General features: G+C 41.7%; 41 protein-coding genes and 4 pseudogenes (2 of these 45 cut by a window edge). 20 read left to right on the top strand and 25 right to left on the bottom strand.

All coding sequences use genetic code 11. The features are described from left to right. From AAC852_RS04455 to AAC852_RS04435, 5 genes are all read left to right on the top strand, one after another. On the top strand, positions 1 to 97 hold the final stretch of the coding sequence (locus AAC852_RS04455) for a F0F1 ATP synthase subunit epsilon (protein ID WP_047679041.1). Its footprint begins 326 nt before the window's first position; 97 of the gene's 423 nt are visible here — the last part of the coding sequence; its start codon lies off the left edge, out of view; the stop codon is at positions 95 to 97. 235 nt (positions 98 to 332) lie between these two features. Beyond that, positions 333 to 1,712 (top strand): bifunctional UDP-N-acetylglucosamine diphosphorylase/glucosamine-1-phosphate N-acetyltransferase GlmU, encoded by a 1,380-nt coding sequence (gene glmU / locus AAC852_RS04450; protein WP_340620235.1) that lies wholly within the window; start codon positions 333 to 335, stop codon positions 1,710 to 1,712. Between the two features lie 135 nt (positions 1,713 to 1,847). After that, complete coding sequence (gene glmS / locus AAC852_RS04445; protein ID WP_340619986.1) at positions 1,848 to 3,677, top strand: glutamine--fructose-6-phosphate transaminase (isomerizing); 1,830 nt, start codon at positions 1,848 to 1,850, stop codon at positions 3,675 to 3,677. A gap of 234 nt (positions 3,678 to 3,911) precedes the next feature. Further along, the gene (locus tag AAC852_RS04440) at positions 3,912 to 5,840 is read left to right on the top strand and encodes a site-specific DNA-methyltransferase (RefSeq protein WP_340619985.1); all 1,929 of its coding nucleotides are present in this window, start codon (positions 3,912 to 3,914) and stop codon (positions 5,838 to 5,840) included. A 10-nt stretch (positions 5,841 to 5,850) separates the two neighbouring features. Continuing rightward, positions 5,851 to 9,030: a type III restriction-modification system endonuclease gene (locus tag AAC852_RS04435; RefSeq protein ID WP_340619984.1), complete on the top strand. Its 3,180-nt coding sequence runs from the start codon at positions 5,851 to 5,853 to the stop codon at positions 9,028 to 9,030. 430 nt (positions 9,031 to 9,460) lie between these two features. On the opposite strand, the gene AAC852_RS04430 is transcribed toward AAC852_RS04435, so the two are convergent. Next, positions 9,461 to 10,396: a LysR substrate-binding domain-containing protein gene (locus AAC852_RS04430; protein WP_340619983.1), complete on the bottom strand. Its 936-nt coding sequence runs from the start codon at positions 10,394 to 10,396 to the stop codon at positions 9,461 to 9,463. A 104-nt stretch (positions 10,397 to 10,500) separates the two neighbouring features. On the opposite strand from AAC852_RS04430, the gene AAC852_RS04425 reads away from it, so the two are divergent. The 4 genes and pseudogenes from AAC852_RS04425 to AAC852_RS04410 all read left to right on the top strand — a co-directional run bounded on the left by AAC852_RS04425 (position 10,501) and on the right by AAC852_RS04410 (position 15,530). Continuing rightward, a complete protein-coding gene (locus AAC852_RS04425; protein ID WP_340619982.1) occupies positions 10,501 to 11,586 on the top strand; it encodes a tartrate dehydrogenase in 1,086 nt (361 codons plus the stop codon). A 334-nt stretch (positions 11,587 to 11,920) separates the two neighbouring features. Next, on the top strand, positions 11,921 to 13,465 hold the full coding sequence (locus AAC852_RS04420) for a BCCT family transporter (protein ID WP_340619981.1): 1,545 nt from the start codon (positions 11,921 to 11,923) through the stop codon (positions 13,463 to 13,465). Further along, positions 13,462 to 14,512 (top strand): annotated as a pseudogene (locus tag AAC852_RS04415) (aromatic ring-hydroxylating oxygenase subunit alpha). The gene AAC852_RS04420 and the pseudogene AAC852_RS04415 overlap by 4 nt, the downstream one beginning before the upstream one ends. A gap of 52 nt (positions 14,513 to 14,564) precedes the next feature. Continuing rightward, positions 14,565 to 15,530, top strand: coding sequence for a PDR/VanB family oxidoreductase (locus AAC852_RS04410; RefSeq protein ID WP_340619980.1), 966 nt, complete (start codon positions 14,565 to 14,567; stop codon positions 15,528 to 15,530). A gap of 139 nt (positions 15,531 to 15,669) precedes the next feature. Here AAC852_RS04410 and AAC852_RS04405 read toward each other — a convergent pair whose 3' ends face one another. Next, positions 15,670 to 16,308: a LysE family translocator gene (locus AAC852_RS04405; RefSeq protein ID WP_340619979.1), complete on the bottom strand. Its 639-nt coding sequence runs from the start codon at positions 16,306 to 16,308 to the stop codon at positions 15,670 to 15,672. A gap of 78 nt (positions 16,309 to 16,386) precedes the next feature. Beyond that, positions 16,387 to 17,322, bottom strand: coding sequence for a LysR family transcriptional regulator (locus AAC852_RS04400; RefSeq protein ID WP_340619978.1), 936 nt, complete (start codon positions 17,320 to 17,322; stop codon positions 16,387 to 16,389). A 244-nt stretch (positions 17,323 to 17,566) separates the two neighbouring features. Here AAC852_RS04400 and AAC852_RS04395 point away from each other — a divergent pair, with 244 nt between their 5' ends. Continuing rightward, the gene (locus tag AAC852_RS04395) at positions 17,567 to 19,015 is read left to right on the top strand and encodes a flavin-containing monooxygenase (protein ID WP_340619977.1); all 1,449 of its coding nucleotides are present in this window, start codon (positions 17,567 to 17,569) and stop codon (positions 19,013 to 19,015) included. Between the two features lie 114 nt (positions 19,016 to 19,129). On the opposite strand, the gene AAC852_RS04390 is transcribed toward AAC852_RS04395, so the two are convergent. The 6 genes and pseudogenes from AAC852_RS04390 to AAC852_RS04365 form a co-directional block, all read right to left on the bottom strand. Continuing rightward, entirely contained in the window at positions 19,130 to 19,690 is a 561-nt protein-coding gene (locus AAC852_RS04390; RefSeq protein WP_340619976.1) for a rhomboid family intramembrane serine protease, read from the bottom strand. A gap of 24 nt (positions 19,691 to 19,714) precedes the next feature. Further along, the gene (locus AAC852_RS04385; protein ID WP_340619975.1) at positions 19,715 to 19,969 is read right to left on the bottom strand and encodes a hypothetical protein; all 255 of its coding nucleotides are present in this window, start codon (positions 19,967 to 19,969) and stop codon (positions 19,715 to 19,717) included. Further along, positions 19,966 to 20,433: a helix-turn-helix domain-containing protein gene (locus tag AAC852_RS04380; RefSeq protein ID WP_340619974.1), complete on the bottom strand. Its 468-nt coding sequence runs from the start codon at positions 20,431 to 20,433 to the stop codon at positions 19,966 to 19,968. The genes AAC852_RS04385 and AAC852_RS04380 overlap by 4 nt, the downstream gene beginning before the upstream one ends. A 145-nt stretch (positions 20,434 to 20,578) precedes the next feature. After that, a pseudogene (locus AAC852_RS04375) lies at positions 20,579 to 20,978 on the bottom strand (hypothetical protein); the annotation flags it as partial. Next, positions 20,978 to 21,472: pseudogene (locus tag AAC852_RS04370) on the bottom strand (DNA repair ATPase); the annotation flags it as partial. The pseudogenes AAC852_RS04375 and AAC852_RS04370, both read right to left, overlap by 1 nt. A gap of 136 nt (positions 21,473 to 21,608) precedes the next feature. Beyond that, positions 21,609 to 23,387, bottom strand: coding sequence for a flotillin family protein (locus tag AAC852_RS04365; RefSeq protein WP_340620234.1), 1,779 nt, complete (start codon positions 23,385 to 23,387; stop codon positions 21,609 to 21,611). A gap of 1,081 nt (positions 23,388 to 24,468) precedes the next feature. Here AAC852_RS04365 and asd point away from each other — a divergent pair. Continuing rightward, positions 24,469 to 25,575, top strand: coding sequence for an aspartate-semialdehyde dehydrogenase (gene asd, locus AAC852_RS04360; RefSeq protein WP_340619971.1), 1,107 nt, complete (start codon positions 24,469 to 24,471; stop codon positions 25,573 to 25,575). A gap of 436 nt (positions 25,576 to 26,011) precedes the next feature. On the opposite strand, the gene AAC852_RS04355 is transcribed toward asd, so the two are convergent. From AAC852_RS04355 to dnaA, 6 genes are all read right to left on the bottom strand, one after another. Next, positions 26,012 to 26,314 (bottom strand): NINE protein, encoded by a 303-nt coding sequence (locus AAC852_RS04355; RefSeq protein ID WP_340619970.1) that lies wholly within the window; start codon positions 26,312 to 26,314, stop codon positions 26,012 to 26,014. Between the two features lie 348 nt (positions 26,315 to 26,662). Next, positions 26,663 to 27,460 (bottom strand): hypothetical protein, encoded by a 798-nt coding sequence (locus AAC852_RS04350; protein WP_340619969.1) that lies wholly within the window; start codon positions 27,458 to 27,460, stop codon positions 26,663 to 26,665. A gap of 347 nt (positions 27,461 to 27,807) precedes the next feature. Continuing rightward, entirely contained in the window at positions 27,808 to 30,222 is a 2,415-nt protein-coding gene (gene gyrB, locus AAC852_RS04345; protein ID WP_340619968.1) for a DNA topoisomerase (ATP-hydrolyzing) subunit B, read from the bottom strand. Positions 30,223 to 30,253: 31 nt separating this feature from the next. Next, positions 30,254 to 31,390 carry a DNA replication/repair protein RecF gene (recF, locus tag AAC852_RS04340; protein WP_340619967.1) on the bottom strand — a complete coding sequence of 379 codons (1,137 nt, stop codon included), beginning with the start codon at positions 31,388 to 31,390 and terminating at the stop codon, positions 30,254 to 30,256. Positions 31,391 to 31,425: 35 nt separating this feature from the next. Continuing rightward, a complete protein-coding gene (gene dnaN, locus AAC852_RS04335) occupies positions 31,426 to 32,526 on the bottom strand; it encodes a DNA polymerase III subunit beta (RefSeq protein WP_340619966.1) in 1,101 nt (366 codons plus the stop codon). 4 nt (positions 32,527 to 32,530) lie between these two features. Then, entirely contained in the window at positions 32,531 to 33,919 is a 1,389-nt protein-coding gene (dnaA, locus tag AAC852_RS04330; protein WP_340619965.1) for a chromosomal replication initiator protein DnaA, read from the bottom strand. Positions 33,920 to 34,681: 762 nt separating this feature from the next. On the opposite strand from dnaA, the gene rpmH reads away from it, so the two are divergent. From rpmH to mnmE, 5 genes are all read left to right on the top strand, one after another. Further along, positions 34,682 to 34,822, top strand: a complete 141-nt coding sequence (rpmH, locus tag AAC852_RS04325) for a 50S ribosomal protein L34 (RefSeq protein WP_038267117.1) — start codon at positions 34,682 to 34,684, stop codon at positions 34,820 to 34,822. Between the two features lie 18 nt (positions 34,823 to 34,840). Next, positions 34,841 to 35,200, top strand: a complete 360-nt coding sequence (gene rnpA, locus AAC852_RS04320) for a ribonuclease P protein component (RefSeq protein WP_340619964.1) — start codon at positions 34,841 to 34,843, stop codon at positions 35,198 to 35,200. Further along, positions 35,164 to 35,424, top strand: coding sequence for a membrane protein insertion efficiency factor YidD (yidD, locus tag AAC852_RS04315; RefSeq protein ID WP_340619963.1), 261 nt, complete (start codon positions 35,164 to 35,166; stop codon positions 35,422 to 35,424). Before rnpA ends, yidD begins: the two co-directional genes overlap by 37 nt. 2 nt (positions 35,425 to 35,426) lie before the next feature. Continuing rightward, complete coding sequence (gene yidC, locus AAC852_RS04310) at positions 35,427 to 37,058, top strand: membrane protein insertase YidC (RefSeq protein WP_340619962.1); 1,632 nt, start codon at positions 35,427 to 35,429, stop codon at positions 37,056 to 37,058. A gap of 91 nt (positions 37,059 to 37,149) precedes the next feature. Continuing rightward, on the top strand, positions 37,150 to 38,514 hold the full coding sequence (gene mnmE, locus AAC852_RS04305; RefSeq protein ID WP_340619961.1) for a tRNA uridine-5-carboxymethylaminomethyl(34) synthesis GTPase MnmE: 1,365 nt from the start codon (positions 37,150 to 37,152) through the stop codon (positions 38,512 to 38,514). A gap of 156 nt (positions 38,515 to 38,670) precedes the next feature. On the opposite strand, the gene AAC852_RS04300 is transcribed toward mnmE, so the two are convergent. The 3 genes from AAC852_RS04300 to AAC852_RS04290 form a co-directional block, all read right to left on the bottom strand. Next, positions 38,671 to 41,214, bottom strand: coding sequence for a S8 family peptidase (locus tag AAC852_RS04300; protein ID WP_340619960.1), 2,544 nt, complete (start codon positions 41,212 to 41,214; stop codon positions 38,671 to 38,673). A gap of 19 nt (positions 41,215 to 41,233) precedes the next feature. Continuing rightward, the gene (locus AAC852_RS04295) at positions 41,234 to 42,223 is read right to left on the bottom strand and encodes an AAA family ATPase (protein WP_340619959.1); all 990 of its coding nucleotides are present in this window, start codon (positions 42,221 to 42,223) and stop codon (positions 41,234 to 41,236) included. Positions 42,224 to 42,301: 78 nt separating this feature from the next. After that, positions 42,302 to 42,886 (bottom strand): recombinase family protein, encoded by a 585-nt coding sequence (locus AAC852_RS04290; RefSeq protein WP_340619958.1) that lies wholly within the window; start codon positions 42,884 to 42,886, stop codon positions 42,302 to 42,304. A gap of 428 nt (positions 42,887 to 43,314) precedes the next feature. On the opposite strand from AAC852_RS04290, the gene AAC852_RS04285 reads away from it, so the two are divergent. Next, positions 43,315 to 43,722, top strand: coding sequence for a hypothetical protein (locus tag AAC852_RS04285; RefSeq protein ID WP_340619957.1), 408 nt, complete (start codon positions 43,315 to 43,317; stop codon positions 43,720 to 43,722). Positions 43,723 to 44,130: 408 nt separating this feature from the next. Here the strand turns inward: AAC852_RS04285 and AAC852_RS04280 are convergent, their stop codons facing one another. The 4 genes from AAC852_RS04280 to AAC852_RS04265 all read right to left on the bottom strand — a co-directional run bounded on the left by AAC852_RS04280 (position 44,131) and on the right by AAC852_RS04265 (position 50,299). After that, a complete protein-coding gene (locus AAC852_RS04280; protein WP_340619956.1) occupies positions 44,131 to 44,946 on the bottom strand; it encodes an energy transducer TonB in 816 nt (271 codons plus the stop codon). 8 nt (positions 44,947 to 44,954) lie between these two features. Next, positions 44,955 to 47,936, bottom strand: coding sequence for a TonB-dependent receptor domain-containing protein (locus AAC852_RS04275; RefSeq protein ID WP_340619955.1), 2,982 nt, complete (start codon positions 47,934 to 47,936; stop codon positions 44,955 to 44,957). A gap of 53 nt (positions 47,937 to 47,989) precedes the next feature. Further along, positions 47,990 to 49,465: a surface lipoprotein assembly modifier gene (locus AAC852_RS04270; protein ID WP_340619954.1), complete on the bottom strand. Its 1,476-nt coding sequence runs from the start codon at positions 49,463 to 49,465 to the stop codon at positions 47,990 to 47,992. Between the two features lie 93 nt (positions 49,466 to 49,558). Then, complete coding sequence (locus AAC852_RS04265) at positions 49,559 to 50,299, bottom strand: Slam-dependent surface lipoprotein (protein ID WP_340619953.1); 741 nt, start codon at positions 50,297 to 50,299, stop codon at positions 49,559 to 49,561. Between the two features lie 403 nt (positions 50,300 to 50,702). Here AAC852_RS04265 and AAC852_RS04260 point away from each other — a divergent pair, with 403 nt between their 5' ends. After that, positions 50,703 to 51,467, top strand: a complete 765-nt coding sequence (locus AAC852_RS04260; RefSeq protein WP_340619952.1) for an N-acetyltransferase — start codon at positions 50,703 to 50,705, stop codon at positions 51,465 to 51,467. Here the strand turns inward: AAC852_RS04260 and fdhD are convergent. Continuing rightward, entirely contained in the window at positions 51,464 to 52,294 is an 831-nt protein-coding gene (fdhD, locus tag AAC852_RS04255; protein WP_340619951.1) for a formate dehydrogenase accessory sulfurtransferase FdhD, read from the bottom strand. The genes AAC852_RS04260 and fdhD overlap by 4 nt on opposite strands. A 156-nt stretch (positions 52,295 to 52,450) precedes the next feature. Beyond that, positions 52,451 to 54,541: a plasmid pRiA4b ORF-3 family protein gene (locus AAC852_RS04250; RefSeq protein ID WP_340619950.1), complete on the bottom strand. Its 2,091-nt coding sequence runs from the start codon at positions 54,539 to 54,541 to the stop codon at positions 52,451 to 52,453. A 369-nt stretch (positions 54,542 to 54,910) separates the two neighbouring features. On the opposite strand from AAC852_RS04250, the gene AAC852_RS04245 reads away from it, so the two are divergent. Then, positions 54,911 to 56,560 (top strand): LTA synthase family protein, encoded by a 1,650-nt coding sequence (locus tag AAC852_RS04245; protein WP_340619949.1) that lies wholly within the window; start codon positions 54,911 to 54,913, stop codon positions 56,558 to 56,560. Between the two features lie 79 nt (positions 56,561 to 56,639). Here AAC852_RS04245 and AAC852_RS04240 read toward each other — a convergent pair whose 3' ends face one another. Next, positions 56,640 to 57,296 (bottom strand): helix-turn-helix transcriptional regulator, encoded by a 657-nt coding sequence (locus tag AAC852_RS04240; RefSeq protein WP_340619948.1) that lies wholly within the window; start codon positions 57,294 to 57,296, stop codon positions 56,640 to 56,642. Positions 57,297 to 57,391: 95 nt separating this feature from the next. Between AAC852_RS04240 and AAC852_RS04235 the strand changes: the two are divergent. After that, positions 57,392 to 57,671: pseudogene (locus tag AAC852_RS04235) on the top strand (MFS transporter); it runs 1,062 nt beyond the window's last position.

Genomic DNA, 57,671 nt, shown 5'->3' with positions numbered 1-57,671 from the left:
CTCCCACGGCGATGTTGATTATGCTCAGGCATCTGCTGAATTGTCGAAAGCGATTGCAAAACTTCGTGTAATCGAACTGACGAAAAAGCTGATGTAGGATTGACCCGATAAATTTTAGGTTTTAGCCGCACAAGCTATGGCTTGAAAAATAAAGGGAACAGGCAGTAGATAAAAAGCCAGTTAGTAAAGCTAACTGGCTTTTTTGCATTGCGAAATATGTAGCAATTTATTTCGTAAACAGGTTTACTTTCATACTTAAGATTAGAATTGTCAGGTTTCTTATGTCTATTACACCCCAAGCAATTGTTCCTAATCCAGTTACTCCTCAGCCGATGAGTGCAAAAAGTGTTGTTATTCTGGCCGCGGGAAAGGGAACTCGGATGTATTCTGACCTCCCTAAAGTTTTGCACTTATTGGCAGGTAAGCCGATGGTTCAGCATGTTATTGATACAGCAATGGCATTGGGTTCCCAGCAAGTTCACCTGGTGTATGGGCATGGTGGTGATTTGATGAAACGAACACTTTCAAACCCCAAAATTGCTAATCAAAAACTAAATTGGGTACTGCAAGCAGAACAGTTAGGTACTGGTCATGCTATGCAGCAGGCAGCACCACACTTTGCGGATGATGAAGATATTCTGATCCTCTATGGTGATGTGCCTCTGATTGCTAAAGATACGTTAGAGCGTCTTATCGAGGCTAAGCCAAAAGGGGGTATTGGTTTACTGACTGCTATTTTGGATAATCCAACCGGATATGGCCGTATTATTCGTGAAAATGGCGAAGTGACAGGCATTATCGAACAAAAAGATGCAACTGACGAACAGCGTAAAATTAACGAAATCAACACCGGTATTTTGGTGGCAAATGGTGGTGATTTGAAACGCTGGTTATCCAAATTGGAAAACAATAATGCGCAGGGTGAATATTACCTCACTGATGTTATTGCACTCGCACACAAAGAAGGTCGTCAGATAAAAGCAGTCCATCCAAGCCGTTTAAGTGAAATGGAAGGGGTTAATAATCGCCTTCAACTTTCTGCATTGGAACGTATTTACCAGTCTGAGCAGGCTGAAAAATTGTTGTTGGCAGGCGTAATGTTACTGGATCCGGCTCGTTTTGATTTGCGCGGAACACTAGAGCATGGTCGCGATATCATCATTGATACCAATGTGATTATTGAAGGTCATGTTGTATTGGGGAATAACGTTCAGATAGGCTCTGGCTGTATTCTGAAAAATTGCGTTATTAGTGATGGTGCAGTCGTTAGCCCTTATACTGTAATTGAAGATTCTGAAATCGGCTCTGAATGTACTGTAGGGCCTTTTGCTCGTTTACGTCCAGGTTCTAAACTGGCGGAAAAAGCACATGTTGGCAATTTCGTGGAAATAAAAAAATCCTCCCTCGGATTAGGTTCTAAGGCGGGGCACCTGACTTATCTTGGTGATTCTGAAATTGGCAATAATGTAAATATCGGTGCAGGAACCATTACCTGTAACTATGATGGTGCTAATAAATTTAAGACCATTATTGGCGATGACGTATTCGTGGGTTCTGATACCCAGCTTGTTGCGCCTGTAAACGTTGCTAACGGTGCGACTATCGGAGCAGGAACCACTGTAACAAAAGATGTTGCTGAGAATGAGCTAGTCATCAGCCGTGTCAGGCAAACTCATATTCAGGGCTGGAAACGTCCCGTTAAGAAAAAATAAAATATATACATAATAAAAATCCCCATCTCTACCAAGCTCGGGGCCGGCAAAGCCATAACGTGATTTGCCGTAAGACAATCAGGTTGTACGACATAAAAAGGGCACTGATTAGCCCTGTTTTTAGGAATAAAACACATGTGTGGAATCGTTGGTGCAGTAGCACAGCGTGATATAGCAGAAATATTGATCGAAGGTCTTCGTCGTCTGGAGTACCGTGGCTATGATTCTGCGGGTATGGCCATTGTCGATAGCGAAAATCAGCTAACTCGTCTGCGTGAAGTGGGCAAAGTACAAATGCTGGCTGATGAAGCGGATAAACAGCCTGTTATCGGTGGTACAGGTATTGCTCATACTCGTTGGGCGACACACGGAGAACCAAGCGAGCGCAATGCGCATCCTCATGTTTCTGAACATATTGCGGTTGTGCATAACGGCATTATTGAAAACCATGAAGCACTGCGTGAAGAATTGAAAGCACGTGGTTACAGCTTCTCTTCTGATACCGATACTGAAACCATTGCTCATCTTGTTCACTGGGAACAGCAACAAGGTGGTTCATTACTGGAAGTGGTACAGCGTGTTATCCCACAGTTGCGTGGCGCTTATGGCACCGTCATTATGGATAGCCATCAACCAGACGTGCTGGTAGCGGCACGCTCTGGTAGCCCATTAGTCGTTGGTTTGGGAGTCGGTGAAAACTTCCTGGCATCTGACCAACTGGCATTACTGCCTGTGACTCGCCGCTTTATCTATCTGGAAGAAGGTGACATCGTAGAAGTTACTCGCCGTACCGTTCGCATTTTTGATATGCAGGGTGAAGCGGTTAAACGTGAGCAGATTGAATCCAATGTTCAGTATGATGCTGGTGATAAAGGTATCTACCGTCACTACATGCAGAAAGAGATTTACGAACAGCCAATGGCAATTAAAAACACGCTGGAAGGCCGTTTGAGCCATGGCGAAGTAAATCTGTCAGAGTTGGGTGCTAACGCAGAAGGATTACTGTCTCAGGTTGAACATATTCAGATCGTTGCCTGTGGAACTTCCTACAATGCTGGTATGGTTTCACGCTATTGGTTTGAATCACTGGCGGGTATCCCGTGTGATGTGGAAATTGCCTCTGAATTCCGTTACCGCAAGCCAGCATACCGTAAAGGAAGTTTGCTGATCACACTGTCCCAATCCGGTGAAACAGCGGATACCTTAGCGGCACTGCGATTATCCAAAGAGTTGGGTTATCTGACTTCATTGACTATCTGTAACGTAGCGGGTTCATCTCTGGTACGTGAATCTGACTTTGCCCTGATGACCAAAGCGGGCGCAGAAATTGGAGTTGCATCCACCAAAGCCTTTACTACCCAGTTAACTGTATTGCTGATGCTTGTGGCTTACATGGGACGCCTGAAAGGCGCTGATGCTTCTCTTGAACAAAATATTGTTCATGCACTGCATGCCCTGCCAAGCCGCATTGAAAGCATGTTGTCGAAGGACAAGGTTATCGAATCACTGGCTGAAGATTTCTCAGAAAAACATCACGCACTATTCTTAGGCCGTGGCGATCAGTACCCGATCGCGGTCGAAGGTGCGTTGAAACTGAAAGAGATCTCCTACATTCACGCAGAAGCTTACGCTGCGGGTGAATTAAAACACGGGCCATTGGCACTGATTGATGCGGATATGCCGGTGATTATCGTCGCACCAAACAACGAACTGCTGGAAAAACTGAAATCTAATATCGAAGAAGTCCGTGCTCGTGGTGGGTTACTGTATGTCTTTGCTGATCAGGATGCGGGTTTCACCGACAGTGAAAACATGAAGATCATCTCTCTGCCACACGTAGAAGAGTTGATCGCCCCGATCTTCTACACCGTGCCACTGCAATTGCTGTCTTACCACGTTGCATTGATCAAAGGTACAGATGTGGATCAGCCACGTAATCTGGCCAAGTCAGTGACAGTGGAGTAACAGTATCATACGCCACTAATACGGGCACATGGTAAAACTGAATACTTTCTAAATCCGGTCATGCGCAAGCTGACCGGATTTATTTATTAATACGCCGGGCATAGCCCATAGTTTTTATATTAATAGGGTTTTCAGACTTTCAATGTATTAGGAATTCTTTACTACACTTAAACAGTAAATTGCTGTGATTAAGGCAATGATTTAACCGTTTAACGAAGAATATGAACCACGAGCATGAGTTTTGCTCAGTTGGCAATAAATGGAATTCCTCTGATGACAATTGAAAAAATCACCCTGAACTACCCTGAGTCCAAAAGTGCAGATATCACTCAAAAAAATATCGATCAACTTAAACTACTTTTCCCTGAGATATTTTCTGAAGGAAAAATTGACTTTGATGCCTTAAAAACTGTACTTGGTGAAGTTGTTGATGATTCAGCCGAACGCTTTAACTTTACTTGGAAGGGTAAGACTCGTGCTCGCCAAATTACTCAAACACCATCAACAGGTACGCTACGTCCTTGTAAAGAAGAAAGTGTGAATTGGGATACCACAGAGAACCTTTTTATTGAAGGTGATAACCTTGAAGTCCTTAAAATATTACAAAAGTCTTACCATAAAAAGGTAAAGATGATCTATATCGATCCGCCCTATAACACAGGTAAGGATTTTGTTTATAAAGATAATTTTCAGGATAACATTAGAAATTATCTTTCGATAACAGGACAAGTAGATAGTGATGGTCATAAACTATCTACCAACTCTGAAACATCGGGCAGATATCATTCTGATTGGCTAAATATGATTTATCCTCGCTTAAAATTAGCGAGAAACCTACTGCGAGAAGATGGGAATATTTTCATTTCTATTGATGATGCAGAGATCCATAACTTGCGCCAAATATGTAATGAAGTTTTTGGTGAAGAGAATTTTATAGCTGAGATGGTGTGGCAATCAAAAAGTGGTGGTAGCCATGATGAAAGGAATATAGTTCGTGAGAATGAGTATATTATTGTTTTTGCAAAGAATAAAAATAGCGTGCGTTTCGGTAGATATGAAATAAAAAACTCAAATTATAAACTGCAAGATGAATTTGTTTCTGAACGTGGGAAATATCTACTAAACAAGCTAGACAGGAGCATGAAACCAAGTCATTACAGCGAAGCACTTAATTATCCAATTGTAGCCCCAGATGGGAGCCAAATTTGGCCAGGAGGGAAAAATAAAAAATCTCCAGACTGGAACTGGCGATGGAGTAAAAAAAAATATCATTGGGGGATTGAAAGTAAATTCCTTGAGATAAAAAAAGGCACTAATGGTGAATGGGCTGTTTATTCAAAGCAATATGAAAAGGTTGATCATAATAACAATGTGGTTGAGAGAAACTATCCATACCGCAGTGTAATTACTTCTTCAATTTGTAACACTACCCAGGGAAATCAAGATATTATAAAGGTCTTTGGTGCGAATGTATTCGATTATACGAAACCTGTGGCATTAATGGAGCATTTGATTAAGGCCTCTGGAACTAAAGATAATGATATAGTACTAGACGTTTTCTCTGGTAGTGCTACAGCTTTTTGTGCAATTAATAATTTAAATGAAAAATTTGGAACAAATATTCACTTTATTGGTGTGCAACTTCCTGAGATAACACCTGAGAAAAGCGTTGCAAGGAAAAATGGTTACAAGAGGATTTCTGATGTATCAAAGGCACGGATGAAACTAACAGAACCAAACCAAAAATATGGATTTAAGGTATTTAAGCTAGACGAAACTAATATCTGTTCTTGGGATGTTAACTTCGATAATTTGGAGCCAGCACTTAAACTCGCATTAAAATCAATTAAAGATGATCGCTCGGTAGAAGATATTTTTTATGAAATCCTACTTAAATACGGTATTGAATTAACCACCCGTGTTGAAGAAACAGCCGTAGAGGGAAAGAAAATCTTTGTTGTTGGCACAGGTGCCTTAATAGTATGCCTGGACGATGACATCACCGAACAGGTGGTTGAAGGTATCGCCAAACTGAAAGAAAAACTCAATCCAGAAAGTACTCAAATCGTTTTTAAAGACCAGAGCTTTGCAGACAGTGTCGTCAAAACCAATGCGATTCAGATCCTAAAGCAGTATGGCATCAACGATGTAAAGAGCATTTAAGGTGATGGTAATGAAGATTCAATTTAGATCGGATTTGTCACACCAAATCGATGCAGTTGAAGCTGTTTTAGGTGTGTTTGCAGGGCAGGAAACATTTCAATCTAATTTCACTGTCACTGATAAGATGTGGGCGAATCAGCAACTGGATATCTTTGCTAAAAACAATGACCTCGGTGTCGGAAATGCTCTTACTTTATTGCCTGATGAGATTTATGCCAACACGCGTAACGTCCAGTTAAAGAATGGCTTGCCACAGGTTGAAAACACAAAGCAAGAGCTGCCAAGTCTGGATTTCAGTGTTGAGATGGAAACGGGTACAGGTAAAACCTATGTGTACCTGCGTTCTATCTTTGAGCTAAATCAGCGTCATGGACTGACAAAGTTTATTATCGTGGTACCGTCTATTGCGATTAAAGAAGGCGTCTATAAATCACTACAAATCACAGAGCCGCACTTCCGTGAGCAGTATAGAAACGTCCAGTATGACTATTTTGTCTATGACTCATCAAAGCGCGAACAGGTGCGTAACTTTGCTACCAATGATTATATCCAAATCATGGTGATCAATATTGATGCGTTCAGTAAGTCATTCACCGATCCTACGAAAGAAACTACGGCGAATCTGATTCACCGCACAGATGACAGATTGAATGGGATGAAGCCTATTGAATTTATTCAGGCGACTCGTCCTGTTGTTATTATTGATGAACCACAGTCAGTGGTATCAACGGCAAACCGAAAAGAAGCGGTTGGCAGCTTAGCGCCGCTGTGTACATTCCGTTATTCGGCCACGTTGGAGGAAGCACCGCACCTGCTGTATAAGCTCGATGCTATTGATGCCTATGAGCGCAAATTGGTTAAGCAAATTGAAGTTGCTTCGTTGGATGTTAAAGACGGGCATAACCATGCCTATATCAAGCTAGTGAGTGTTGATAATAAGAAGTTCCCCATTTCTGCCAAGATTGAAATTGATGCTCAAACGCGCACAGGCAAGTTGCAACCACGTAAGGTAATCACTATCAAAGATGGTCAGGTCAATGACTTATTTGAACTTTCGGGTGGGCGCAGTGTTTACGAAGGCTATATCGTTAACGATATTTATTGTGAAGAAGGTAATGAATATATTGATTTTACCAGTCGCGATGAAATTGTGCGCCTTGGGCAAGCCATTGGCGAAGTGGATTCGGAGACCTTTAAGCGCATTCAAATAGCCAAAACTATCGAAGAACACCTGGAAAAAGAGCTGAAGTTCTACCGCAAGGTAACAGCGGGTTATGACGAGTTCAACCACTCGAAAATCCTAAGCCAAAAAGGTATTAAGGTGTTGAGTCTGTTTTTTATTGATAAGGTTGCCAACTACCGTGGCTACTCTAAAGATGGCGTGCCTGTTCAGGGGAAATTTTCCAAGTGGTTTGAAGAAGAGTTTGCCAGGCAGGTTAGCAAGCCCAAATATCGCGTGTTGTACCCGATAATCTGGGACAATGATGGCGATAATTACACTGTTAACGAAATAGCACTGCAAGAACTCACCCAAACAGTGCACGATGGCTACTTTGCTCAGGACAAGAAAAAAGATGCTTCTGGTAATCCTCAGTTCGCTGACTCGAAGTTTTCAGCTAAAGGGGAAGGGGGTAAAACCGCGGCGGATGAGTCGGCCTATAATCTGATCATGAAAGATAAAGAAAAGCTTCTATCTATAGACGAGAAGCTGCGTTTTATTTTTTCACACTCAGCACTAAAAGAAGGCTGGGACAACCCGAATATTTTCCAGATCTGTACATTGAACGAAACCCACTCAATTACTAAAAAACGACAGGAAATCGGTCGTGGCTTACGTTTAGCCGTTGATCAATCTGGTGAGCGCGTGCCTTACGGTTTTGAGGTAAATACCCTGACCGTTATGGCAAACGAATCTTATGAAAGCTTTGTTTCTGAATTGCAAAAAGAGATTGAAGCAGAAGAAGGTATTAAATTTGGTGTGATTGAGTCTCACCAATTTGCCAACATCGTTGTTTCTGGTGAGCTGGATCAGAAAGCCTTCTTGGGGGCAAAGAGGTCAGAAGAGATCTTTCAGCATCTTCTGTCTCAAGATTATATTGATGACAAAGGCAAGATTCAGGGTGTGCTGAAAATTGCTATCAATAACAATGAAGTGAGTTTGCCTTCCAGTGTCGCTGAGTATACTGAGGCCATCGTTGTTATGTTGAATAAGTTGGCAAAAGGCTTGAACGTGAAAAAACACGCAGAGAAACGCTCTGTAGCCTTGTGTGAAGATACAAATGGTAAGCAGGTTGTACTTGGTGAAGACTTCAAGGCCCTTTGGGGACGTATTAAATACAAAACAACTTATCGTGTTAACTTTAATATCAACGAGCTGGTTGATAATTGTATCAAGGAAATTAAAGCGAATGTGGTGGTAGCCAGTGCCAGCTTTCAGTACACCAAAGTTAAGGTTGCTATCACTGAAGCTGAGTTGGAAATCTACGATGAGAAAACCAAGATTCAGTATTGCCGTAATCGCAACTTCCGGCTGCCCGATATTGTGACTTATCTGACCGATCAAACCAATCTGACCCGCCAGACAATTATCGATATTCTGCTGGGATTAGACGATAAGCTGGAAGCCTTCAAAAGCAATCCTCAGCGCTTTATCGAATTAGCGGGTGAAGTTATCCGTAAACAGATGCGTATTGCCATTGTAGATGGTATTAAATATCACCGTATTGGTGACGAGGCATACTATGCTCAAGAGCTTTTCCAGGAAGAAGAGCTGACTGGATACTTCAAAGATATGGTGAAAGCTGAAAAGTCGGTATATGACTACATCATTTGCGATTCAGATACCGAGCTTAACTTCGTTGAAAAGCTGGAAGGTGCTGAGGAAGTGAAGATGTATTCCAAGCTGCCATCTTGGTTCAATATTGATACTCCGCTAGGCAGTTACAATCCTGATTGGGCGGTAATCATTGACAAAGGTGATGGAGCGGGGGAGAAGCTTTACTTTGTGGTTGAAACGAAATCAAGCATCTTCTCAGATGACCTGCGTGAAGCTGAAAAAGCTAAGATCAAGTGTGGTGTTGAGCATTTCAATGCATTAAGTAAAGACAAAAATGGCAAAGAGGTGCCCAACGCTGCCAAGTTTGTTAAAGCCGATAACTTTGATACGTTCAGTGCCCATTTTGGATCTTAATAGCATCAAGATAGTAGCTCATAGTGCCTTCAGGTTATTGACAAAGCGCTGGTTTTTATCCGGCGCTTTGCTTTAGTGTGCCAGGCAGGGTGCGTACCGTACCTTTATCGATAAAATCAAATATTACCTTGATATTTAGTGAGTTCCTGATTGAGTGATTCCAATTGTTGTACCAGTGTTCTTCTTCTTTCTATAATTAATCAAGAGGCAAAAATAAGATTGGTCATAGACTTATATGACAGATCTACTCTGATATGGAAACTGCCGTCAGCATCCGTCATTGGTAAACCATTCTGCATTAGCAAAACCCCACGGCAAGCGGGGCACTCTGGACTCCTGAACCACGGATATTCAAACGCGGCTGATCGATACCTCCGAAGAAATTTTGTACCAAAATCCCTGGTTGATAATTCAGTGCGAGAGCACTTAACTATGAGCATTTGGTTTGAAAATCGTCTTTCTGCTCCAAATAATGCAGCTTAAAATAGTGCTCTAAAAATTCAACCGTTACTCTGATACGGGCAGACATAGCAAGACGTGTAACATAAACTGCCCATATATTCGCTGACTGGTAATATTCAGGCAGAATATGAACTAAAGCGCCTGATTTAATATTTTCTCTGACATCCCAATATGAGCGTAAAGTAATACCATGCCCCTCCAGACACCATTGGTGGATAATTTCACCATGATTGGATGACATCGGCCCGGTGACTTTCACCGATTGAATACCTGTACTGTTTTGTAATTTCCAGATCCCGAAAGGGTGATCCCGCTCTTTGATCACCAGACAAGCGTGAGAAGGGAGTTCATTAATTGATTTTGGTATCGGATTGCGGGCGAGGTAGGCCGGGGATGCACAAAGGATCCGGCGATTAGAAGCCAGTTTGCGGGCAATAAGATTATCATCAATATCGTCGCCAATACGAATATCCAGATCAATCCCCTCAGTAGCTAGATCGACAAGGCGATCTTCCACATCAAAGCGAAGATCTAGCTGTGGATAAGTCTGGATCAATGCTGATAAAGCCGGGGCAACAAATTTTCTGCCAAAACCGAAGCTACTGGTAATTCTGATTTTTCCTTGAGGTTCTTGTCGGAGTTCAGAAAGTTCATCAAGCATCTGATTAACATCATTCAGGATATGTTGCGCCCATTCATATATCCGCTCACCATCTTCTGTAATTGATACCCGGCGTGTTGTTCTGTGTAACAGGCTAACATTCAATACATTCTCTAATATGGCGATACGTTTGCTAATAAAAGCAGGAGAGGCTCCGATTTCTTGCGCAACGGCGACAAAACTGGCTCTTTTAGCCACTAAAAGAAAGACGCGCAGATCCTGTAAAAAAGGGAGATTATTCATAAATTGTAAATTATGTTTCTACATTTTTTATATTGAATACAAATTAGTCAATTATAAGATATCTGAAAAGTCAATTCTGTATTCTGATAAATGAGAGATGTTCGATGAAAAAAACGTTTAAAATTGCTGCGATTCCGGGAGACGGAATTGGTCATGAAGTGCTTCCTGAAGGAATACGGGTATTGCAGGCTGTAGCTGAAAAATGGGATCTTCGTTTATCATTTGAACATTTTGAATGGGCTAGTTGCGATTATTATCTTAAACACAGCAAAATGATGCCTGATGATTGGTTTAATCAATTAATGCAGTTTGATGCCATTTATTTTGGCGCTGTTGGCTGTCCTGAAAAGGTGCCTGATCATATTTCTCTTTGGGGTTCACTACTTAAATTTCGTCGCGATTTTCAGCAATATGTCAATTTGCGGCCTGTACGTCTCTTACCGGGAGTGCCTTGCCCGTTAGCGAAAAAGAAACCGGAAGATATCGATTTTTATGTAGTCAGGGAAAATACCGAAGGGGAATATTCCACTATCGGCGGTCGTCTTTATGAAGGTACAGAACATGAAATAGTGATCCAAGAGTCAGTTTTTACCCGCCGTGGTGTTGATCGCATTTTGAAATATGCGTTTGAATTAGCGCAAAGTCGTCCCCGAAAGTTATTAACGTCTGCCACGAAATCAAATGGATTATCGATTAGTATGCCTTATTGGGATGAGCGAGTCGAAGAGATGGCAAAACAGTATCCCGATATTAAATGGGATAAACAGCATATTGATATTCTTTGTGCCCGATTTGTGTTAAATCCAGAGCGATTTGATGTCGTTGTTGCTTCTAATTTATTTGGCGATATTCTTTCTGATCTTGGGCCTGCGTGTACCGGAACGATCGGGCTTTCTCCTTCTGCTAATTTGAATCCAGAAAGGCATTTTCCTTCTTTATTTGAACCAGTTCATGGCTCAGCCCCCGATATTTATGGCAAAAATATCGCTAACCCAATCGCAATGATTTGGGCTGGTGCCATGATGTTACAGTTCTTAGGTGAAAGTGATAAGTGCTATCAAGATGCCCATGATGATATTTTAGCCGCCATTGAGGTGGTAATAGCGCAAGGGATCGTCACACCGGATATGAAAGGTAAGGCATTGACACAACAGGTCGGTGAAGCCGTTATTTATCAACTGAATAATTAAAAATTTTAATTTTATAAAAATCACACTTTTTTAGAGTGTGATTTTTTACTGTCAGCGATAAACATTATCTTCCTGATTTTTAACATATGTCACAAAACATTAATTACGATATGTGTTTTATCTATTTACTGTTTTACCCATTGTTTAAATTCTGTAGCAACATTATATTTTTATTGTTAACCATAAAAAGCGGTAAGTATCGTTCCCACTTATTGCTCGTTTTCCTTTTGTCGTGTCGATATCAATATAAAAGTAATCATAAAAACGATAACAGGCACTTTATGTATACCCAATGACGAACAGGATATACACAAAGTGACGAAACGGAGGCTTCATGCTGAATAACACAAAGAAAGATATTCCCTTAATTGCAATAAGCCTGACTTGTATTGTTGTGGTAGCAATAACCCTCAGTATATTTCCAGAAAAAACCAGTGTTATTGCTAATGCAATATTTAATGGGCTGACTCGTTTACTGGGTTCAACCATTCAAATTTTAGTTCTTGCTGCTTTGATGTTTGTGCTTTATCTGGCGATGAGTAAATACGGTAATATTCGGCTTGGTGAAGGAAAACCAAAATATGCCACCGCTCCGTGGTTATGTATGTTTATATGTGCGGGACTTGGATCTTCGACTTTATATTGGGGTGTGATGGAATGGGCTTATTATTATAAAACTCCCGGCCTTAATATTGCTCCTCAAACGCCTAAGGCATTGGAATATAGTATCAGTTACTCTTTTTTCCACTGGGGAATCAGTGCCTGGGCAACCTATGCGCTTGCTTCATTGGTCATGGCTTATCATTTCCATGTCAGAAAAAATAAAGGCTTGAGTCTTTCAGGAATTATTTCTGCAATTATAAAAATTAATCCCCAGGGGGTTTTTGGACGTCTTATTGATATGACATTTTTAATTGCAACTGTGGGAGCATTAACTATTTCTCTGGTAGTAACTGCATCCACATTAGGTGGTGGAATTTCTGTATTAACCGGCATACCGAATAATTTTATGGTTCAGGCTGGAATAACATTATTAGCGGCATTAATTTTTAGCTTAAGTTCTTATATTGGCATTGATAATGGTATGCGGCGTTTAAGCCAGATGGTAGGTTGGGGAGCATTAGGTTTTGCCTTGCTTGTTTTAATTGCAGGGCCTACAGAATTTACTATTAATAATATTATTCATGCAGTTGGTCTGACGACGCAAAATTTCTTGCAGATGAGCCTATTTACCGATCCTATGGGGGATGGGCAATTTACCCGCAGTTGGACGGTCTTTTATTGGTTATGGTGGATCTCATATACTCCCGGTGTTGCGATGTTTGTGACCCGTGTTTCCCATGGCCGCAAAATTAAAGAGGTGATTTGGGCATTGTTATTAGGCAGTACTTTTGGTTGCTGGTTCTTCTTTGGTGTTTTGGAAAGTTATGCGATGCACCAATTTATTACCGGGTCTATTAATGTACCTGAAATCTTGAGTACGTCAGGTGGCGAAACGGCCGTTCATCAATTGTTAAGCGCACTACCATTCGGCCAGTTTTTCCTTGCTGCTTATCTCCTTATCATGATTATTTTCTTAGCCTCACATATGGATGCTGTGGCCTATACGATGGCTGCAACCAGCACCCGCAATTTGAGTGAAGGTCAGGATCCTGGACGGGAATTACGTCTTTTCTGGTGCGTAGTAATCACACTAATTCCACTTTCGATTCTATTTACACAGGCCTCTTTAGAAACGATGAAAACCACAGTGGTACTTACTGCATTGCCATTTTTAGTGATCCTATTGTTTAAGGTTTACGGTTTTATTCGCTGGATAAAACAGGATTATGCACATGTTCCTACTCATCTTATTGATATAAAAAAGGAATTAATATGAGCATCCAATACCCCGAATTCACACTACCCAAAAATTTCTGTGCAAACCCGACAGATGCCTACACCATGCCTGCCCGTTTCTATACTTCTCAGGCTGTATTTAATTATGAGAAAGAAGCGATTTTTGCCAAAAGTTGGATTTGTGTTGCACATGTCAGTGAGCTGGCTAATCCGAATGATTATGTTACACGTGAAATTATTGGCGAAAACATTGTCATCGTGCGTGGGCGCGACAAAGTATTACGTGCATTTTTTAACGTTTGTCCTCATCGCGGGCATCAGTTATTACAGGGGGCTGGTAAAGCAAAAAATGTGATCACCTGCCCTTATCACGCATGGACATTCAAACTTGATGGCTCTTTAGCATATGCACGTAACTGTGAAAATGTGGCTAATTTTGATAAAGATTTGGCGACACTAACCCCTGTAAAACTGGAAGAATATGCAGGTTTTGTCTTTATTAATATGGATATGGACGCCAGTACAGTTGAAGAACAGCTACCTGGACTAGGTACAAAAGTACTGGAAGCCTGCCCTGAAGTTTACGATTTAAAGCTGGCGGCACGTTTCACGACAGCAACACCAGCTAACTGGAAAAGTATTGTTGATAACTATCTGGAATGTTATCACTGTGGCCCGGCGCCAATTTGGCTATGCCATTCCCTCTGATAAATCTTTCAAATTTGAAGGGGAATCTTCATTCCACGGTTTTTGGCTATGGCCTTGTACGATGTATAACGTTACGCCCATCAGAGGCATGATGACGGTTATCTATGAATTCCCGGTTGATGCAGAAACAACGCTGCAACATTACGATATTTACTTTACTAATGAAGACCTCACACAAGAGCAAAAAGATTTAATCGAATGGTATCGCGATGTTTTTCGCCCGGAAGATCTGCGCTTGGTTGAAAGTGTACAAAAAGGCTTGAAATCACGTGGTTATCGTGGTCAGGGGCGTATCATGGCAGATAGTACCGGAAGTGGAATAAGTGAACATGGTATTGCTTATTTCCACCATCTTGTTGCTCAAATTTATCATGAATAAGCTGAAATCGGACACAATCAGTGAAGTTATGATGAATAATCAGGAGTCGTTTATGTCTGCTTATCAGAGGGTCGGCGTTATTGTCAGTGACATTGAAACTATCACACCTACGATAAAACGATTTACATTAATACCTGAACAAAATACACACTTACCCTCTTTTACTGGCGGCAGTCATATCTTTGTACAGATGCAGGAGGGTGACAGTCATTATAGTAATGCTTATTCCTTATTAAATTCTCCTTTTAATTCACAACACTATCAAATTGCCATTAGGCGAGAAGAACATTCTCGTGGTGGATCGGCATTTATGCATGAAAAAGTGGTTATTGGCGATAAACTTGTTGTTTCTGAACCGAATAATTTATTCCCATTAGTATCCGAAGCTAAAAAACATATATTAATAGCGGGTGAAATTGGGATCACACCATTTATGTCCCATTTGCATGAACTGGAACAGCAAAATGCACAATATGAACTGCATTATTGCTGCCGAGATATGAATAACAATGTGTTTCGGCAAGAATTAATGGCATCGGTATTTAAGGATAACGTTGTTTGCCATGTTTCATCCGAAGGTTTTCGTCTTGAACTCGATACGTTTATTGCTCAGTTACCAGAAGGAAGCCATGTTTATACATGTGGTTCAAATTCACTGAAAGAAGGAGTAAAGCAAGCTGCACAAAAAGCCGGGTTTCCTGAACATCAGCTACATTTTGAGCAGTTTACTGTTGAAGATAAAACCGGGGATGAATTTACCCTTGTGCTTGCCAGATCGGGCGTTGAGTTGGAGGTTGATAGTGAATCGACAATACTACAAGTTATCGAAAGAAATAACGTCGCTTCGGTTGAAAGTTTGTGTCGCGAAGGAGTATGCGGTACTTGTGAAACCATAATTTTAGAAGGCGAAGCAGACCACCGTGACCAATATTTTACTGATGAGGAAAAAGAGAGCCAAACATCAATGTTGATTTGTTGTTCCAGATCGAAAGGAAAACGATTGGTACTTGATTTGTAAATTAAAAGCCTGCTTTTTTAAGCTGAACATCTGGTATCTTTCTGTTTCGAACAATTGCATATAGTCCATAGCGTGTTTTCCTTTGGCAAGAAAGATACCAACTATAGCAACTGACCGCCTTTCTGAAAAACTGCATTTATCAGGCAAAGCCGCCTGAAATTAATAAATTAACTGCCAATGCTACAAATATTAAGGCTGTGATTTTATTTAAAATATTTTGTATTTTTGGTTTATGAAATATTACTTCACTTAAATACCCTGATAAATATGAAATAATGGAAAATACAATAAAAGTGATGGTGGAAAATATCACGCCAAGATATAGTGACTGGAGTGAAACTGGAATAATACTTGTACTTTGATTGGTGAACTGAGGCAGAAAAGCCAAAAAGAAAACGATAATCTTGGGATTTGATAAATTCATGAGCATCCCTTTTCTGATAAGTTTTTTTGTATCATGAAAATTATCCGTACTTCGTTGAATAAAAGCAGGTTTAGCTTTGAAAGCACCCCAAGCCAGATAAGTTAGATAAATTATGCCAAAAATCCGAATAACTCCAAATGCTAGTGCATTTTCTCGTAATATTGTTGCAATACCTAATGATACTAAAGAAATATGTATTGCCAAACCAATACATAGACCCATAGTTATTAATATTCCAACTTTTCGCCCATGTATTGCCGATTGACTCAATATAAAAAGATTATCAGGGCCGGGTAAAAAGCATAAAAAAGTTGAAATACTGATAAATGTAATTAATGTTTCTATAGATAGCATAATAATTACCGCTATTTTACCATTGATAAATGGGTTTCATTATACTAATGAAAGAATGATGTATAAAAGATGGAAAATCTACTTACGGGTATGAATTAATTTCATACCATGTCTGATTGTCCTTTCAAGATGCGCTTTGATTAAAGGAAAACAAATTTCTCGGAACCATTTATGCTCTGGGTCCTGATGATACTTGGCATGCCATAGTAAGTAGTATTGTTGCGGCTGGATATCAATGGGTAAGTATCTTATTTTCAAATCATAATTTTGGGCAAAATCAGCAGCGATATGCAGTGGTATAGTGAGCATGGCATCTGTTTTTAACAGTAACTCAATGGCTGATTGGAAAAAAGGAACTGTAACCAAAATATTACGGTGGAGATCCATCATTGCTAATGTATGGTCAACGAAGCTATCTTTATCTCCACCACCACTAATAAGAATATGCCGACTGGTAATATAGTCGTTAATGGTTAGTTCACTATCAGATTTAGGGTGATTATGTCTGAATACAACGACAAGTTGGTCTTCGGCCATTAACTTGCCATATAAATTATCAGGTATGGAGTCAGCAATAGTGGCCACTAAGTCAAGATCTTGTCCAGCAAGTTTATTCAGGTTGTTTTTATACCACAGTTTATATTCGATGCTGACTTTAGGCGCTTCCCTTTCAATATGAAAAAAGATAGAAGGTAAGATGGCTTGGGCGACATAGTCGCTGGAGGCTAAGGTAAATTTCCTTTTACATTGACTTGGTTCTATTGATTCTGGTGCATATAGATTATCTAGTTGTTGCATCAATATTGGAAGCTGTGCCTTTAATTTTTCTCCTTTTTTGGTAAGGATAAATTTATTTGCTTCTCTTATAATAATCTTGTCATGAAAATCCTCACGGAGCTGATTTAACGTTTTACTCATCGCAGACTGTGTCACATTTAATTGTTTTGCTGATTCCGTCAAATTAAGTGTTCTCAGTATTGATATTAGAGCGGGTAGTAATTTGTAATTATTCAAAGTGTATTTTCCATATTGGTAGTTTCAATAATTATAAGCACTTTAAGTGATAATTAATTTTTTATCCATAAATTTTCAATACTAATGAGTTAAAAGAGATTTGTTCAACAATTAGTTATGTGTCTAATCATGATACTCCTGCCTCATAAATACAAATGGTTGTTCTATTGAATAAAAAATAATATATCTCAGTAATGGGAGACTGATTTAATCCAAAGAGTATATTTATAGGGGAGGTAATAGTATGGATAACCATTATGATGTTTTGATTATGGGAGCGGGCGTTTCTGGCATTGGTATGGCATGCCATTTGGCAAGAGAATGTCCTGACAAAAAAGTGGGGGTCTTAGAGCGTCGTGACGCAATAGGTGGAACCTGGGATTTATTTCGCTATCCGGGGATTCGCACAGATGCAGATATGATGAGTTATGGCTATAAATTTCGTCCCTGGACGGACACCAGTATTTTTGCTGATGGGCCTTCAATTAGACGCTATCTGAATTCAGCAGTAGAAGAGTATGAAATTGATAAAAAAATTCAGTTTGGGTTAAAGATCACCAAAATTAACTGGTCAAGTGAAACTCGCCAATGGACTGTTACCGCAATAGATGAAACCAGTGGAGAAATTCGGCAATTTACTTGTCATTTTCTTATTGGCGCGACAGGTTACTACAATCAGGATGAACCTTATGTACCTAAATTCCCCGGCCTTGAAGATTTTAAAGGCACAGTAGTTCATCCCCAACACTGGCCTGAGACATTAGATTACAAACGAAAGCGGGTTGTTGTGATTGGAAGTGGTGCAACCGCAGTCACATTACTTCCAGCAATGGCATATGAGACTGAACATATTACTATGCTACAGCGTTCCCCAAGTTATATTTTTTCAATACCGGGCAGGGATAAGATAGCTGAGTTTCTGAATGGTATTATTCCACAACGTTGGATTTATACATTAAGCCGAAAACGCAATATCTTATTTTTTAGCTTGTTATATAAAATTAGCCGATATTTCCCTAACCTTTTAAAATCGTTATTGTTGGGATTAGCCCGTAGAAAAGTTGGCCCTGATTTTGACATGAAACACCTGACACCCAAGTATATGCCATGGGATGAACGGTTGTGCTTTGTGCCCGACAGCAATCTATTTAAGGTTTTGAAAGAGGGGAAAGCTTCTATCGTTACCGATCAAATTAAACGTATTACTGAAGACGGGATTTTATTACAATCAGGTAAGAAATTATCTGCTGATATCATAGTGACAGCGACAGGGTTGCAATTACAAATGATAGGAGGAGCTGAGATTGCTATTGATGGTCAACCACTGCAAGGTAATAACATGATGTTCTATAAGGGGACATTGATACAGGATATTCCTAATTTTGCTTATCTATTTGGTTATATTAGCAACGCCTGGACATTAAAAATTGATCTCTCAGCGGAATATATTTGTCGTTTGTTAAATGAAATGGATCGGCGTCAGGCTACGGTTGTGACACCACATGCTCAGCCGGATGAGGTAGTACCTGATAAACATTTGTTTGGTGCCTTGCAATCTGGTTATGTGAAACGAGGTGAAGATTCACTTCCCCGTCAGGGACGCAGTCCAAATTGGCAAATATCACATGATTATCAAAAAGATAAAAAAGTCTTACGGCAGCCAGTGGATGATCCCGCTCTGGAATGGTTGTAATCATAATCAGCCCGTTATGATAACGGGCGAATTATTTTTTATCAGATGTCAGAGTAATAAGGGATATCAAAGATGGTACGGTAATACCCAATTTTATATTCTTAATTCTATGCATTAACGTTGTTTGATTAACCACTTCCTGGAGAGCCAGGAGAAAATTATTCCTGAGATCGCCCCAAAAATATGGCCTTCTGTAGAAATATTTTCTTGTAGTGGTAATAGACCGAAAGCTATCCCGCCATAATAGATAATTACCAGAATGGAAAAGAAAAAATCTTTAGCTCTTCTCAGGAAGTAAGCATTCGCCAGTAATAACCCCCACAAACCAAAAATCCAGCCGCTGGCACCGATATGAATGGCCATTCGGCCGAATAGCCAGACTAACGTACCCTCGGTAAAAATAATAAACAAACTGGCCAGAATGTAATAACGAATAGAATGGGTCGTCAGTAACGCACTGAGTACCAGTAAGACAGGAAGGTTACTAAACAGGTGTGCCCAACTGCTATGCAGGAATGGAGAGAATGGAATGCCAATCAATCCCTGAATATATCGGGGGATAATGCCGAAATTGTTTAATGTTCCACCGGTTAAGGTATCAATTATTTGAATTAAAACAAGTAATAATACCAACCAGATCAAGATATGAAAGCGTTGTTGGAGCCATATTTTCACTATATGTTGCCTTAATCTTATTTATCACATCAAATTTTCGTAATTAACAACTAACGCATCAGGAATTGCATGATCCATTAAATCAGAGGTTCTATCTAATTGGCTTCGGGTTAAATCTGTACGATTAACTAATAAGTTTCGTTTCCATTCTTCATGAATTTGGTAGCTCCAACGGGCTCTAAACTGCCCTGATAGACCTAGCCACATAAGGAAATCTCTCAATGGTGCTGGATATAAAACACAAGCATCATAGATGGCTGTAAAGGAAGAATATCTCATTCGTATCCCATTCCTAATTCTTGTGCCTGCTGAGTCAGTTCTGACATAGTTTTTTCACTATCTTGGTCGCGTGTATTTTTAAATATCATCAGGTCTGAAAACCGTACACGGCGATGTTTTCCAGTCTTGTGGAATGGTAGTGCACCTTCTTCCAATAATTTGATTAAATGAGGCCTGGAGACATTAAGTAAATCTGCTGCTTCTTGAGTGGTTAGTTCTGCATGAACTGGTACAACTTTAACTGCATTACCTTCAGCAAGTTCAGACAAAATATCAACCAAAAGGCGCAAAGCAGAAGTGGGTAATTCTACTTTATGTGATTGATTTTTTTCATCAAATATCTGGATGTATTGGGTTTCGAAGTGGGTTGCCAGATAGGCTGCCAGAACACGCTGACTTTCCACTGCAACCTGAACTTCTCTTGCTAAAGGAAGCGTCATTTTGGAGGAGTTGGAAATAGTCATGGAAAGTACCTCAATAGCTAGTGATGCATTAAAAATCGGCAATCACAAGATAAACGAAATAATCAAAAAACGCAATAAACGAAAAATAAGTCCTTTTATAATCTTAGTACTGTTTTGTAGATTTATGTTTTTTTGGATATACAGATCAATTTCCTAACGCCTGAACACTCTTAACCAAATCAGCAAGTTGGGTGACAACCCGGTCACCGACATCAGCATTATCACCACCCAGTGCTTTATTGCGCATAAAATCGCATTTTATCTGTTGCCAGCGTTGTTGTTCTGGTGTCATCATGCCACGGATCTCTGCCAGTTTGAGTAAGTTCTCTTCCGCTCCACTGGTCAGCAATTGTGCTTCTCCCAAATAGTGATCATCTAGAATACGCTGTATTTCTGCTTCGTTCATGTCACGTAACGCCAACGGAGCCAATACCGGATTTGAAGTCAAGACTGTTTTCGATATAGCTCAGTGTGAAGGCTTCTTCCATACCACCTAATACTTCACCGAGGTTATAAATATCGGCACGATTCGCCAACATATCAGGATGGGGAAGCTGGCAAGGAGCTTACCGTCTCGTTCGACCAGTTCCAGTAGTTGAGTGTTTTTGTAGTAGGTATACAGTTCGTTGAAATCCTGTACAAAGCTGGTGATATTGAGAAATGTACCTGTCAGTGGGACAGATTCAACATCATATTCATCGTTCTCTTTTTTCAATTTGTACAGGGAAAAAACATCTTCAACCTGAGTCTCTTTTTTCAAGCCGAGGAAAACGTTATAGCCAAATAGTAGATAGTCACCAACACGAACAATATCGCGGGCAACGCAGTTATTCTCTGTGCGAATACGAATACGGCCAATAATATCAGTCTGGTTTTTGCCGAATTCTTCCAGACGGCGGGTATTTAACAGACTGACTTTTTCGTGTAGTTGCTGGCCTTGTTCAGACAGACGATGGCGTAAGATATCATAAGCTCCACCTTCGGCGACGGCATTATCCAGTAATTCCTGCTCGCGAGTGTTTACTTGATGATCGTTCATTTGGCTATCTGACATGGCGTAACTATTTCCTTGCTTTAATGACGTTAATTCGGGTTCCAGGGCAGGGCACCGTACAGACATTTCTTAAATATGGATACTCACCGCCATGGGCAACTGTGACGGTGAGTATTACTGACTACTCTTCTGAATTATCTTTCTTCTGAATTTTTTTACCGCCGCTGAACATATTGACCAGAGATTGGACTTCTGGATTTTGCAGCAAAGAGTTGAAATCGAGTTTTTGCTCTCCAGCTACTTTTTCACCTTCCTTTTTTTCACCCACCTCTTTTTCTCCGGTTCCACTATCACCTTTACTTGCCAGCAATCTATCTACGGCGGATTTTACTAATGGGCTTTTGTCTACTACGCCATTAATGGCTTTGCCCACAGTGAGTGCTTTAGAGAAGGTATTGAAGAAGCTGCCGTCACCGCCCACGATATCGATGTTGGTTTTGCTAAGCGCTGCCGCCAGAACCTCCGCTTGTTCTTTGGCGATCTCTTTATTGGCGGAAATGGCAGACATTGCTTGTTCAAAGTTTTTCTCAAGCTGCATACGGAACTCTTCATGCTCACGTGCGGTATCGTTGAGATTACCTATCGCGGTGAATTTATCAGTCAGACCATCCGCTTCTGCTTTCAGACGCTGGCGGATTACTTCAGCTTGTGCGGCACCCAACTGGCCTTCACCACGTGCTTGTGCCGTCAGTTTTTCTTCTAATACCTTGGCTTCGGCCTGAGCTTGAATAATGGTGATCTGTTTTTGCCGGTCTGCTTCAGAAATCATACGCACTTCCTTGATGCGTTCTTCTTCCTGGGCAACGGTTTTTTCTACAGCGACACGCTCACGAATAACGTTAGAAATATTTTTACGCTCTTCTTCCAGCGCTTTCTCTTTTTCAATGCGCTGGAGTTCAACTTCACGCTCACGGGCAACAATTTCCAATTCCTGTGCGCGAATGACTTTTTCCATTTCAATGGCGACGGCACGGGAGCGATTCTGTTGAGCAACTTCCACTTCACGCAGGCGATTCTCTTCGCAGATTTCGATTTCCTGCTGGGTTTGAATACGAGCTTGCTCTGCTTTCAGGCGCTCTTCTTCTTTTACTTTCAGAGTTTCGGCGGCTTCACGAGCACGAATACTTTCAATTTCACGTTTTTGGCGGGCTTCGGCATCAGCTTGCTGACGTTCTAATGCCAGACTGGCTTCACGGGATTCCACGTTTTTCTTCTGAATAGCCAGCTCTTGATCTCGCTCTTTCTGATTGGTTTCAATATTGTGAATGGCAGTGATTTCGGTGATTTTGCGAATACCTTCTGCATCGAAAATATTGTTTGGATCCAGCGAGTTTTTCGGGGTCTGTTCCAGATAGTCGATAGCAACATCTTCCAGAGCATATCCGTTCAAATCCTTACCGATAACATCAACAATGCGGTCACGGAAGTTTTGGCGGTCTTCAAACAGTTTTGCCAGTTCAAGTTGTTTCCCAACAGTTTTCAGTGCTTCTGAGAATTTGGCACTAAACAGCGCGCTGACGGCATTATGGTCAGATGCACGTTCAACACCGATGAATTTTGCCACTTTCAATATATCTTCGGTGGTTTCATTCACTCGCAGGTAGAAAGCAACAGTAATGTCTGCACGCAGGTTATCTTTACAGATCAGACCATCTTTACCCCGACGATCAACTTCCAGTGTCAGCAGGGAAATTCGCATGAATTCTTTTTTGTAAATAACGGGATAAACCAGAGCACCAGTAAAATGGACTTTAGGTTGAGATGACATATCGTTAACGATCAGCGCAGTGCCTTGTGGTACTTTGATATAAAATGCTTTAAAAAGCCCCAAAAAACCCAGAATGACGATGATTATCGTTGCAATAATTATCAAAAACGGCATGAAATCAACCAAATTAATATCTGACATATTTAAGTGTTTCTCCATTTTGTTGTAGGGCAAACCTGTTTGGGGTTAACGGAATCCCTCAGAACTTAAGTTGCTATTCATCCATGACCGAAATATTGAGAGAGGCATGTCAGATAGCAAGTTTTACGGCAGTGGTGGAAAGTAATTTGTTACAATCTAAGTTCATCTTCACTGACGACTGCATAACTGTTTGTTGTGGCGTCATAACTGATCAGCACGACACGATCTCCGCGAATGATACCGTCACTTTCTGGTGCGCGTACCTGCAAGATAAGGCTAAGAGGGTGGCAATTCTTAGTAAATAACGGAGCACATCGGTTTCAATGAAACGCAGCATTAAGTGCTCTCTGAAATAGCTTAGAGGCCAGCTAATCAGAGTAATTAGTGTGATAATAATGGTGATAGGAATTCCGGTCAGGCCGAGTTTCGTTAACCAACCCGCCAGAGAGGTTGCGTCGAAACTATCTACATCCATATTCATAATATCCAGTAAACCCAAAGCGGCACATATCCAATAAAACAAAATAATCAATAATAGCCTGCTGAAGATAATAACTGGAAAAGCTAAACAGTTTTGTAAGAAAAGCGCCATTGGAATGCTGTCTCAAAACGGTGATAACTCATTGTAAAGTTATATTTAATTAAATCAGATTTAAGAATAAGTTAATAGTTTAAAAAAGATATTTTTTGAATTTTTACCAGAGGAATTAATGGCTGTTATTTATACTCTTAGTAATAATAAAATAAAATCATTTAATTTTTTGATTAGCTATTATTCTATATTGAAATCAAGGAAATATATGGCGTATTTAAGATATAAATTCAGAAGGGGATATTAGTTGATATAATTTATTTATTAAATTATCAATTAATAAATTATTTTCTCCAGACTAATTATATTTGCAAAGGAATACCTGAATAAATTTCGATATGGTTTAAAAATAGCACGCGGATTGCCGCAAAATGGTTAGCTCTGTGGCGCATAAATTTACTTGCACCTTTTCTCATATTTTGTCAGCTTTAGTACTGTCAGGGGGGCTGACAACGACTTTTTCAAGACAGGGTAACTATGATGAAAAGAGTAGGTTTTATCGGCTGGCGTGGTATGGTTGGCTCAGTATTGATGCAAAGAATGATCGAAGAAGGGGATTTTAACCAGATCAATCCCGTTTTTTTTACGACTTCCCAACATGGACAACCAGCCCCGGAGTTTACAGGTAAGTCGGGCGTTTTGCAGGATGCTTTTGATATTGAAGCACTTAATACGTTGGATATTATTATTAGTTGTCAGGGAGGGGATTATACCAATGAAATTTATCCCAGACTGAAAGCAACGGGCTGGCAGGGATATTGGATCGATGCGGCTTCTGCACTCCGCATGAATGATGATGCTGTCATTATTCTCGATCCTGTTAACCATCAACATATTCAGAACAGCCTGAATAAAGGGATTAAAACTTTTGTTGGCGGTAACTGTACTGTCAGCCTGATGTTAATGTCATTGGGTGGCTTGTTTGCTAATAATTTGATCGAGTGGGCATCAGTCTCAACCTATCAGGCAGCTTCTGGTGGTGGTGCTCGCCATATGCGCGAATTGTTGGTGCAGATGGGCATGTTGCATGATCAGGTTGCAGATGAACTGCAAAACCCGGCTTTTGCGATTTTGGATATTGAGAAGCGTGTAACGGATTTTACCCGCAACGGCGCATTGCCGACTGATCAATTTGGTGTTCCTCTGGCGGGGAGTTTAATCCCGTGGATTGATAAGCAACTGGAAAATGGGCAGAGCCGTGAAGAGTGGAAAGGCCAGGCGGAAACCAACAAGATTTTGAATACGGGTGATGACATCATTCCGGTTGATGGCCTGTGTGTTCGTATTGGAGCACTGCGTTGCCATAGTCAGGCATTTACCCTGAAATTGAAAAGAGATATTCCGATTCACGAAATTGAAACGTTGCTGGCATCCCATAATGACTGGGTTCGCGTGATCCCGAATGATCGCGAATTGACCATGCGTGAATTAACACCGGTGACGGTGACGGGTACTTTGAATACGCCAGTGGGTCGTCTGCGTAAGCTGAATATGGGGCCGGAATATCTGTCTGCTTTTACTGTTGGTGATCAGTTACTGTGGGGAGCGGCCGAGCCGTTGCGTCGTATGTTGCGGATTTTGTTGTAGTAAAGCATTTAATAGACCGCCATTATTGAATAAATATTGGTGGTTGTTTTTTTATATCTTATAGTTACATAATGGGGGCAATCAGGACATGTCGCCATTATGTTGGTCCTTGCATGCTGGTTTTTTGTAAATTCTCATTCTATTGATTTTAAAATAATTTAGATCTCAGCGTTGTTTTTCACTTTCCACAATTAGCTTATCACCGAGGCATTTTTTAATGCCTGCCGCTCTTCCGTGGAGCGCTGGCTAATTTCGTCAATGCACCGATAAAAGCATCTGCATCAAGGGGTAACTGCCCGGTTTTCGATACTTGCCAAATATACAAACAAGAGTTGTTCTGGGTAGGCGAGTGATAGTAGCTTGAAACTGATTTGAGGTGTTTTAAATGGAATGAACGGGCGGTTTAATTCGCCCGTTTAACATAAAAGGAGTTTAATTAACCATATTTCTTAGCGAAATCTTTATCTGACATGCATAAATAGATAATAAATTCAATAAAAGAAATGATATAAGGAATGAACGTCCAGCAAAAAATAAGGTATAAAAACCCTGATCCTATTTTTCCTAGATAAAATCTATGTACCCCGATAAAACCAAGAAAGAAAGCTAATAGAGCTGCAGTTATTCTGCTTTTCTCACCTTGTATTTCTTCTTTTTGAACTGCACCACAGCTAGGGCAAGAGCTTGCGGAGGTGTGGATTTCTTTTCCACAGCCACGGCAATAGACCATGTTTGACATCTAAATATCCTTAATGTTATCTATCTCATTCTGTTTTATATTAAAACTATCAAGTTAAAAATCCAATGATTTTAAGAAAAATTAAGACAGTCTCAGGGTGACCAATGGGAAGAAGGTTATAAATCCAATTTATTGATAGTGATGAATGTTTAGATAATCGCCAATTCCAGACATATACTGTCTCCCGACATTCCATTCATAGCCATATCTAAGATTCGTTTATGTGTGTCAGAACAACATGTGGTTCCAGTTGCCAAGAATGGCGATCGTTATTTTTGCATTTTGAATGTATCTTCCGAATAATTGGTGAGTATTATTTGCTAGCATAGTTAAGTTTCTCGATAAAAATTAAGGACACAACCCAGTAAAGCGATATCCTCCATTTGCGGCATAAAATACCCATAATTTGCTGTTATTTGGGTCTAATATCATAGAACATGGTTCATCATCAATAAACCCAAGCCTGTTGTAAGCATTTGAAAGGTGTTTCGTTGCCGTCGTCAATTTTAATCTTCCATGATGGCCTGTTTGGTAGGACAAATTGACAGCTTTTTCCATCAGTAAATAAGCACAATTTTGGATCCCCGGATGGGTAATCAGGTAACTGACTTCAGGATAATATGGATAGAGATCATCTTCATTGTAGGTAAATAACATTATTCCAATGGGCACCATCAGAGAAGACACTGAGTCTGTTGGAAAGTGAGTTGTATAACAGACAAAGTAGGTATAGTTGCAACCTTGATATAAGGTACTATCTTTTTTTCTGATGCGAAATGATAAATTATCTTTCACTGTACATAACAGGCTATCTGTTATACAACATCTCAGATCCCATGATTCTTCGGTGGAGGGGTTTGATTTTGCTTCTATATTGTCTCTTCTTCGATATGTATTTTCGATATGTGACAGCCATCCATCCTGTTTAATTGAATTATATAATTTCCTGACTGCTATTTCCGCTTCTTGCAATGTTGCTTTTTTAACTATTGGAATGTATCCATTTATCAATCTGGGGTTGTGATGATTAACATTGATATTCAATATATTTTGGGGTGGCAGAGTATGGAAAGAGTTTGAGCGGGATAAAGCTCCAGATGGCGTTTTGTGTATATAGCTATTAAAAGAAGAATTTCGTTTTAACATAATAATAACCTTTATAATAGAAATTGAATATGATTAATAAAATTAAGCTACTCTTAACATTTAGGTTCAATATGTTATTGAGAATTAAAAATTCCTGATTTATATAATGAAAGTGAAATTTTTCTTATCTTATTAATAAGATCATTTTTTGTTTTTTATGAAGAAATATCCTTAAATAATCGCTCGTTATCAGGGTAAATAAATGAAGGATTTTTCAATTAATTTGAGAAGTAATATAAGGCAGTTTTAGATGGTTTTCCAAGTAACCAATGAATATTTTATAGATAAATTTTGAACCGTCTTTTCCCCGGATAACGTTTTAGTTATCCGGGGCAGGTGTAGGAATATCAGATATCAATATTCGCAGCTTTCAGTGCGTTCTCTTCAATAAATGCACGACGAGGTTCAACAGCATCACCCATCAGGGTGGTGAACAGTTGATCGGTCGCAATGGCATCTTTCACAGTGACACGCATCATACGGCGAGTTTCTGGGTTCATTGTGGTTTCCCACAACTGATCAGGGTTCATTTCCCCCAGACCTTTATAACGTTGGATAGACAGACCGCGGCGTGACTCTTTGCTCAGCCATTCCAGTGCTTGCTCAAAGCTACTTACTGCCTGACGGCGTTCGCCACGCTCAATATAAGCACCTTCTTCAATCAGATTGCCGATCAATTCACCCAGTTTGCTGATACGGCGGTATTCGCCTCCGTGAATGAAATCGAAATCCAAATTGTAGTTAGTATCAACACCGTGTGTGCGGATGCACAGAACCGGCTCATAAACCTGACGCTCGCGATTTTCATGGATTTGGTAGCTGTAAGTGCTGCCATGTTGCTCTTTGTCATTCAGACGGATGGTCAGTGCACTTACCCATTCTTCCACTTTGGTCTGATCGGTTATGGCATCTTCCGTTAATACCGGATGGTAGATTAAGTTATTCAGTAGCGCCAGCGGGTACAAGCGTTCCATGCGTTTGATTATTTTTTGTGTAGTATTGAATTCAGTTACCAGTTTTTCCAGTGCTTCGCCTTTTAGAGCCGGAGCGTGTGGATTGGTGTAAAGTGATGCACCATCCAGTGCAATGGACATTTGGTAGGCTTCCATTGCATCGTCGTCCTTGATGTATTGCTCCTGTTTGCCTTTTTTCACTTTGTACAGGGGTGGCTGAGCAATATAGACATAACCACGCTCAATGATTTCCGGCATCTGACGATAGAAAAATGTCAGCAACAGAGTACGAATATGGGAACCGTCAACGTCGGCGTCGGTCATGATGATAATGCTGTGATAACGCAGTTTATCCGGATTGTATTCATCACGGCCAATACCACAACCCAATGCGGTAATCAGGGTTGCCACTTCCTGTGAAGAGAGCATTTTGTCAAAACGCGCTTTTTCAACGTTCAGTATTTTACCTTTCAGTGGCAGGATAGCCTGATTTTTACGGTTGCGCCCCTGTTTGGCTGAACCGCCCGCAGAGTCACCCTCCACCAGATAGAGTTCGGACAGTGCAGGATCACGCTCCTGACAATCAGCCAGTTTGCCCGGCAGACCTGCCAGATCTAATGCGCCTTTGCGGCGGGTCATCTCACGCGCTTTACGGGCAGCTTCACGGGCACGTGCTGCGTCAATAATTTTGCCAACAACGGTTTTGGCATCGTTAGGGTTTTCCAGCAGGTATTCCACCAGCTTCTCGTTCATCATCGTTTCAACCGCGGTTTTCACTTCAGAAGAAACCAGTTTATCTTTCGTTTGTGAAGAGAATTTCGGATCTGGAACTTTAACCGAGATAACTGCGATCAAGCCTTCACGAGCATCATCACCGGTAGCACTGACTTTGGATTTTTTGTTATAACCCTCTTTATCCATATAGCTATTGAGGGTACGGGTCATCGCTGTACGGAAGCCCACTAAGTGGGTTCCCCCATCGCGCTGAGGTATATTGTTGGTAAAGCAATAAATGTTTTCCTGGAAGCCATCATTCCATTGCATGGAAATTTCAACACCAATACCGTCTTTTTCGGTGGAGAAATAGAAAACATTCGGATGGATAGGGTTTTTATTGCGGCTCAGGAATTCAACAAACGCCTTAATCCCCCCTTCATAATGGAAGAGATCTTCTGTATTGGTGCGCTTGTCAACTAAGCGGATGGAAACGCCGGAGTTCAGGAATGATAATTCACGCAGACGTTTTGCCAAAATATCAAATTCGAAATCGGTGTTAACTTTGAATGTATCCATACTTGGCCAGAAACGCACAGTTGTTCCTGTTTGTTCTGTATCACCAACGACTTTCAATGGTGCTTGCGGAACTCCATGATGGTAGGTCTGTTCATGTACTTTACCGTCACGACGGATAGTCAGTTCTAGTTTTTCAGATAAGGCGTTAACAACAGAAACCCCTACGCCATGCAGGCCGCCGGAAACCTTATAGGAGTTGTCATCGAATTTACCCCCCGCATGCAGCACGGTCATGATGACTTCTGCTGCTGAAACACCTTCTTCTTCGTGTATGTCGGTAGGAATACCGCGGCCATCATCCTGTACAGAAACTGAGTTATCTGCATGGATTGTGACAATTATTTTGTCACAATGGCCTGCGAGGGCTTCGTCGATAGCGTTGTCAACAACCTCGAAGACCATGTGGTGCAGGCCAGTACCATCATCGGTATCACCGATATACATGCCTGGACGTTTACGAACAGCATCCAGCCCTTTTAATACCTTGATACTTGAGGAGTCATATGTATTCGACATCAACGTTTCTCGCTTATCTTAATCCTGTGGTTTAACCTCTATACCCTTCGTCTTTCGAATAGCTGCTTTGTTGGCTGCACCTCGAAATCCATTGGCATATTTTGCCATGTTCTACGCGAAACATCCTGCTATTTACATCAATCATGTCTGCAACTTGCTCAGGCGTTATTGCACTGACAAACACCTGGGCCTGCGTAGATTTCAGACGCTCGGCTAATAAATTACGACGACCGGCATCCAACTCAGAGGCAAAATCATCAAGCAGATACAGGCATTTTTGCCCGCTCTGTCGGGTGAAATATTCACCCTGTGCTAACCTCAGGGCACACATCAGTAACTTAAGCTGACCACGTGAGAGCATATCTTCTACAGATATGCCGTCTGCCCTGATCCGCAGATCGGCTTTGTGGGGACCGGATGCGGTATAGGTTAATGCTTTGTCGCGCTCAAACTGCCGCGCGAGCAGTTCTGCATATTCACTCTCTTTATCCCAACCTTGTTGGAAAGAGATATTGAGTGTGAATTCTGGTAAAAACTGTTTGCAGGTTTTTTCAATATCTCCGGCAATACCTGCAATATATTCCGTCCGCCATTGGCTTATCTGGGTCGCAAGCGGTGCAAGTTCGTGATCCCAGTGCTGGATCTGGTTATAACGGGTTACCTGTCGTAATGCCGCATTTCGTTGTTTGAGCAGCCTTTTTAGGTTGACCCAGCCAGTAAAAAAACGCGGTTCATTATGAAAACAACCCCAATCGATAAAAGCACGGCGGTATTTCGGGCCACCATTCAACAGCGTAAAACCTTCTGGTGTGATAAGTTGCATCGGCAATATTTTTGCCAACTCAGCAATTTTGTGCCCATCACTGCCATCAATTCTGACTTTGCTGTCACCCTGACGGTTTTTGCATAATCCAACCGACAGAGTTCGTTCATGGGACTGTTGCTCCAGCTTCCCATGAAGAATGAACTCCTCACAATCATGACGGATCACTCTTCCCGCCTGAACACTGCGAAAAGCGCGTCCATGGCCCAATGTGTAAATGGATTCCAATACACTCGTTTTGCCGCTGCCATTTGGCCCAACAAGAAAATTAAATCCCGCTGCCAACGGCAAATCGGCATTTGCGATATTACGAAAATCGCGGATCAATAGACGCGAGAGAATCATGAGCTATGAATTAATACTTGTTACAGGCGCATTCTTTACAGACGCATCGGCATCACGACATAAGTCGCGGCCTGACTGGCTGAATTCTCTATTTTTACACTGGATGTGGCGTCCGTCAGCAGTAAACTGACTTGTTCGCATTTTAATGCGTTGAGGACATCCAATACGTAACTGACATTGAAGCCAATTTCCATTTCAGCGCCGTGATAAATGACGTCGACGATCTCTTCTGCTTCTTCTTGTTCCGGGTTATTTGCGGTAATTCGGAGCTGGTTTTCGCTTAAGTAAATGCGAACACCACGGAATTTTTCGTTGGATAAAATCGCAGCCCGTGAAAATGCCTGCTTAAGCATGTCACAATTTGCTTCCAGCGTTTTATCAGGATTCTTGGGCAGGACACGACGATAATCAGGAAAACGCCCATCAACCAGTTTTGAGGTAAATATAAAGTCACCAACATGGGCGCGAATATTGTTGCTGCCAATCTGCAATTGGAGTGGGTTATCTCCACCATCCAGTAATCGCATTAATTCAATAACACCTTTACGAGGGACAATCACTGAGTGTGAAGGTAAACTCTGGCCGATATTCATTGAGCAGACCGCCAGACGATGGCCATCTGTAGCAACAGTACGCAATTCTTCCCCTTCAGTTTCGAATAGCATACCGTTCAAATAATAGCGGACATCCTGATGTGCCATTGAGAATTGAGTAGACTCAATCAGACGTTTTAATGTTGCTTGTGGTAGTGAGAATTCAACGTCGCTTTGCCAGTCATCTAGATTGGGAAAATCGGATGCAGGCAGGGTAGAGAGTGAAAAACGGCTGCGTCCGGAGCGAACCAGAATACGGTCTCCATCCAGCTCAACGCTGATTTCCGCTCCATCAGGCAATCCACGCCAGATATCAAAGAATTTACGCGCGGGAATGGTGGTTGCTCCCTCTTCATGTGGCTGAGTGAGTGTTACCTGAGCCTTCATTTCCATTTCTAAATCCGTACCTGTCAGTGACAGGGAGCCGGCTGTCACCTGCAACAATAAATTGCCTAAAATAGGCAGGGTAGGGCGGCCACCTAAGGGGCTGCTAACCTGCTGCAAGGGTTTTAATAATTGCTCACGTTCAATGATAAATTTCATAGCGCTAGGAAGACAATGTTCTGATTAAGTTAGAAAAATCTTCTTTGATGTCATGACTTTCTTCACGCAACTGTTCGATTTTACGACATGCGTGCAATACGGTTGTATGGTCACGACCACCAAAGGCATCCCCGATTTCAGGCAAGCTGTGATTTGTCAGCTCTTTTGCCAGCGCCATTGCCATCTGTCTTGGACGGGCAACAGAGCGTGAGCGGCGCTTGGAAAGCAGATCAGCAACTTTGATTTTGTAATATTCAGCGACTGTTTTCTGAATATTATCAATAGTGACCAGCTTTTCCTGTAGAGCCAATAAGTCACGTAATGCTTCGCGTACAAAATCAATAGTAATCGCCCGGCCAGTGAAATTGGCGTTGGCGATGACTCTGTTCAAAGCGCCTTCGAGTTCACGGACGTTGGATCGCAGGCGTTTAGCTATAAAGAAGGCCACTTCCCCCGGTAACTGGATCTGGTTTTCATCTGCTTTCTTCATCAGAATGGCAACCCGGGTTTCCAGCTCCGGTGGTTCAATAGCAACAGTTAATCCCCAGCCAAAACGGGATTTTAGCCGATCTTCAACGCCATTAATCTCTTTTGGATAGCGATCTGATGTCAGAATAATCTGTTGATTACCTTCCAACAGAGCATTGAACGTGTGAAAGAATTCTTCTTGTGATCGCTCTTTATTAGCGAAAAATTGAATGTCATCAATAAGCAGGGCATCTACTGAACGATAATAACGCTTAAACTCTTCTATCGCATTGTTCTGCAACGCTTTAACCATGTCCTGCACAAAACGTTCAGAATGCATGTATACCACTTTTGCGTTGGCTTTACGTGCCATGATGCTGTTGCCGACAGCATGTAAAAGGTGGGTTTTACCCAATCCCGTGCCTCCATAAAGGAATAGCGGGTTATATGCTCCTCCTGGATTATCGGCAACTTGTCTGGCTGCTGCCCTGGCGAGTTGGTTGGATTTACCTTCAACAAAGTTATCAAATGTATGTTTAGGATTGACGTTTGAACGATAGGATAACTCCGGCTGCGCTTTTACATTATCCCAGCTCGGACGTACAGATAAACTGGATGGAGCAGTAGCCACCGGCATATCAGCAATGATTTTCTGAGACGTAGACTGGCTCGGTGAAACAGGCTTATTACCTACTTCAAAACGCAGTAATGGTACTTCAGGACCACAGAAATCATTTAATAACAGATTGATATTATTTATATATTTCTCTCTAACCCAATCCAATACAAAGCGATTGGGGGCATAGAGAGCCAACGTGTTATCACTTAGTTCTGCCTGAAGGGGTCGTATCCACATACTGAATTCTGTGGCAGGTAACTCATCCTGCAAACGGGCAAGACATTGCTGCCAAAGCGAAAGTGACACGGCAAACTCCCCTAAAACAAGACCAATAAAAGAAACTGGAAGAATAGATACGTTATACTGGGCACAAGGCATTACTATTTACCGATGAGAACGTTTTTACCGATGAGAATATTACCGATAAGAACATCTACCGATGAGAAAGCTCGCAGTACCTTGTGGCGACTTTTACTTTCATCGCTCTCCCAACATCCGTACAGCGAGATCGGAATCGTGACCAGTGATCATAACGCAAAAGACGATATAAATCCTCATTCTTTTACACAGCTTTGACGCTTTTTATCCACAGGGAGATCACCACGCTTTGGTACTCGTAGAATATAAAGCCCATAGAAGATACTGTAGTGTAATCATGGTATATAGCAAATCCCATTTAGTTATCGTTTAAAATTCAAAGAGAAAACAGCAGTATAATTACCAATCGAATTTCAGGATCTGTGTTGCATCCTTGCGCTTTATTACACAGTCCGTATAATCTTGCACCCTGTGTGTAATGCCGAACGATTTTTTTCCGGCTGTGGCTGGTGGAAGTCAGGGTTAACACTTTAGATAGCAAAACATTGGGTAGCAACAAGTCTGACACCGATTGAAGCGCGGTCAGGCTCGCGTCATCTTGGATTGACTAAGGGTAGTACATTTTATTACAATCCTGCCTCTTTCTATATATTGATGTTGCGATTGAGGCATCGGTGTCTACTTATTTATCACTGGTCGCCAACGCATTTGCTGAATCAGTTACAAATTTTAAGTTAGGTAGAAATCGCTATGAAACGCACTTTTCAACCATCCGTACTGAAGCGTAACCGTACTCACGGCTTCCGCGCTCGTATGGCCACTAAAAATGGTCGTCAGGTTCTGGCTCGCCGTCGTGCGAAAGGCCGTGCTCGTCTGACTGTTTCTAAGTAATAAAGCTAACCATTCCAAGTGGTTAAGCTCGCTTTTCCGAGGGAGTTACGTTTGTTAACTCCCGAGCATTTCACTTATGTTTTCCAGCAGCCACAACGGGCAAGTTCCGCAGAGATCACCATCCTTGGACGCCTTAATGAGCTGGGGCATCCCCGCATCGGTATAACCGTCGCCAAAAAAAATGTTAAACGCGCCCATGAGCGTAATCGTATTAAGCGATTGGTTCGTGAAAGTTTTCGTTTAAACCAACATAAATTACCTTCCATGGATTTTGTGATTTTGGTGAGGAAAGGGGTCGCTGAGCTTGATAATCGTGAGCTAACGGAAACGTTAGGCAAATTATGGCGTCGTCACTGTCGCTTGGCTCGCGCCTCTTGATTGTTTTAATCAGAGGTTATCAGTTAGTGATTAGTCCACTACTGGGGCCTCGTTGTCGTTTCAACCCTACTTGTTCCCAATATGGCATTGAGGCATTACGCAGGTTTGGAATGATAAAAGGCAGTTGGTTAACGGTGAAACGCATATTAAAATGCCACCCTTTACACGAAGGTGGTGATGATCCTGTCCCACCTAGAAAAAACGAAGATAACAGAGAACATTAACGATGGATTCGCAACGCAATCTCCTTCTCATCGCTTTGCTGTTTGTTTCGTTCTTGGTCTGGCAGGCGTGGGAGAAGGATAAGAACCCACAACCAACAGTACAGATCTCGCATCAAACAAGTACGCTGAGTAGTGAAGCAGGCAATGGGCAAGGCAAACTGATCACCGTGAAAACGGATGTGCTTACGTTGCACATCAATACCCGTGGTGGTGATATTGAAGAGGCTGATCTGCTGGCCTATCCTGATACTCTTGGTTCCAAAACGCCGTTTAAACTGTTGGAAACGACACCAGAGTTCACTTATCAGGCTCAAAGTGGATTAACTGGCATTAATGGCCCAGATAATCAAGCTGAGCGTCCTCTCTATACGACCACTCAGAATAGTTATGTTTTAGCTGATGGTCAGGATGAGTTGCGTATTCCGATGACTTATACCGCACCTGATGGTGTTGTATATGTTAAAACTTTCGTATTGAAACGTGGTAATTATGCTGTTTCTGTTGATTACAGCATTGATAACGTGACCGACAAACCGTTGCAGATGGCGTTTTTTGGTCAGTTAAAGCAGAGCGTTAACCTGCCGACACATCGCGATACCGGCAGCAGTAACTTTGCTTTGCATACCTATCGTGGGGCTGCTTATTCTTCTGATGAAGCAAAATACGAAAAATACAAATTTGATGAAATTGAAAGTAAACCGCTTTCTGTAACCACAAAAGGCGGTTGGGTGGCGATGCTCCAGCAGTATTTCGCTACAGCCTGGGTTCCGGGAGAAGGAAAAACCAGTAGCTTCTATACCATCGATATGAAAAACCAGAAAATGGCGATTATCGGGTACAAAGGTGAAACTGTCGATATCGCACCGAACAGTAAGCAGAATATCTCCTCTACTCTGTGGGTTGGTCCTGAAATTCAGGATGAAATGGCAGCGGTTGCTCCACATCTGGATCTGACTGTTGATTACGGTTGGTTGTGGTTTATTTCCCAGCCTCTGTTCAAGCTGTTGAAATTCCTGCATGAGTTCATTGGTAACTGGGGCTTCTCCATTATTGCTATTACCTTTATCGTGCGTGGTATTATGTACCCGCTGACTAAGGCGCAATATACCTCTATGGCGAAAATGCGTCTGTTGCAGCCGAAAATTACTGCGATGCGTGAGCGTTACGGTGATGATCGTCAGCGCATGAGTCAGGAAATGATGGCGTTGTACAAGACAGAGAAAGTAAACCCATTGGGTGGCTGTTTGCCTCTGTTGATTCAGATGCCAATCTTCCTTGCATTGTATTACATGCTGATGGGATCTGTTGAACTGCGTCATGCACCATTTATGGGCTGGATTAAGGACTTGTCTGCGCAAGACCCGTATTACATCTTGCCATTGCTGATGGGTGTGACTATGTTTGTGATCCAGAAACTGTCACCAACTACTGTAACTGACCCAATGCAGCAGAAGATCATGACTTATATGCCAGTCGTGTTTACCATCTTCTTCTTGTGGTTCCCGTCTGGTCTGGTGCTGTACTATATCGTCAGTAACCTGGTTACTATTATCCAACAGCAGGTTATTTTCCGCAGTCTGGAAAAACGTGGGTTACATACTCGCGAAAAGAAAGTAGATCTTTCTAAAAAATAAGTCTTTTAAAAATAGATTTTTTAAAAAATATATAGAGGGCGGTCATTGGCCGCCTTTGCTATTTCAGAAAATGGGTAAAAGAGAGAATTTCATGAATACCACCGATACGATAGTCGCTCAGGCCACTCCTCCGGGACGAGGCGGTGTAGGCATTCTGCGTATTTCTGGCCCCAAAGCTGCGGAAGTTGCTAAGGTGGTATTGGGAAAACTCCCGAAACCCCGTTATGCCGACTACCTGCCGTTTTGCGATCTGGATGGTTCTGTATTAGATCAAGGTATTGCCCTTTATTTTCCAGGCCCTAACTCGTTTACTGGTGAAGATGTGCTGGAGCTCCAAGGGCATGGCGGGCCGATTATTCTTGATTTACTGTTGAAACGTATTCTGGCAATTTCCGGTGTGCGCATCGCGAATCCCGGGGAGTTTTCTGAGCGTGCGTTTCTGAATGATAAACTTGATTTAGCTCAGGCTGAAGCAATTGCGGATCTGATTGATGCCAGCTCGGAACAGGCTGCCCGTTCTGCAATGAACTCTTTGCAAGGAACATTCTCCAAACAGGTTCATCAAATGGTGGAAGCGCTGACTAACCTGCGTATCTATGTTGAAGCGGCGATTGATTTTCCTGATGAAGAAATTGATTTTCTTTCCGATGGCAAGATAGAGGCCAAGTTGGATGAAGTGATTGCAGAACTTGAGCAAGTTCGTTCACAAGCACGTCAAGGCAGTCTTTTGCGTGAAGGGATGAACGTGGTGATCGCAGGTCGTCCGAATGCAGGTAAATCCAGTTTACTGAATGCGTTGGCTGGCCGTGAAGCTGCGATTGTCACCGATATTGCGGGGACAACACGTGATGTTTTGCGCGAGCATATTCATATTGATGGCATGCCGCTGCATGTAATTGATACCGCAGGTTTGCGTGAAGCCAGTGATGAAGTAGAGCGCATTGGTATCGAACGCGCATGGCAAGAAATCGAACAAGCTGACAGAGTACTGTTTATGGTGGACAGTACGACAACCGATGCTATCGAACCTGCACAAATCTGGCCGGAATTTATGGCAAGTCTGCCCGCATCTCTGCCTATTACGGTTATTCGTAATAAAACAGATATGACCGGAGAAGAAACTGGTGTATCAGAGGTAAATGGTCATTCATTGATCCGCCTTTCTGCCCGTGAAGGTGATGGCATTAATTTGCTGCGTGATCATCTAAAAAAAACCATGGGCTTCAACAGTAATACCGAAGGCGGTTTTCTTGCCCGTCGTCGTCACTTACAGGCCCTGAATACCGCAGCAGAACATTTGCAGGAAGGTCATCAACAATTGGTATTTGCCCGTTCAGGAGAGTTGTTGGCGGAAGAACTGCGTTTAGCACAACAGGCATTGAGTGAAATCACGGGAGAATTTACTTCCGATGATCTGCTTGGCCGGATTTTTTCAAGTTTTTGTATTGGGAAGTGAAGTGCCCAATTGAAAAGAAAAACGATGTAGAACCCTTCAAAACACATCAAACTAAACATTTGTTATTTGTATTAGTCACAATTTAATATCTAGCACCTAAAAAGAGTGGGTTTGTTGTCGAAACCCGCTCTTTTGATTGCTTTTTGATGGGCAACATCAAGTTTCAATTTCTACTTGAACTTGATTTTCTATTGCCACTTGGATCTGATTTTCTATTACAGAATAAATATCAACATTCTCGTCAGGTACTTCGATGCTTACAAGAAGGCTAAACCTTACTCTATTTTCCCAACGATCTTCTGCCGTCCGATACTTCCACCATCCTCCGACAGGAAAAACAGCTATAGTGTGCATGTCAGCTAAATCTTGTGCGCTACCAGTCCATTCATCTGAATGTACTGAACCTCTTGTTCGAAGTTGCCCCCCTAAAAACCATCCGTCATTGTCACCTTCAGTCCCATCGTAATTATCCATATTTGCTAGGCCATTAATGTAAGCTCGGAAGTTATCAAGTGACTGCCCAGGCCTTATTGTTTCAAACCTTAAACCATGAGATTGATAGCTATATCTTGTACGATAGCCCCTCCTTCCAGGATTAGGTTCTATGAAATACGATAAAGTGATTTTTAGCTTAACTTCTAACTCTGGCGGCAAGTTTTGCAACTCCGCCAGAGGCCAAGGCAATTGATAAAGCTTCATTTGATTGAGTTTAGGATCAGATGATGCAGTGGCATCGTGAGGCTTGATAAATGGTTGGATCTCACCCTCCGCAATCAAAGTAAGTGCATGATCCGCACTGTATCTCGCTCGATCAATGTTAGTTACCCCATACCCAACTGTACGCAACAATGTTTCTTTTGCCACTTTGGGGCTATGCATAGCACTTAATAATCCAAATCGTTCCATCATTCTTGGAGTCCACTCCGCAGAGTGTATTATTAAGCCTCGGATAGTCTCAGGCCAAAGTTCAGGATACTCGGCTGTTAACTGAGCTGCACACCTAGAAACTAACGCACATGCCGCGCTTGTATCACTTCCCCGCTCAAAAACCTGACCAGTAGTTTTTCCTGATGTTGTTAATAATCCAACAGTATCTTCGTTACTGACTTCCGTTTTATCTGGTGACAAAAGTCTATTTCCACCTTCACCAACGACATCTGGCTTAAATGGTGCCTGCTTTCTCCATGCCCAATTCACAGAAGAACGACTTGATGGCGCGACATCACCCGCCATTGCAAAAGGTGACCAACCTTCAAAACAGGGATCATCATTTGTTGTCATTTCTGTATATGCACCAACGGTAATAGCATTCCATGCTTGAGCAGGGTCTTCTATCTGAGCAAGATTTACTTGGTCCCAGTAGTTTTGATCAGGACGAATCTCTAGATTATTACCGGCAGAAATAACAAAAAGTCTCTGCTTTCCATCTTGCATACCAGAGGTAAATTGATCAATTTCTGCAGACCATGAAGAAGGTCTACCACTTTCTTTCTCATGGTCAGAAGTAACAGCAAGACTATATACTCGATTTATATCTGGTCTATCTATTTCAAGTTTGTATGCAGTTCCTACAGTTATAGCTCCATACAACAAGGGATCATTATTTCCTTGCGGAGGTAATATTCTTGCCGATTCGATTATATGTGACAGATGGATGGCGTTGTTTTCCAATACAACATCCATCAAATTTCCAAATGCTGCAAGTCCTGCCTGCAAAGAACCATGATCATTAAATGGAGCTAGTGGTTGATACTGATCGTATTTAGGCCAATCAGGATTCCAAGAAACGGAGTAATCATCGCAACAAACTGAGCTTAATAAACGATTATGATAATTAACCCCAGTATCAAGTATGGATACACTGGTTGTTATATTATCTGAAAGAGAAACTCTATCAAAAATACTTTGTAGCCACGCTTGTTGCTCTTTTGGTGAAGAGCTAACAATAGGAACTGGCGTATCCTTCGCTTTTCGAATTTCTTCTAAATTTGAAATTAATTCAGGGGCTTTCTCTAAGTTACGAACAGAAGCCTTAATAAGAACAACAAAAGAATTGAAAAATGATATAGATGTGTTTCCTAAACGACCATTTACTCTTTCTGCAAGAGACGCAGCTATATTTTCAACGCCATCAACTGCATTTTTTTTCAACCACAATTCCCACCAAACATCATTATCTCGATCTGTAGGAAACAATTCTGGCGGATCTGTCCAAAATGACTCTAAACTTGCAAGTCTAATCTCAGAAATACTATCTATTAACGTATGATTTCGAGGAAAAGATATCCCATCCTTATTTGGCTTTCCGTCTTTCTGAGGATCTAAATACTGCTGTATTTTTTTAAGGAATGTATTTCGCCGATCTTCAGGTATAAAAACTAAGGCGAACTCCCTATTTTCTCTCATCTGACAAGAACAAAGTTTAAAATCTCTGTTATCTAAACTATCTAATGGAAGCTTACATCCATCTACACCAATAATTTCAACATAAATTCCAAAATCATCTGTGATAGTATTAACTTCATGTTCTCTTTGCTGGTTATAGGCATCGATTAAATTTTGGTATTGACCTCTCAAATGACTTCCATGTTGGTTTCTGTTCTGTCCAGGAATCCCTGGATTTCTACCAGTTCTTTTAGATTTAAATCTTTCATCTATGAAAAATCTAGCTACATCTAAATGCCTCCTTTTAGAAACCATATAATTCCCTCAAAAGTTTTTATTTATTATTACCTGATTGCCTTCTTGAAAAGGCTTTTAATAAAGTTTCACTTGTTATTTTGGCATTAAAATTCAAAACAGCTTCTTTAGCCGCGTCTTCACAAGATCGAGTAATTTCGGCAGAACTTAAACCATTAGCTGTTTCTGCAACCAGATCCCAGTCAAAGTCGTCAGTATCAAAAAGTGATAGCCGATTTTGAATTAGAAGACATATTTGATTAAATTTTGGTTTTTCAAACTTAATGATATCATCAAATCTTCTATAAAGCGCTTGATCTAATAATTCTGGATGGTTTGTAGCTGCAACAATAATACTCTCTGATGCGTTTTGCTCTACAAATAGTAAAAAAGAGTTTAATACCCTGCGAATTTCCCCAACATCATTAGGTGCACCTCGTTGAGTTCCAATAGCATCGAATTCATCAAAAAGATAAACTGCCCGTGTTTGCCTGATATGATCAAAAATCAAGCGCAACTTCGCAGCAGTTTCTCCCATAAAACGTGTAATTAAATTATCCAAAACTATTGTATAAAGAGGCAGCTTTAACTCTGTTGCTAACATAGATGCAGACATCGTCTTACCAGTTCCTGGTGAACCAGTAAAAAGGAGTTTTCTACGAGGTTGCAATCCAAACTGGCTAAGTTTGTCTTTCTGGCGTTGTTCTAATATTACCTTTTCCATACGTTCTTGTATGTCATCAGAAAGAACAAGTTCGTTAAGACGAACACTGTGCGGTGTTAGCTCTAATAAGCCATTTAACTCACTTTGATTCTGTTGTGAAAATGGAATAGCTCTAGATGATGCTAGCCCCAGCTTGTTAGTAGATCTTTGAGACTTCTCAACAAGGTTTTTAATGTCGCTAGCAAGCTTGTTATGTCCCTGTCGAGCCTCTTTGGCAGCCACCTGAAGGGCAACAGAGTAAAAACGCTCATCATCACGCTCAGCGTGACTCTTTAAAAGCGCTTTCAGTTGTTCCGCAGTAGCCATTAGTTAATCTCCATAAGATGGGGCGAACTTACCATTTTTATACGATAAAGTATGTGTAGTATGACAGGGTTTAAGCACTTAATCCCCACTAGAATTTTGTACACTCACCACCCCAACATGATTATAAATAGTTGTTCTAGATACTCCATATCGCTTTGCAACATCAGATACAGGAATAGAACCATCCTTGAGTAACGCCTTAATTTCCCTAATGTCTTTTTTCTGCAATTTTGGTTTCCTTCCGCCCACACGTCCACGAGCTCTTGCTGATTCTAATCCAGCTCTGGTACGTTCACTAATCAAGTTACGCTCAAACTCCGCTAGAGCTGCAAACACATGAAAAACCAACTTTCCAGAGGTATTGTTAGTCTCAATCTGCTCTTGTAGGCTCAGAAATCCAACCCGCCGTTCATCAACTAGATGGGTAACGACTTTCACCAAATCACCCAAGCTACGACCAAGCCTATCCAGTCTCCAGACGACCAACGTGTCTCCAGGCCTAAGAGCCTTTAAGCAATTCTCAAGTTCTGGCCGGGCGGTATTTTTCCCGCTGGCCTTGTCCTCGTAAATGATTTCGCAACCGACAGCAACCAACGCATCCCGCTGAAGATGCAGGTTCTGATCGTCGGTTGAAACTCTGGCGTAGCCGATTTTTTGATTCATGAACGTTTAATTAACACAGAATTTTATACGAGAATATTAACAGATATTTGCTTAAAATGCCAGCTATAGCGTAAGCTCCTGAAGTGTTCAATAAACGGTGGTTTGTTGAACAAAATAAAAGCTCTGCTCTCTTACTAAAGAAAACCTGATCTATAGACACAACCATGTATAGTTCTATATATGGTTTCACCTATGGAGATATTAAGATGCCAGTCACAATAAGCATTTCCGATGATGTGTACCGCAGATTGGAGGGGTTGGCTGTCGGGTTCGACACGCCAGAGAGAGTTATCGAGCGACTGCTCGACTCGGTTGAGTAGAGCGGACCTAAGTCCAGCGAAAGCAAACTGTCCCTAACTTTTGTTCCTGATGAGGCAGCTTTCAAAAATAAGCTGATAGCACGCAAGAAGGCACAGGTCGTTCTTCATTTGAAAAACGGTGAGCGAGATGTCATTCATTGGAATGCTTCTAGGTTCCAACCCAGCTCAAACCTTCGAGCTAATTTATGGTCCGGCATTCTGAGAAATTGGAAGGATAAAGGGATCACCTCTGCGGAACTTTCGGTTCTCCCCCAGGGCCACAACCACCCTGACGACAACACCGATCTATTAATCGCTATTGCCGGAGAGGTTCACTGGACGCTCGAAGAGGTAGAGCAGTACTTCGTGGATTATGACCTGGTTAGCAGTGACGACGGCCATCCCTACTACTACCTCGCGACCTTCAGTGATGAGACACCTGACGAGCTGAAGCAAATTGCCGGGCTGAACAGCTCAAATCAGCTTCACCTGGATCTAAACATCGTTCCGGATGAAGATCGGGGAGAGTTCGAGTAGAGTAATATCCTTTTATAATCAATGCGTTATGTGGGTTTAGGCTGGCAAATCTTGATCCCTACTTGCTCCAAATAACACATAAGTTATTGATTTTAAATATTTCTTTACTTTCTGTATTGGGAAGTAATATTCTGAAAGTCGCAAAAACATAAAGCGATTTCAAATGATATCGGCTGATTTGAAAAATTTTATTCACTGAGGGAAAGGATTCTAATCCATTGTGCTCCGATTTTAATTTTTTGGAACACAGTTTTTGGCGCTTTAGTTATCCCCACAATACGAGTTATCCCCACAATACGGCGTAAATTCCGGGAAAAATTTTTCAGTAAGAATTACTGGCCCATGCAAGAAGTGATGGAAAGAACCGGAATATCCAGGGCAACTGACTTCAAGCTAAAAAAGGATTTATCAATCCAACTCAAAGCTAATTTTCAGTGTGATATCTGCTGCCAGATTTGCAGGTTTCGGGCCAATGGATTTAGCAAGACTGAGTGCTTTTAAAGCCTCATTATCCATTGAACTGTAACCGGAGGATTGAACGACTCTGGCTGTGGTGATGGAACCATCATCTTGCAATGTAAAATTGACGGTAACCGTACCTTCCTGCCTCATTCGTTTTGCTTTGCGGGGATAACGTTTATGACGTTCAATTTCCTGTCTGAGTTTTGTGCGGTAATTATCTGATTCACTATGACCTTGACCCATCACTGGTTGTGAAGTTGCCGCTCTGCTCATGCCGCCTTGTGAATTGATCTGCTCAATGCCATTGGTTTCCAGCTCTTTTAGGTGCTGTTCCTGAGTGGGTTGAACGGATTGTTTTTCTCCGTTTTCTTTTGGTTTTTCTTTCCGTTGCTTTTTCGGCTTTTGAATATTAACTGGCTCGACAGGCTTCTCGATCTTTTTTTCTGTTTGCACCTCTTTATCCACTGTAATTGCTGGTGTTGTTGGTGATTCAGGAACAGTTGGCAATAGCTGAGATAATTCAACAAACTCCGGTTCCTCCTTCCACGATGAAACCGCTACCATAGTGATCGAAAACTCTTTTTCAGGCGAATTTTGGTTGAGATGTTGAGCACTCTCATCGTAAGAATCTGTATGTCGGTTTAACAGCCATATCAGACTGGTATGCACTAAAACAGCAATCAGGATACCAACCAGAAAGCGTTTATTGAGTGTCAATGGAACATAGTTAACAGAGTTGTCTGATATAGCTGTGTTGATCATATTATCCTCTAAAACTGGCTGGTAAGACTGAGTTTAAAGGTTCTGCCCGGTGCCGGTATCATTGAGCGCGTCAGCGGATCAAGATAATAGCGGTTGGTTAAGTTAGTACCAGTCAGCTCCATTGATAGGGTAGGGGTGATCTGATAGCTAACATAAGCATCAACAGTGAATACCGGATTCCAGCGCATTGGATTGTTGGACTGCCCTTTGTAAACATCTGGCAAGATATTCATCAGCCATTTTTCATCTTTGTTTTCCGCTCCGCTGTGATAGAGCATCCGGCTGCCTAGCTCCAGTTTTTCATCAAACAGACGTCCGCCGATATTCAGATTAGCTGAATATTTCGGTTGAATGGAAGTACGCAGATAACCTCCTGGAAAACCACCGTCAATACATTCAGGGATACCATAACGATTTTGGGAGTCCATTCTTGCGACTGAGTTATTGTCACACACCTTGTTTTTCATATTGTAGACCAAGCCAATATCGGTAAAGATACTACCGTTGTCGTAACGCGCCTGTAACTCCAGACCAGCCAGTTTTTGTTTATCCAGTTGGGAAAAACGATAGGTATTATCCCGGTCGAACACATTTTCAATAACGGTGTTGTAATAGGAGAGTCTGATATCGGCATTGCGCTCAGCATTAACCAATTGGCTGAAATCATAGACGAAACCTACTTCTGTGGTTTTGGCTCGTTCTGGTTTGAAGTTTAGGCCTGTGTAATTTGCTTTAAAGCCTGAAAAACCGACAGTATCTTCAAAAATACTCGGCATTCTTACTGCTTCAGCATAACGGGTATAGATTCGGAAATTGTCGGTGATATAGGCCGTAGCAGAAAATGTTGGTGCCCATGCGTGATCCTTACGTTTTGGGGCTGGTTCCCAGGGATCGGTAGGATCAGAGCCAGATACACTATTTGCATCGACTTCTATGCCATACTCATATTTATAAACTTCTTTGCCGCTTATTGGGTCGATAACCCTTTCATTCATATCCAGTTGACCGTTGAAATAGGGATTATTGTTTTTGGGGAGTTGGCCATTACTGGAGTCATAATTCCAAGTAAATTTTTCCTCAATCATTTTGCGTGTCCAGCTATCACGTTGGTCAGGAGGAGTTTCACCAATATCTGGATATTTAGCATCTAGCTTCCTAAGAAGTTTGAGTTTTTCCATCAGGTTCATTTTTGAGGCTTTAATCGATTGTATATAGCCTTTTCTTTTTTGTATCAGAGTGGCTTCTTCTGCTGTTAGTGCTCGCCAATAACTTATCTCATGCCCGATGGAATCACCCACTTTTTTATAACGTCCATCTCTCGCGGCACGACGTTCATTGAGAAAATCATCTTTGGACCAATAGGAAACACGTTTAGCACCCGCGCTTAATGCCAGCCATGAAGCAGGGCGCCAATCAAAGTTAAAAGCGAGATTGATTTCTTGACGCTGTCCTTTTCTTGCCGGTGACTGGAAAAAGTACATATTTTGGGGATTATACTCATCGTTGGAATCCAGATGTTCGCGTTGGAAATTTCCTATCAGGGTCAAGTCCAGATTGCGGGTCAGCTCAAATTTATTAGAAATATCCACGCCCCAGCGATTATTTTGGGAATTGGTGACGGCTGTATTTATCAATGTGCCATCAATATCGGGATCTTTGCTTTTGCTGTACCCTTGTTCCCAATCATAATCCCGGCTAACCGGACTACGGGGATATCCACCCGCGGTATTGGTATTCCCTGTCGTACGGGTTGTCCACAAGTTTATATCGAAATCGATATAGGGGTTTTCAGTAGGATGCCATTTATAAGTCAGGTTGGCTGTTTGTTGACGGACATTAGCCAGTGGCCATTGAGGAACCACATTATCTTCAGCAAGTACCATTGCCAGTCTTGAAGGCATAATATCGCCAAAATCCATGCGAGTATTGCGAAAACCGAGTTGTAGTGCTTGATCATCGGTGAAGTGCCAGGTGTTTTTGATTAACACAGATTGCATCTCACTGGAAGTATTAGGAACTTCATTACCGGGGCGATAGATGCGAGCAGCAAAGGGCAAATAAGGGTCTAAACTTGTTTGTGGTTCAGTCATCAGTTTTTTATCGGCTTCTGTAACGGCTTCATCATAACGATGGGCTCCACCTTTACCGGCAAAATAGTTACCCTGACGGCGATAAGCATAAGCCAGAATCAAATCAAAATATTGCTGCCTTGTGCCCACGGCAATACGGAAAGCATTATCTTTGAAACCAAACAGTTTATTGTCTTTTGATGAATGTGGCGTGATTTTCAAGGCAGGATCAGTTTCAGCATCTTTGTAGGTAAAGTTAGGAATATCGCGGTAATCCTGCCCCAGTGACAAAGAAGAGATACGCTCCCTGACTGAATTACTGCTGGTTTCCAGTTTGGTATTGATGCCAAACGTTTCTCCTTCCGGCACCACATCATCAATATTTAGTGTTTTGATAGCGACTGCGCCCCCGATAGATCCTTTGACTTTACGATTCAGGGAGGGGCCTTTTTCGATTTCAATACTGCTGATTAAGTTTGGGTCAATATAGTTGCGGTTATTGGCACCGTTGTAACCACGCCCAACGGTAATGGCCTGTTCCGTTCCATCAATAGTAACGGGAACACGTCCCTGCCCCTGAATACCACGGATATTAATATCTAAGGCACCGCTATTACGGGCATCGCCGCTGTATACACCCGCGGCACCTTTAATGATATCGGCAGGAGATGCACCTTTGTAGCGCTCGATCTGCTTTTTGCCGATATAGATATTAGAGATATCTTTATCATAGACCGTATCATAACCGGCTTCATCTTTATTACTGCTATCTGTAACCCGAATTTTACCTAAATCTGTCTTGCCGTTTGGGGCTGTGGTGGCAGGTTTGGATTCAGCAAACAGAGGTGGTGCTGCCAGTGAAAAGGCCAGTGATAAGGCCACTGTGGTGGGGGTAAGCCGGATTTTGAGTCGATATGCCATTGCTATTTCCTGCCTCAATTATCATCGTACAAATAAAAATCATCAGATTTTGCTTAAAAATATTTTTCCAGCCTGATCAGCACTTCGTTTTTGTTAAAGCTGTACAACCAATCCACATTGCTGTGATTGCGTCGGTGGCGGAAAGTCACAGAGGGGGTCATACCCAATATTTCAGCGGCAGGAATTTTGATAACAGCAGTGTAAATTTGCTCCGTATCCTGACGTCTGGCCCTAAGCATCGGGCTGTAAGCGCCAAAGCGCCGATCCCGCAGTGTGGCAAATAGTGAACCATTGATACCGCGGTAGATTTGCCCGGCAATCCCGGCACGTGCACCCGATTGTTGATAACGGTCTGCGGGATGCAGGTCGTTATCCCGGTAAACCCAGTCACCGCCGCCAAACAGGATAAATTCTTTGTTGATGGCGTGGGATAAGGTGAGGTAAGAAGAGGTGAGTGCACCATCTTTTCTGCGGTAATGTTGCTGATGGCGCAATTGTTTGTGCTCAAGTTCAATATTAAGCGCTGTTTGGGAGGTAATTCCCCATCTCCACTCAGTTTTGAGACCTGTGGCACGATAAAAGGTATCACCAGTACGCTGCTTATATTCAAACACCGGGCCAAAAGAGATATTGTGGTTCCTGTTTTTATAATTATAGCCGCCGATTAGCTGGAAAGTGTTTTCGTTCTCATCGTGGTAATCACGATAGTTTTCACCATAAATCAGACCACGCCCAAAAATACCGTGATGGCCGATAAGCTGGTAGCGCCGGTTTAATGTAGCATCATAAGACATCCCCCACGCCTTGATGGCTCTGGGGACTTGACCTTGAAAGAATCGGTTATTCTTTGGGTCATAATGCTGAGAGAAGCTTTCCTGATCAGGAGACATATTGACGTTATCGTTATAGGCATAACCAGCAGAGAATGAGCCACGCCAACCATTTCTCAGTTTTATGGCTTCCAGGTAACTGTTAATGTTCTTTAAAACTGCTTCTGGTAACTGTTGCGGTTCACTCGATTCTGAGAACAGGTATTCAGCTTCCCGGTTTTTATGATCTTCAAAATAGACACGAGCTAATTCTAGTTTGATGCGAAGAAAATCGGGTTGTTGGTTCAGAATTTGTTGATAATGATAGGCAGCGAGATCCAGGTCACCTTCAAAACGTGCCAGCCCACCCTGGGCAAAATTCACCAGCATAGCATCATGCCCTGATAATTTTTGGTAAGCGGCGAGAAAGCGACTGATATCCGGCCATTGTCGATGATTGACGGCAAGGTAGAGAGCCTGACCGATATCATTTAGATTATTTTCTACCTGAAATGTTTTCCCATTAATGACAATAGATGAAGCGTCGTCCTCGGTAAAAATGGGATCAGGGGTAATCAGATGGGTTTCTTTTTCCTGTTGATTATGTTGTGCCTCTTGCCAGATTTTACGTGAGGTATCTTCATCCGCATAAGTGGATAAAGAAAAGCATAAGGCTATCAATGCTGTTAATAATATTGGCGTTTTTCTATTGTCAAACATTGGGGAAACCAGATCACAAAGTTCATGCTATTAGAAAAAGTAAAAACAGAGAACAGTGCCCATTTGGGGCACTGTTCTCTAAAAAATTAACAATTACTGTTTAGTACCACCGAAGGCGGTATCTTTGGATCTGTCATCGTCAAATTTGGCATATCCAGCCAGACTGGATGCATTATCTCCAAAGAAGTGACCTTCTGTTTTCCCAATAAGATCCTCTGTGAGTGCCCTACCTACAAATTTCGCATCAGATTGGATTTGAGCATCGATGCCAATTTCCATTGTGTTATTGGCCATCGAACCAACCAGTGTTTTTTCACCAAAATCTGCGGTAAATTCACCGGACAGAGCATTATTACCGCTGTATTGGTTAATACCTGTTACTGTATAAGTTGCTGTACCATCGGTTGGAATGTTGGTAGTGATATCCTTGCCAGCGTAATAAACTGTGTGGGTTGGGTCATCGGCATTACCCGTCTGGGACCATTCACCAAAGTAAACATCCGCATTGGCAACTTTGCTGAAATGAAATACCCCCATACCACCGTGCGTACCCGGCGCACCTGCCATTGAGATATTATGAATGCCATTATTATCGGCGGGAGCCATACGGGTCAGACCAGCAAACCCAGTGATTTGACCACCGTAGACAGAACTGACACCTATACCTGGTTCACCTGCTCCGCCACCGTGTGGACCACGACCCGCTTCGGTTTTCCCAACCTTAATATATGATGGTGTACTTACTTGACTCTGACCAAATCCTACTGCTGCCTGAGCCTGCGCCATAAATCCTAAGACGCCTACAGCGGCGACTAATACTTTAATCTTTCTCATTTTATCCTCGTTTGGAATAGGGGTTCCTTTTTTACCCCATCATGAAAAATGAACTGATTTACTGCGTAAAGAAAATTACACTTTTTGTATGATAATGTAAATGATAATAATTCTTGTTTGTTTTTGTTGTGTGGGGCGGTTAAAAGTGGTTTTTATATAATATAATGAATTTATTTAATTTTTATCTTTTTTGATAGAAGGGGAACAATTTTCTTTTTGTCAAAAATGTGAGGTTGGTAAACTTAAACACTTTATATTATTGTGGTATTAATAATCTGATTTTATGCAGTGAAATAGTGACTTATACTCGGAGAAGCTTTTTTTTTGCATGAGCATAACTCAAATTTTATTAAGAATATCTTTATATTTATCAATCTGATATTTGTTTAATATGGAACCTGTTATGGACGCCAAAATCATTATTCAATCAGCTAAAGAAAGAAAAGATTTTAGGGAAGAATCTTATGATCTTATCAGTGCCAGTTGGCCGGAATTTATAGATCATGGTGAGGTGGTCGAGCAATATTGGGATACGTTATATGAGCCTGATTTTAGTCATTTTCAAAAGTGTGCCATCCTTAAACAAGGGCAACAAGAACGTCTGATTGGATTATTGAATTCAATTCCTTTTCCGTGGGAGCAAACTTCCTTAAATCAACTGCCTGACGATGGTTGGGATGCAGTATTGCGTGAAGGGGCAGAGGCTAAGGGAAAAAGGCAAGCAAATATGCTGTCAGCTTTGTCTGTTACTGTTGATCCTGAATTCCGTGGACATCATGTTCCGGCTTTATTAATTGATAGTGTGAAACAAACCGCTCGTGAAGCAGGGTTGCAAGGGATGGTTGTTCCTGTCAGGCCAAGTCTGAAAAGTTGTTATCCACTGCAAGATTTTGTCGAATACTGTAACTGGAAAAATGAAAAAGGGGAGCCATTTGATCCCTGGATACGTACTCATTGGCGTTTAGGAGCCAAAATCATCAAACCTGCACTCCGTTCGATGAATATTTACGGTACAGTGGAAGAGTGGCAAGAATGGATAGGTATGAAATTCCCACGAAGCGGGGAATACATCATTCCAGGTGGATTAGTGCCATTGGTGGTGGATACGGAGAAACAGGTGGCCCACTACATCGAACCCAATTTGTGGGTGTTTCATAGCCTTGATTAATCTTTTAACCGTTGAGGGTGTGTATATACTGTTGCTCGTCCCGGCTTACAGAAACCTGCCAGTGTCAGGTTACATTTTTCCGCTACTTCGATTGCAAGTGAAGTAGCGGCAGAAACTGCAAACACTATTTCCACGCCACAATTGGCGGATTTTTGCACCATTTCGTAACTGGCCCGGCTGGAAACCAAAACGGCTCCTTGCTGCCAACCTGTTTTGGATCGCATTCCCAATAACTTATCCAATGCAACATGGCGACCAATGTCTTCGCTTCCACCCAGTAAATTTCCTTCTGAGTCAATCCAACCAGCAGCATGTGTACAACCCGTTATTGCGCCGATATCTTGCAGACGGGATAATTGTGAAAGCGCCTGATCCAAATAGCTTAATGAGAAATTTTGTGTAAAGGGCAGGGGAGTGATTGGGCGAAATATTTCAGATAGCTGTTCGGTGCCACAAATACCACAACCCGTTCTGCCAGCCATACTGCGACGACGCTCTTTTAATTCAGCAAAACGGCGACTGGAGAGTTCGATATGTAATTCAATGCCGCCGTGACAACTGATAATTGAATCAATACCACGAATTTCCTGCGGAGAAATGATAAGCCCTTCCGATAATGAGAAGCCGATTGCGAAATGTTCGAGATCTTTCGGACTTGCCATCATCACAACATGAGAAATGCCGTTGTAAACTAAGGCAATAGGGACTTCTTCTGCCACCCAATCCAGTTTGGGGCTGCTCAGATGATTTTTTTGTTGTACATAGATACGGGAAGTACCGCAAATCTGATTAGTGATTAAGTGGTCTCCTGACCTTGTGTTACCCATCTGCTTCATTCTCCATCGGATTAATTTATGATGCTGTTGATTGAATATCATCGGCTCAATCCGGCGCTTGCGCTGTCAGTAAAAATACCAGAGACTATTTTCTTCTCTGGTTTTACTGACTTTATTGCTTGAACAGTTCCTTATTCGAATAAAAAACTATTCGAAGAGTTTTCTGAGCCTATGATTCGCTTTTTGTTTATCAAAAGGTTCAAGTGATTCACTTGGGGATAACCCGATATATTCCAAGTGCTCTGCTTCATCTTCGGTCAATAGTTTTCTCTTTCTCAACTTGAGTAAATAATTCCATTCCCAAATACCGCCAGAATCTTCAGTTGGGCAGACCCCGTTACCTGCGGTAACCTGAGGCTGAAGGATATCTTTTTCAAGCACCTTCTCTACTGTCACCAGATGGAGCCAGTCATCACCAAAGTCATACTGGTAGTTGAGTTCATCACCAATATCACGTAAGAATAAACCAATACATACCTGGTCATAATTTTCTTCTGGGATTTCTATTCCCCCAAGTTCAAAACGGAACAGGTGCATATTTTCCCATCCCATGACATTTTGTATCACATCATGCAATTCATTCAGTGTCATTTGGTTACTGATATGAACCCGACGCCAGACAGCAGGGCTTGCTTCCAGTAAGCTGATTTTGATAACTAACCCTTGTGGTGGGATGGAAGCCGAGAGGTCATCCAGATCCATAGTAAAGAACTGAAAACTGAATTCAGACAGGGTATCAAATAAACCAAATCTCTTACGATTTATCGCGGGATCGTGGAGCGCATGAGCCAAATCCAGATATTCATTCGTCAAACGTTTCTCTTCTGATGGTAGCTTATATCTCTCGACAGCGGCGGAGTATGTCAGACGCCCGGTAAACACGTCCTTGTTTGCATAATAGTAGAGTTTCAATAAGTCTCTGGGTTTTTTCGCTTTCAATATACATTCTTCTGGTGCCAGCCAGCTCATCATGAGCGTTGATTGAACAGCTTGGCCGAAGCTGAAGTAGCCGAGGCGACTCTGTTCTTGCCGCTTCGGGTTCACTTCATAACCCAATTTCTGGCTCCATTGTTCAAGATTAAACTCTTCTGGTTGAGTCCAGTCGATAGGCAATTGTGACAACCAATAAAGTGAATAAAGGTCGAGAGGGGTATTTTTAGCTTGTTGAACGGAAAAGATCCATGGTAACACTTGTTGTAGCCAGTCTGGGGAAACAGGCGTAAATTCAACAGTAGCATCGGTGCTTAGTTGTGCTATTAACTCACTGAGTGTTTGGTCAGGGGCGGTATTCAATAAGGTTTCCCGGACACCAGATTTAAAATCTAGCATCATACTTATCTGATATTCCTGACCATCCAGCGTGGCTTTCATCATCATACTGGCGCAATCATTGCCGTCAACCTGGGTGGCGTATAGTTCGTATATTTCTGCTGTCCCCCTTGTTTTATGGTGTGCCAGTGCGCGTTTTTTCCATCGCTTCATATAGGGTTTAATTGAAGGATGGCGGTTGAAGCGGACACACAAGTTTATAAGCTGCAAGTAGGATAAATTTTTCCAGGCAGAAGAGGGACATTGATCCAGCACTTGGGCACTGGTAAGCGCTATTGGTTCCTCAAAGTATTGAGTCAGCAAAAGTAGTGCATCAATGCCCCATGAATACTGAATGACTTCCGACAATATATGGTGTAACGCATCAAGGGGCGCAACAGAAAAACCATCTTCGAAAAATTCAATGAATTCGATGCCGGATTGAAGATTAAGCTCATGAATGAGTTGTTTTAATTTGGGAGGCTTTTGGGGAAAAGAAGCCACATTTGTGCTATCGGTATGTTTTGTAATATCCAGCAGATGAGCAATGTCAGTTTTGATGTGAAACTGGTATCTCTTCAAGATTGAGGAGCATAACAACACGTTTTCACTATGCAGCTCGAAGTTTTCTTTAGCATAATTTAGAATTAGTTCAATAGCTTGTTCAAATTGTTGTTTGACTTCCTTAGGTGAATTGACAGCGATTAACGCGAGTTCTGAGATGGCAACTTCAAGCCAATCTTGAACGCTGTCTCCTATATCATCCATAGTTTCCTCAGGTAGAGTTAATGCCGTAGTGATCATCAAAAAGATATTCTCTGGATTGGCAAACCATTGAACTTGCTTTGGGGGTAAATGTCGTTGCTTCTCAGGCTGGAGGGCATATTCTTCTATCGCAGAGAATAATTTTTCAGGTGTTAGTTTCATCATCAATCTCTTCTATTTTCAATATATTAATCAATAAAAATCATCATGATTGTACTGTCCAATCTAACCTAACCTAGATTGTAAATATAGTTATTAACAAGATTTCATTCTGATAATACCCTTATTTGTCACTATGATCGCCAATTTATTCAGAGTATTTTAAATTTAATAGTTAATTATGATTGGATTAATCAACATAATGTTAACAGTGGAATCATGGTGATAGATTTTTTAAAAATTTACCCTTATCCGTCAGGTTGGCACACTAGGTACTGAAAAATTTGCTTTATTTTGTCTACAGTATGTCGGGAAACCTGTGCTATTTTCATCGGCTGGTGTGAAACTGGACTCATGCATGGAACACAGTAAAGTATGAAGAAAAAAATAATCTCAGGGGTTTATTTGGGGATATTACTAATCGCAGCTCTGGTATTAGTATTTGAAAAAAGTGCTGATATCTATCCTGCGTTAGTTTCTGTTGGTGTATTTAGTACCCTCTTTGGACTGGTATTTCTTATTTCAGCACGTTGGTTGTTTTCCGCAGTATTTACTGGAACCCTTTTTATTATCATCAAATTCCTCAACCAGCTAAAAGTTCACTACTATAAAGACCAACTGATGTTCTCTGATTTGAATATCATGCTCGATCCTTCAAATCAGGAAACACTGCGCCACTATTGGTTAGCTGGTCTTGCAGTAGTAGCGATGTTGGTTTGGCTAATCTTCAATATGTTCCTGAGCTGGAGAAGTGCAAATTCGGTGCGAGGACTAAAATGGCGGGCGTTGAGTGTTGTATTGGTTGCTGCCGGTGTTGGGAGTGTCAATCTTACCGTCAATGCTTACCATAACGAATGGCAGGCTGAATTACCCAAAGGACGTGGGACCATGACCAATATGGTGATGTCAGCTAAAGATGTGGAGTACCAATCTCCTAAATTTGGTGTATCAGCAGATTATTTTTTGCAGCAGGCGAAAAATGTCACTCTGCCTGAACCACAATCAGATGTAAAACCGGATGTGGTTGTATTATTGCAGGAATCTACGGTTAACCCGCATATTTATCAGTTACCGGCGAATACCCGCTTACCAGACCTTTTTATGTTTCAGCATGATGCAGGGGTCAGTGCGCAAAGTCCACTCCGAGTGCAAACCTTTGGTGGTGGAACATGGTTATCAGAGTTCTCTATCCTGACTGGATTAGATACTGATGACTTCGGCTCGCGTAAAAATTCTGTGTTTTATTTTGTGGTTGATCATCTGCAAAATAGCCTGTTTCATGCCATGAAAGACAATGGTTATTACACTGTGGTGCTGACGCCATTTAATAAATCTGCCTACCATGCCGGACAGGCGTACCAGACATTGGGTGTTGATCGCATTATCCAGCCACAAGAGTTGGGTTATCCAGCAAGTATGGATGAAAATTTGTGGCAGATCAGGACACAAGATGTATTGTCTTACGTGAAAACTATCTTGGCTGAGGAGACGGATAAACCCATATTTATTTACGCTCTGACTATGTACGAGCATGGGCCTTATGAAGAGAACCATAGCGACGATTATGGATTGACGGGCAAACTTGAAGATTCATCGGCAATAGGAAAATTCAGTCACTATATGGAAAAGATCACGACATCAGATCCATCTATCAAAGAATTCAGTGAATTTGTGGCTAAACGCGATAAGCCGATAGTTTTTCTCTCATTTGGCGATCATCAACCAAATATCCATTTTAACCAATATTCCTCTTCACTGCCTAATCCTGCGTATCTGACCCAATTTACGATGCGGGATAATCTGAAACAGGGAGCGCCTATTACCATCGGCAAGCTGACAGATATTGCTTTTCTCGGCGGAATGATTTTGGAAAGGGCTCGGTTAACAGTTCCGCCTTTCTATCAGGCTAATATAACGATGCGTCATTTATGTGAAGGTGAGCTTAATGACTGTCAGGACAAAGCTCTGGTGGAGAGCTATAAGCATTATATTTACCAGCAGTTATCTGTGGCGGGTAAAGAATAACTTGGCTGTTATGTGAATATTGCGCATATAAAACCTACATACGCTCAATCGTGTAGGTTTTATAGTAAGCTTTATCTGGCTATTTCGATGGTGTAATGCGGTAAGCACAGCGTCGGGCACCGTTCAGAATATATTCAGTTCGTTCCACTTGTGCTTGCAGAATTTCCCGAAACATTTTGAGTTCAGCGCGACAAAAACCCTGGCATATGCTGGCGGCGGCACAGATTGGGCAGTGATTTTCAACAAATAAAACTGAATTATCTTCCTGAACGAAATATTGAGCCATATAACCTTCCTGGCAGCGTATCTTAGTCAGACGCTCAATTTTTTCCTGTAATCCAGTGGCTCCTTTCATCGCGGTTTTATAATTATCAGAAACTTCTTTTTCACGAGATTTGATAATTAAATCCAACGTTGATTCACCCAATTGATCGCGAATAATCGTAATCATCTGGACGGTTAATTCTGCATGAGTATTGGGAAATTTAGCATTCCCTTTGTCGGTCAGATACCAAAGCTGAATAGGGCGACCGACTCCCCTTGTTTCTGAGAGCCCTTCAACCAGACCCTCTTTAGCCAGCTTCACAAACTGTTGACGGGCTGCTTCCGCAGTGGTGCCTAATATCTTACCAGCATCAGCAGATTGCATAGCACCTCGCGTTTTTAATAGCATCAATAATCGTTCACTCACAGAGTGTGGCGTCATCATGCTATTTTCCAAGTCAATAATTGACATATTGTTGAACCTGACAGTGATTTATTCCAAGATTTATCTTGTTTAATTTAACGTAACAAATTTCACAACTCAACCTGGGTTCAGGAATAATCATCATGGCAATGACTGAAGAAAATCGCTGGAGGGATCTGTTTTCCAGTAAAAATGCACCGAGTGCGATAGCGCTTTCACTGGGTGTAGGATTGATGGCTGTTAATATTTTGATTGCGATTACGATTTTGCCTTCTGTTGTAAAGGATATCGGGGGATTGAACCTTTATGCCTGGAATACAACGCTGTTTGTTGTCGCATCTATTATCGGATCGATACTTTCAGCACGACTGCTGAGTGCATCAGGTGCAAGAAATGCTTATTGGGAGAGCCATACAGGGGCTT

The organism is Xenorhabdus siamensis, from assembly GCF_037996745.1.
GTDB classification, from domain to species: Bacteria; Pseudomonadota; Gammaproteobacteria; order Enterobacterales; family Enterobacteriaceae; genus Xenorhabdus; species Xenorhabdus indica.
This window is presented reverse-complemented; position numbering and strand designations above follow the sequence as displayed.

Bases quoted from the DNA above. Each gene is read 5' to 3' on its own strand.
- AAC852_RS04265 (WP_340619953.1), bottom strand. From the start codon at position 50,299: ATGAGAAAGATTAAAGTATTAGTCGCCGCTGTAGGCGTCTTAGGATTT.
- AAC852_RS04430 (WP_340619983.1), bottom strand. From the start codon at position 10,396: ATGAATAATCTCCCTTTTTTACAGGATCTGCGCGTCTTTCTTTTAGTG.
- AAC852_RS04245 (WP_340619949.1), top strand. From the start codon at position 54,911: ATGAAGAAAAAAATAATCTCAGGGGTTTATTTGGGGATATTACTAATC.
- AAC852_RS04385 (WP_340619975.1), bottom strand. From the start codon at position 19,969: ATGAGATATTCTTCCTTTACAGCCATCTATGATGCTTGTGTTTTATAT.
- AAC852_RS04420 (WP_340619981.1), top strand. From the start codon at position 11,921: ATGCTGAATAACACAAAGAAAGATATTCCCTTAATTGCAATAAGCCTG.
- AAC852_RS04425 (WP_340619982.1), top strand. From the start codon at position 10,501: ATGAAAAAAACGTTTAAAATTGCTGCGATTCCGGGAGACGGAATTGGT.
- AAC852_RS04275 (WP_340619955.1), bottom strand. From the start codon at position 47,936: ATGGCATATCGACTCAAAATCCGGCTTACCCCCACCACAGTGGCCTTA.
- rpmH (WP_038267117.1), top strand. From the start codon at position 34,682: ATGAAACGCACTTTTCAACCATCCGTACTGAAGCGTAACCGTACTCAC.
- recF (WP_340619967.1), bottom strand. From the start codon at position 31,390: ATGATTCTCTCGCGTCTATTGATCCGCGATTTTCGTAATATCGCAAAT.
- AAC852_RS04280 (WP_340619956.1), bottom strand. From the start codon at position 44,946: ATGATCAACACAGCTATATCAGACAACTCTGTTAACTATGTTCCATTG.
- AAC852_RS04240 (WP_340619948.1), bottom strand. From the start codon at position 57,296: ATGTCAATTATTGACTTGGAAAATAGCATGATGACGCCACACTCTGTG.
- glmS (WP_340619986.1), top strand. From the start codon at position 1,848: ATGTGTGGAATCGTTGGTGCAGTAGCACAGCGTGATATAGCAGAAATA.
- AAC852_RS04350 (WP_340619969.1), bottom strand. From the start codon at position 27,460: ATGTTAAAACGAAATTCTTCTTTTAATAGCTATATACACAAAACGCCA.
- mnmE (WP_340619961.1), top strand. From the start codon at position 37,150: ATGAATACCACCGATACGATAGTCGCTCAGGCCACTCCTCCGGGACGA.
- AAC852_RS04380 (WP_340619974.1), bottom strand. From the start codon at position 20,433: ATGACTATTTCCAACTCCTCCAAAATGACGCTTCCTTTAGCAAGAGAA.
- AAC852_RS04270 (WP_340619954.1), bottom strand. From the start codon at position 49,465: ATGTTTGACAATAGAAAAACGCCAATATTATTAACAGCATTGATAGCC.
- AAC852_RS04410 (WP_340619980.1), top strand. From the start codon at position 14,565: ATGTCTGCTTATCAGAGGGTCGGCGTTATTGTCAGTGACATTGAAACT.
- AAC852_RS04405 (WP_340619979.1), bottom strand. From the start codon at position 16,308: ATGCTATCTATAGAAACATTAATTACATTTATCAGTATTTCAACTTTT.
- AAC852_RS04300 (WP_340619960.1), bottom strand. From the start codon at position 41,214: ATGGTTTCTAAAAGGAGGCATTTAGATGTAGCTAGATTTTTCATAGAT.
- AAC852_RS04440 (WP_340619985.1), top strand. From the start codon at position 3,912: ATGAGTTTTGCTCAGTTGGCAATAAATGGAATTCCTCTGATGACAATT.
- AAC852_RS04260 (WP_340619952.1), top strand. From the start codon at position 50,703: ATGGACGCCAAAATCATTATTCAATCAGCTAAAGAAAGAAAAGATTTT.
- AAC852_RS04435 (WP_340619984.1), top strand. From the start codon at position 5,851: ATGAAGATTCAATTTAGATCGGATTTGTCACACCAAATCGATGCAGTT.
- AAC852_RS04290 (WP_340619958.1), bottom strand. From the start codon at position 42,886: ATGAATCAAAAAATCGGCTACGCCAGAGTTTCAACCGACGATCAGAAC.
- AAC852_RS04355 (WP_340619970.1), bottom strand. From the start codon at position 26,314: ATGTCAAACATGGTCTATTGCCGTGGCTGTGGAAAAGAAATCCACACC.
- glmU (WP_340620235.1), top strand. From the start codon at position 333: ATGAGTGCAAAAAGTGTTGTTATTCTGGCCGCGGGAAAGGGAACTCGG.
- AAC852_RS04395 (WP_340619977.1), top strand. From the start codon at position 17,567: ATGGATAACCATTATGATGTTTTGATTATGGGAGCGGGCGTTTCTGGC.
- gyrB (WP_340619968.1), bottom strand. From the start codon at position 30,222: ATGTCGAATACATATGACTCCTCAAGTATCAAGGTATTAAAAGGGCTG.
- dnaN (WP_340619966.1), bottom strand. From the start codon at position 32,526: ATGAAATTTATCATTGAACGTGAGCAATTATTAAAACCCTTGCAGCAG.
- AAC852_RS04295 (WP_340619959.1), bottom strand. From the start codon at position 42,223: ATGGCTACTGCGGAACAACTGAAAGCGCTTTTAAAGAGTCACGCTGAG.
- yidC (WP_340619962.1), top strand. From the start codon at position 35,427: ATGGATTCGCAACGCAATCTCCTTCTCATCGCTTTGCTGTTTGTTTCG.
- yidD (WP_340619963.1), top strand. From the start codon at position 35,164: ATGGCGTCGTCACTGTCGCTTGGCTCGCGCCTCTTGATTGTTTTAATC.
- AAC852_RS04250 (WP_340619950.1), bottom strand. From the start codon at position 54,541: ATGATGAAACTAACACCTGAAAAATTATTCTCTGCGATAGAAGAATAT.
- fdhD (WP_340619951.1), bottom strand. From the start codon at position 52,294: ATGGGTAACACAAGGTCAGGAGACCACTTAATCACTAATCAGATTTGC.
- asd (WP_340619971.1), top strand. From the start codon at position 24,469: ATGAAAAGAGTAGGTTTTATCGGCTGGCGTGGTATGGTTGGCTCAGTA.